The 46,370-nt window shown below is 47.3% G+C and carries 27 protein-coding genes; 17 read left to right on the top strand and 10 right to left on the bottom strand.

All coding sequences use genetic code 11. The features are described from left to right. The first annotated feature begins 192 nt into the window (after positions 1 to 192). Together QUA78_RS21280 and QUA78_RS21285 are read left to right on the top strand one after the other, a co-directional pair. Complete coding sequence (locus QUA78_RS21280; protein WP_333301437.1) at positions 193 to 6,324, top strand: AAA family ATPase; 6,132 nt, start codon at positions 193 to 195, stop codon at positions 6,322 to 6,324. Next, positions 6,305 to 6,568, top strand: a complete 264-nt coding sequence (locus tag QUA78_RS21285) for a hypothetical protein (RefSeq protein ID WP_333301438.1) — start codon at positions 6,305 to 6,307, stop codon at positions 6,566 to 6,568. The genes QUA78_RS21280 and QUA78_RS21285 overlap by 20 nt, the downstream gene beginning before the upstream one ends. On the opposite strand, the gene QUA78_RS21290 is transcribed toward QUA78_RS21285, so the two are convergent. Beyond that, complete coding sequence (locus tag QUA78_RS21290; protein WP_333301454.1) at positions 6,565 to 6,750, bottom strand: hypothetical protein; 186 nt, start codon at positions 6,748 to 6,750, stop codon at positions 6,565 to 6,567. The two genes, QUA78_RS21285 and QUA78_RS21290, sit on opposite strands and share 4 nt — an antisense overlap. A gap of 389 nt (positions 6,751 to 7,139) precedes the next feature. On the opposite strand from QUA78_RS21290, the gene QUA78_RS21295 reads away from it, so the two are divergent. After that, on the top strand, positions 7,140 to 8,036 hold the full coding sequence (locus QUA78_RS21295; RefSeq protein WP_333301439.1) for an isoaspartyl peptidase/L-asparaginase family protein: 897 nt from the start codon (positions 7,140 to 7,142) through the stop codon (positions 8,034 to 8,036). A 301-nt stretch (positions 8,037 to 8,337) separates the two neighbouring features. Next, on the top strand, positions 8,338 to 9,612 hold the full coding sequence (locus QUA78_RS21300; protein ID WP_333301440.1) for a carbamoylphosphate synthase large subunit: 1,275 nt from the start codon (positions 8,338 to 8,340) through the stop codon (positions 9,610 to 9,612). Positions 9,613 to 9,653: 41 nt separating this feature from the next. On the opposite strand, the gene QUA78_RS21305 is transcribed toward QUA78_RS21300, so the two are convergent. After that, on the bottom strand, positions 9,654 to 10,082 hold the full coding sequence (locus QUA78_RS21305; protein ID WP_333301441.1) for a universal stress protein: 429 nt from the start codon (positions 10,080 to 10,082) through the stop codon (positions 9,654 to 9,656). A gap of 342 nt (positions 10,083 to 10,424) precedes the next feature. Continuing rightward, positions 10,425 to 11,738: a histidinol dehydrogenase gene (hisD, locus tag QUA78_RS21310; RefSeq protein WP_333301442.1), complete on the bottom strand. Its 1,314-nt coding sequence runs from the start codon at positions 11,736 to 11,738 to the stop codon at positions 10,425 to 10,427. An 890-nt stretch (positions 11,739 to 12,628) separates the two neighbouring features. Here hisD and rpsT point away from each other — a divergent pair. Together rpsT and QUA78_RS21320 are read left to right on the top strand one after the other, a co-directional pair. Continuing rightward, on the top strand, positions 12,629 to 12,931 hold the full coding sequence (gene rpsT, locus QUA78_RS21315; RefSeq protein ID WP_172186467.1) for a 30S ribosomal protein S20: 303 nt from the start codon (positions 12,629 to 12,631) through the stop codon (positions 12,929 to 12,931). Between the two features lie 273 nt (positions 12,932 to 13,204). Then, complete coding sequence (locus tag QUA78_RS21320; protein ID WP_333189346.1) at positions 13,205 to 13,984, top strand: TatD family hydrolase; 780 nt, start codon at positions 13,205 to 13,207, stop codon at positions 13,982 to 13,984. A 356-nt stretch (positions 13,985 to 14,340) separates the two neighbouring features. Here the strand turns inward: QUA78_RS21320 and QUA78_RS21325 are convergent, their stop codons facing one another. After that, positions 14,341 to 14,484 carry a hypothetical protein gene (locus QUA78_RS21325; RefSeq protein WP_333301443.1) on the bottom strand — a complete coding sequence of 48 codons (144 nt, stop codon included), beginning with the start codon at positions 14,482 to 14,484 and terminating at the stop codon, positions 14,341 to 14,343. 102 nt (positions 14,485 to 14,586) lie between these two features. Here QUA78_RS21325 and rpoB point away from each other — a divergent pair, with 102 nt between their 5' ends. The 4 genes from rpoB (at position 14,587) to QUA78_RS21345 (ending at position 25,664) form a co-directional block, all read left to right on the top strand. Further along, positions 14,587 to 17,973, top strand: a complete 3,387-nt coding sequence (gene rpoB, locus QUA78_RS21330) for a DNA-directed RNA polymerase subunit beta (protein ID WP_333189347.1) — start codon at positions 14,587 to 14,589, stop codon at positions 17,971 to 17,973. Between the two features lie 140 nt (positions 17,974 to 18,113). Continuing rightward, entirely contained in the window at positions 18,114 to 19,202 is a 1,089-nt protein-coding gene (locus tag QUA78_RS21335) for an HNH endonuclease (protein ID WP_333301444.1), read from the top strand. Between the two features lie 84 nt (positions 19,203 to 19,286). Continuing rightward, a complete protein-coding gene (locus tag QUA78_RS21340; protein ID WP_172186462.1) occupies positions 19,287 to 21,161 on the top strand; it encodes a DNA-directed RNA polymerase subunit gamma in 1,875 nt (624 codons plus the stop codon). A gap of 369 nt (positions 21,162 to 21,530) precedes the next feature. Beyond that, positions 21,531 to 25,664 carry a DNA-directed RNA polymerase subunit beta'' gene (locus tag QUA78_RS21345; protein WP_333301445.1) on the top strand — a complete coding sequence of 1,378 codons (4,134 nt, stop codon included), beginning with the start codon at positions 21,531 to 21,533 and terminating at the stop codon, positions 25,662 to 25,664. Between the two features lie 307 nt (positions 25,665 to 25,971). On the opposite strand, the gene QUA78_RS21350 is transcribed toward QUA78_RS21345, so the two are convergent. Continuing rightward, a complete protein-coding gene (locus QUA78_RS21350) occupies positions 25,972 to 26,367 on the bottom strand; it encodes a response regulator (RefSeq protein WP_172186460.1) in 396 nt (131 codons plus the stop codon). A 1,454-nt stretch (positions 26,368 to 27,821) separates the two neighbouring features. Between QUA78_RS21350 and QUA78_RS21355 the strand changes: the two genes are divergently transcribed. From QUA78_RS21355 to QUA78_RS21365, 3 genes are all read left to right on the top strand, one after another. Then, positions 27,822 to 30,374 (top strand): DNA topoisomerase (ATP-hydrolyzing), encoded by a 2,553-nt coding sequence (locus QUA78_RS21355; RefSeq protein ID WP_333301446.1) that lies wholly within the window; start codon positions 27,822 to 27,824, stop codon positions 30,372 to 30,374. 199 nt (positions 30,375 to 30,573) lie between these two features. Beyond that, a complete protein-coding gene (locus QUA78_RS21360; RefSeq protein WP_333301447.1) occupies positions 30,574 to 31,989 on the top strand; it encodes an ATP-binding cassette domain-containing protein in 1,416 nt (471 codons plus the stop codon). A gap of 122 nt (positions 31,990 to 32,111) precedes the next feature. After that, positions 32,112 to 32,264 (top strand): chlorophyll A-B binding protein, encoded by a 153-nt coding sequence (locus tag QUA78_RS21365; protein ID WP_172186457.1) that lies wholly within the window; start codon positions 32,112 to 32,114, stop codon positions 32,262 to 32,264. 214 nt (positions 32,265 to 32,478) lie between these two features. On the opposite strand, the gene rpoD is transcribed toward QUA78_RS21365, so the two are convergent. The 3 genes from rpoD to trxB form a co-directional block, all read right to left on the bottom strand. Continuing rightward, entirely contained in the window at positions 32,479 to 33,645 is a 1,167-nt protein-coding gene (rpoD, locus tag QUA78_RS21370) for an RNA polymerase sigma factor RpoD (RefSeq protein WP_172186456.1), read from the bottom strand. 1,847 nt (positions 33,646 to 35,492) lie between these two features. Then, the gene (locus tag QUA78_RS21375; RefSeq protein ID WP_006632901.1) at positions 35,493 to 36,377 is read right to left on the bottom strand and encodes an ABC transporter permease; all 885 of its coding nucleotides are present in this window, start codon (positions 36,375 to 36,377) and stop codon (positions 35,493 to 35,495) included. 266 nt (positions 36,378 to 36,643) lie between these two features. Continuing rightward, entirely contained in the window at positions 36,644 to 38,014 is a 1,371-nt protein-coding gene (trxB, locus tag QUA78_RS21380; RefSeq protein ID WP_333301448.1) for a thioredoxin-disulfide reductase, read from the bottom strand. A gap of 582 nt (positions 38,015 to 38,596) precedes the next feature. Here trxB and QUA78_RS21385 point away from each other — a divergent pair. Together QUA78_RS21385 and QUA78_RS21390 are read left to right on the top strand one after the other, a co-directional pair. Continuing rightward, positions 38,597 to 39,613 (top strand): methyltransferase domain-containing protein, encoded by a 1,017-nt coding sequence (locus tag QUA78_RS21385; protein WP_333301449.1) that lies wholly within the window; start codon positions 38,597 to 38,599, stop codon positions 39,611 to 39,613. Positions 39,614 to 39,873: 260 nt separating this feature from the next. Further along, positions 39,874 to 40,113: a helix-turn-helix domain-containing protein gene (locus QUA78_RS21390; RefSeq protein WP_190735342.1), complete on the top strand. Its 240-nt coding sequence runs from the start codon at positions 39,874 to 39,876 to the stop codon at positions 40,111 to 40,113. A 72-nt stretch (positions 40,114 to 40,185) separates the two neighbouring features. Here QUA78_RS21390 and QUA78_RS21395 read toward each other — a convergent pair whose 3' ends face one another. Together QUA78_RS21395 and QUA78_RS21400 are read right to left on the bottom strand one after the other, a co-directional pair. Continuing rightward, positions 40,186 to 41,289, bottom strand: coding sequence for a diguanylate cyclase (locus QUA78_RS21395; protein ID WP_333301450.1), 1,104 nt, complete (start codon positions 41,287 to 41,289; stop codon positions 40,186 to 40,188). A 398-nt stretch (positions 41,290 to 41,687) separates the two neighbouring features. After that, complete coding sequence (locus tag QUA78_RS21400) at positions 41,688 to 42,182, bottom strand: DUF427 domain-containing protein (RefSeq protein WP_333301451.1); 495 nt, start codon at positions 42,180 to 42,182, stop codon at positions 41,688 to 41,690. Between the two features lie 113 nt (positions 42,183 to 42,295). On the opposite strand from QUA78_RS21400, the gene QUA78_RS21405 reads away from it, so the two are divergent. After that, entirely contained in the window at positions 42,296 to 43,576 is a 1,281-nt protein-coding gene (locus QUA78_RS21405) for a GH25 family lysozyme (RefSeq protein WP_333301452.1), read from the top strand. 436 nt (positions 43,577 to 44,012) lie between these two features. Next, entirely contained in the window at positions 44,013 to 45,971 is a 1,959-nt protein-coding gene (locus tag QUA78_RS21410) for a cation:proton antiporter domain-containing protein (protein WP_333301453.1), read from the top strand. Positions 45,972 to 46,370 lie beyond the last annotated feature (399 nt).

The raw sequence follows: 46,370 nt of genomic DNA on the forward strand, positions 1-46,370 counted from the left end.
AATTGGTTATCAAATGGGGACGGAAACTTAAAAACAAAGGAAATGCTATTATCACAATTTAAATGCGAAACAGCTTACCCGAAAAACTAAACATTTGTTACAAAAACAAAATTTTTGCCTTTCTAACGTGCTATCTTCTACAGAAAGCTGGTGCGTTTTGACTGCGCGTTAATTTTTACCATAAAAATCAATATGCTCTCGATTCCAGGCGTTGCGGTTGTGGCGGTTCTTTACGAAAGTGTCAACTCTCTGGTTTACCGGGCGATTCGGGAAGCAGATAACCAGCCGATTATCCTCAAACTCCTCAAAGAAAGCTACCCCACACCTCAAGAATTGGTGCGCTACCGCACCGAATACCGCATCACCCAAGAGCTGAAAGAGGCGGGAGTCGTGCGAGTCTATGACTTGCAAAAATACCAAAACAGTCTCGTGATTTTTGTAGAGGACTTTGGCGGCGAATCCTTGACAATTTGGATGCAGCAGCGAAAGTTTACTCTGGAGGAATTTTTGCAAATTGCGCTCGCCACCACAGAAGCATTAGGGCAAATTCACACCGCCAATATTATCCACAAACAGATTAATCCTTCTAATATTGTTTACAACCCGGAAACGGAACAATTAAAAATTATCGACTTTGGCATTTCCACTCAGCTAAGCCGAGAAACACCAACCCTGAAAAACCCCGGCATTCTGGAAGGAACCCTTGCTTACATCTCACCAGAACAAACCGGCAGAATGAATCGCTCTCTCGATTATCGAGCTGATTTTTACTCGCTCGGCGTCACCTTCTACGAATTGCTGACAGGAAAATTGCCTTTTGAGACAGAAGACGCTTTAGAGCTAGTTCACTGCCACATTGCCAGACAGCCAGTTCCACCGCACGAAATCGAGCCAGTAATTCCCCTAATTGTATCGCAAATTGTCAGTAAACTAATGGCAAAAAATGCCGAAAACCGCTATCAAACTGCCTTGGGAATCAAGCAGGATTTAGAAACTTGTCTTTTTCAATTGCAAGCAACAGGTAATATTGAGGAGTTTGCCTTGGGAACACGGGATATTACCGACCGTTTCCTGATTCCCGAAAAGTTATACGGCAGGGAAAATGAAGTTTTTAATCTATTATCAGCCTTTGAACGAGTCAGTACAGGTAGCGCCGAAATGATGCTGGTAGCTGGCTTTTCTGGGATTGGTAAAACCGCAGTGGTGAACGAAGTCCACAAGCCGATCGCCCGAGTTAGGGGCTATTTTATTAAAGGCAAATACGACCAATTTGGGCGAAATATTCCCTTCAGTGCTTTTGTGCAAGCATTTCGGGAATTGATGGGGCAGTTATTATCAGAATCAGATGCTCAGTTACAAACCTGGAAAACCAAGATTCTGATAGCAGTAGGCGAGAGTGGGCAAGTGCTGATTGAGGTGATTCCTGAGTTAGAACGCATCATTGGCGCTCAACCGGCTGCACTAGAACTGTCGGGGAGTGCAGCACAAAATCGCTTTAATCTGCTGATGCAGAAATTTGTGCAAGTATTTACTACTGCAGAACATCCCTTAGTGATGTTTTTGGACGATTTGCAGTGGGCGGATGGGACATCTTTGAAGTTATTACAACTGTTAATGCAGGATACGGGGCATCTGTTAGTATTGGGTGCTTATCGAGATAATGAGGTGTCCGCTGCTCATCCGTTTATGCTGACGGTGGATGAGATTGTGAAGTCTGGAGCAGTGGTGAATACGATTACCCTGCAACCGTTGAGTTTAGCAGATCTCAATCAGTTGGTAGCAGATACACTGATTTGCGATTTATCTTTAGCCGGGCCCCTGACAGAATTGGTTTATCAAAAAACCAAAGGTAATCCCTTTTTCTCGACTCAATTCCTCAAGGCGTTACATGAAGATGGTCAAATTATTTTTGACCCCCCTGTATCCCCCCTTAGTAAGGGGGGAAGTAAAGGGGGGTGGCAGTGCGATATTGCTCAAGCTAGACTTACCCACGCCTCGGATGTGGTGGAGTTTATGGCGGTGCAATTGCAGAAGTTGCCTGCCGAAACTCAGGATGTTCTAAAACTGGCTGCTTGCATTGGGGCGCAGTTTGATTTAGAGACATTGGCAGTAGTCAGCGAAGAATTACCAGAACAAACTGCATCATCACTCTGGATAGCATTGCAAGAAGGACTCCTTTTACCCATTACGGAAGGCTATAAATGCTTCCTTCAAACAGATGCTCAATTCCCTCCTGGGTCTGTTGCTAATCCAACTTATAAGTTTCTGCACGATCGCGTTCAGCAAGCGGCATATTCGCTAATTCCAGAAAACCAAAAGCAATCTACCCATTTAAAAATAGGTCAATTACTGTTACAGAATACTCCACCCGAAAAGCTAGAAGAAAAAATATTTGATCTTGTCAATCAGTTGAATGTCGGAATTGACAGGATTAGCCAACAGTCAGAAAAAACTCAGTTGGCACAATTAAATTTAACTGCTGGACGCAAGGCAAAAGCTGCTGCTGCTTATGAATCTGCTGTTAGGTATTTGCGGGTTGGTATGGAATTATTGCCAGCGGATTGTTGGCAAAGTCAGTATGAATTAACGTTAGCAATTTACGAGTCAACAGCCGAATCTGAATATTTAAACATTAACTATGAAGATTCAAACAAACAGGTCGATATCGTACAGCAAAAAGCTAAAACTCTACTGGAAAAAGTGAATGTTTATCAACTTCAAATCCAGTCTTACAATGCTCAAAATAGACTTGTAGAAGCACTAAATACAGGACTGGAAGTGCTGAAACTCTTAGGCATTTCTTTTCCTCAAAACCCCAAAGCGCTAAATATTGTGGTGGGACTGATTAATACAAAGCTGAGATTGGGATTGAAACGAATTGAGGATTTAGCTAACTTGTCAGAAATGACCGAACCCGACAAACAAGCAGCCATGCGGATTTTATCAGGGATTCTCAGCACTGCTATTCAGGCTAAACCCCAACTGGTACCACTGCTTACATTTATGATGGTCAAGCTGTGCATTAAATATGGCAATTCGCCTTATGCAAGTATTGCCTACGTTTATTATGGCGTAATTCTGTGCAGGCTAGGGGACATTAGTTTGGCATACCAATTCGGTCAACTGGCAATTAGGCTGTTAGACAAATTTCCATCCCGTTCAATCAAAAGTAGAGTTTATGCAGTCTTTGGTTCTTTTATTCAACAATGGAAAACAGATCTCAAGTCAGGATTAGGCGATATCAAGGAAGGTTTAAAAACCGGGATGGAAACTGGAGAGTTGGAATATGCGGCTTATTCTATTAATATATACTGTACTTATAAACTGTGGATGGGAGATCGTCTCGATCTGGTTGAACAGGAGACTGGTGAGTATGTGAAATTAATGCAGCAATCTCAACTAGAAATGGCTGTACAGTATATAAGTGTAGAGAGACAGACAGCCCTCAATTTGTCTGGTCAAACTGTCGAACCATGCAATTTAGTTGGGGAGAGTTTCAATGAATTCACAACCCTCCAAATTTTAATAGAAGCTAAAAGCTTTATGGTAGTTTGTTTGGTTTACAATGCCAAAAATATGCTTAATTTTATCTTCGGAAACTACGCGCAAGCCTGGGAAAATTCAAGGTTATTTGACAAATATGCAGAAGCCGCATCCGGACTTTATGTAGTTTCCGTGAATAATTTTTACTTGTCTCTCAGTATCCTCGCTTTGTATCCCCAAGCTGACAGAGGGGAGCAAAAGCAATATCTAAAAAAAATTCTACAAAACCAAAAAAAAATGAAAAAATGGGCCGTTCATGCTCCGATGAATTATCAACACAAATACGACTTGGTAGCAGCGGAAACAGCGCGAGTTTTGGGGCAAAATACCGAAGCAATGGAATTGTACGATCGCGCAATTGATGGAGCTAAAGAAAATAAATACATTAATGAAGAAGCCCTTGCTAACGAACTAGCAGCCAAATTTTATCTAGAATGGGGCAAAGAAAAATTTGCCAAAATGTACATGATTGAGGCGTATTATTGTTATATCCAATGGGGAGCCACTGCTAAGGTAACAGATTTAGAAACGCGATATGGCCAGTTATTGAAGGCAATTCAATCGGGAATAAAAAAAACTAAAACTACCGCATCTGTGACGGCTATTGGTTCGGTTAGTAATCTAGATATCACCACGGTGATGAAAGCTTCTCAGGCAATTTCTGGACAAATTATGCTAGATAAGCTACTGTCTAGCTTGATGAAAATTTTGATGGAAAATGCAGGGGCACAACGAGGATATCTGATTTTGTCCAGCCAGGGACAACTGTTAATTGAAGCTCAAGGGACAATAAATTCCGAACAAGTCACCGTGTTGCAGTCAATCTCCGTTGAAACCTGTCAAGAACTTTCCAAAGCGATTGTCAATTATGTAGCCCGCACTAAAGAAAGCGTGGTATTGGATGAGGCTTTCCGAAAAGGACAATTTACCAACGACCCCTACATCCAAAAGCATCAGCCCAAATCAATTTTATGTGTGCCGCTGATTAACCAATCTCAAATTGTCAGTATTGTTTACCTAGAAAACAATCTGACAGCCGGAGCTTTTACCCCAGAAAGAGTGGAATTATTAAAAGTTTTATCTGGACAAGTGGCTATTTCGATTCAAAATTCTAAACTTTATACAGAAGTCCGCGAAAATGAGAACAGGCTCGCTCAATTTTTAGAAGCTATTCCAGTAGGGGTGACAGTGCTGGATGCTTCGGGCCAACCTTACTATAGTAATCGCGCTGCTATTCAATTATTGGGTAAAGGAGTGATTCCTAACGTCACCAGCGAGCAAATACCAGAGGTTTATCAAGTCTATCAAGCGGGAACAGAGCAGGAATATCCCTCTGCTGAATTGCCTGGTGTGCGGGCGTTGAGGGGCGAAAATGCCACCGCTGATGATATGGAAATCCACCAAGGCAACAAGATTATTCCGATCGAGGCTTGGGGTACACCAATCTATGATGAAAAGGACGATATTTCTTATGCAATTGTAGCCTTTCAAGATATCACGGAGCGCAAAAAAGCCGAAACAGAGCGAATAAGGTTTACCAATGAACTGTTCCAACTCAACAAAGCTTACGAGCGCTTCGTCCCCAATCAATTCCTCCAGTTTTTAGAGAAGTCCAGCATTGTCGATGTCGAATTTGGCGACCAAGTGCAGTTAGAAATGTCGGTGCTATTTTCCGACATTCGCGACTTCACTACCCTTTCGGAAAGTATGACGCCGGAGGAAAATTTTCAGTTTATTAATGCTTATTTATCTCGGATGGAATCGGCGATTATTGAAAATAATGGCTTTATTGATAAATATATTGGTGATGCAATTATGGCGCTATTTAGCGGTAATGCTGATAATGCAGTAAACGCTAGTATTGCCATGCTGCATCAACTTCAAGTATACAATCAAGAGCGGGTTAATTCTGGTTATGCCCCGATTAAGATTGGCATTGGCATTAATACTGGGAATTTAATGTTAGGGACTGTGGGCGGGCAAAATCGCATGGATACGACGGTAATTAGTGATGCGGTGAATTTAGCTTCTCGTGTGGAAGGATTAACAAAAACTTATGGTGTTGCTTTACTGATTACAGAGCAGACTTTTAACAAATTAGCTAATCCTAGCAACTATGCTATGCGGATGATTGCTCAAGTTAGTGTTAAGGGAAAAGTAAACTTATCTACAATTTATGAAGTTTTTGAGGCCGATATTCCTGAAACAAAGCGAGGTAAATTAACAACAAAAAATTTATTTGATCGAGGTTTGAGCTTATACCGACAACAAAAATTTATCGAAGCTACAGAATTTTTTGTTCAATGTTTAAGCTTCTGCCCTTCCGATCAAGTTGCCCAAATTTATTTGGACTGGTGTGAACAAAAAACTATCACTTTAAATATCGAGCTATTAGAGAGAACTTTAGCCTTAGTTAAACCTCGATCTGATGAATTTGTAAGTAACTTTTATGAAATACTTTTTGATAGTTCTTCTCAGATTAAAAGTCTTTTTATGAATACAAACATGGGACAGCAAAAAGAAAAGCTTTGGCAAAGCTTAGAAATAATTATTGAAAATTTACGGAAACCTAAGTTAATTAATGTTTTTGCTAAAGGATTAGGTGCAACTCATGCCAAATATGGCGTTTCAGTAGAACATTATCCTGTTGTGGCCAATGCACTCATTCAAGCCCTGAAGGCGCAGATGGGTTTAGAGTGGACACCTAAAACTGAAAAAGCTTGGGTAGAGGCTTATACAATTATTCAGTCAGCTATGATTGATGGCATGGCAGCTATGTGACCTGGATGAGGTGTTTGATGTTGACCCGCCAGAAATTAAACAGGGCAAGTTAGCTACGCTGGAATTGTTTGCCGAAGCTTTGGAAATTTACTCGGAAGGGAAGTTAGCTAAAGCGGGGCGGCTGTTTGCCGAGTGTTGGCGTCAGAATCCGGGCGATGCCGTCGCTAAAATTTATTGGGAACGCTGTCAGTCTACTTTAAGAAATCGCACAAAAATCAAAGACCGGCCACACAATTTAGATTAATCATAAAAGTCCCAAACTCGATCGCTAGATTCTTTGAGGGGGAGATCATTTTCATTTTTCACGAGTGGTATTGGGGCGACGGTTGGGTGCAGTCTCGGTTGGAGGGAGTGTGGCTGCTGCCACTGAATTTGGGGCAAACGGCTAGTTTGTGGCGGCTGCGGGAGTTTTTGGTGGGTAAGCATAAAGGCTCAGAGTGATGTGAAGCCCGATCGCACTTATTTTCTCTCAAAGTCTCATTCTTCACGTTTACCGATTTTGCCTGTTAAGGTGTAGTGCATCGCCTTAAGTTTTACCCCCTCTTTACTGCCTAAATATTTCAAATTCATTAACTAACTCGAAGCCAAATTGTCTCACACTATTGACATAACTTTGGTCAGATGTCTATTAATAATTCGTGAATAGCTAGGTCTGAAGGAACACAAAGCTCGACAAAAATAATTATCTCGGAAGATAGAAGAAGCCCAAATTAAACACAGCTAATCTATAAAACTATGAGGCAGAAAAAACTACTTAAAAATCGATTAATGTAATAAATTTTTAAGTAGATTTTAAGATAAAAAAAAGGAAATTTATGGTATTGAGTATTATTGTTCACGGTGGAGCAAAAACCATATCAGAAGACAAGGTTGCAGCCAACAATGCAGGCTGTACCGCAGCAGCAGAAGCTGGTTGGGCAGTACTCACAAGCGGGGGCACAGCAGCAGAAGCTGTTGAGGCAGCTATCCGGGTTCTGGAAGCTGACCAGACATTTAACGCAGGCTTTGGATCGGTTCTCAACAGTAAGGGAGAAGTAGAGCTAGACGCAGCGATGATGGAAGGCGGTTCATTAGCTTGGGGAGCGATCGCAAATGTTCAAGGCGTGTGCCATCCCATCTCTGTGGCGCGAAAGATTATGGATAAAAAACCCATGTTCTTAGTAGCGGATCACGCAGAACATTTTGCAGCAGAAAATGGAGCCGAGATGTCTGCAAAAGAAGACTTAATCGCGGATGAGCAACAGCAAGAGTGGGAGGAGGAAAAAGAAGTTATTGACCGCCCCAATACCGTTGGTTATGTAGCTTTGGATAGTAATGGCATTTTAGTTGCCGGTACCTCAACAGGCGGCACTATGAATAAGCCCGCCGGTCGCGTCGGCGACAGCGCCATTATTGGCTCAGGCTTGTTTGCTGAAAATGAACAGGGCGCTTGCTCGACCACAGGCGATGGCGAGTCGATTATGCCACTTGTTCTGGCTAAGACGGCGATCGACATTCTAGCGTCCGGCAAACACCCAGACGAAGCAGCACAGATGGCAATTGAGACTCTGGCATCTAAGGTGGCAGGAGAAGCTGGGTGCGTCATCATAGACCCTCAAGGGCGGGTTGGCTGGGCGCATAATAATTCAACGGACATGGCTTGTGCTTACAGAACCTCAGAAATGAACAAGGTGGCTGTGTTTACTAAGAAAAAACAACTCGTCCATCGCTGAAATTATTGAGGTTGCATTCTCTCTAGTTGGAGATAGTTAAAATTCCGCAACTAATATAGCAGTTCTCAATCTTGGTGAGGTATGCCCTATGCCCTATGCCCTATGCCCTATGCCCGCTTATCGAGAGCACCTCATGTTACTGAGAAAGGCTATATCTTGTTTCCTAGGTATTAAGTAGCTGGACATAGATAAACACTTTTTCAATTTGTAGGGCGGGCATTGCCCACCCTACTTTTAATTATGTCGAGGTACTTAGTGGCCGGGAAAACATTTCAATTCAAACTCGACTTGGATGTTTATTATGAACTCAACATACGATTTTTCTTACTTTCAGGGTAATTCTCTTTCCGATTTGTTTGCTCCAGACATCACAGATGCACGTTATGCGTTCATCCTAAATTACCCTGCAACTGCGAGTTGGGCTGCTTACCCCAACAGGAAAAAATACTTTATTCAAGACGGCAGCAGTGAAGCCACCAAAACTTCTTTCGACAAGATTGGCCAGAAGGAACCTTGGAAAAATCTGGCTGTGTTAGGCGATGCTATCCCAGGGATTGTGATTAATTCGCCGCCGAACTCCCTGATTGACTATTGGCGGGAGCATTTTGGCTTCAGCTACAGCAGTATGGAGATGATAGACTGCTCAACTTATCTCGAAGAGCTCAGCGTAAGCGATCGCTTTGACAAACTCCTCACTCTATTTCCCTTCGACAATCTCAAACCCGAAAAACACGCCGTCCATCCCGACATCCACTACCACTTGCTCAGCAAAGCAACGCTAGCAGAATTAGGCGTGCAATGTCCGAAATACCAAAGCTACAATCTGCACGAAGTCAATCTCGAAAGCATTCAGTTACCAGAGCAATTCCCCTACTTGATTAAAACATCCCACGGACTTTCTGGAGAAGGCACTTATATTATCAAAAGCGCCAGCGATCTGAACTACTGCTTGCAGGAAGTGAGGAAATATCTCGATATTAAGTTGCTGGATACGATTATTGTCTCGGAATTCGTCAAGAATGAAGTGCAGAACTATTGCGTGCAGTTCTATGTAAGCAAAACAGGAAATATCAGGCTCATCGGCACTACGAGCCAACTTGTTACCCCAGAGGGCAGCTATTTAGGGGGACTGATTCACTACCGCGAAACCGACATGAGTAGGTTTTTTGAGATGATTGCCGCTATTGGTAAATATGCTCACCAACAGGGTTATTTCGGCGTTATTGGCTTCGACGTGCTGGAAGACTCTGAGGGACTGTTGTATGCGATCGATGCCAATTTCCGAGTTAATGGCTCGACTCCGCTTTGTGTGCAGCGCCATACCTTACTGGGGCTAGGAAAGGAGGTGGCTAAATATTCCAGTGACTGCCGAATGGACGGGACATTGGAATCGATTCTTGTCACCCTGAAACCCGAACTCGATCGCAAGGACTTGATAATCTTGTCAGCTTTAGAGAAGGTTAAATACGGGAAAATCTACACGGAAATTTACGGGATAGTTGCGGGTGAGGATATGAAGGAAATGCAGCACATCGAGCAGAATTTGCACAGTAAGGGATTGCAGCAATTGGGTTAATATCTACTCTACCCATTGCAGCGGTTATGGGGTTTTCCCGCTCATCTCGCCCGCACCACCAACACCGAACAATGAGCCTCAGCCACAACCTCAGCACTCACTGAACCCTCCAAAATTCGCTTTAAACCAGTCAAACCCCGACAGCCGATCGCAATTAAATCCGCTTTATAAATATTAGCCAAACGCAAAATTTCCTCTGCTGGCTCCCCGGACACAATTTCCAAATCGCTCTGGCAAGGCAACTTTTCCTGATAAGATTGCAGTAACTTCTCCACCTCTCGGTAAGCAATCTCATCTCCCTGACCGTGAGGTCTATCGACCACCGCGTCAAAATCCGACGTACCAGAACTCACAACATGAACTAGAATCACCTTTGCCGTCGGTTCTAGCCGAAATTGCCCCACAGCTTGCAAAACCTGTTCTGCAAACTCTGACTTGTCGATCGCTACCAAAATAGTATTCAATACCATGCACCTTTAAATCTCAGATAGTAGACTTTAAATTTCTCCTTGATTGTCGCCTACTTTCCACAATTTCGCGCTTCCCACCAACATCATCATTACCTACGCACAAACCCGGTTTCTTAACATAATTGCGTCATTCAAGCCAGATACTTGAAGAAACCGGGTTTCTTAAACCCGCAGTCCGTAAGTAGGTAGGTGCACATAAACTTTGCCGCTTGTCACAGAATGTAAAGCTACCGTAATCGCCAGCGAATTGCTTCGTTTGACTGCGTTTCACTCGTTTTTGACTACTTATGTATTTTCCGGCTCATCTACTTAAATCTCGCTCGCCAATCTCAAATCTACCATCTAAAAATCACTCTTTCCCTCATTGTCAGTCCGCAGCCGCACCGAATCAGCATGAGAAGGAAGCCCCTCAGCTTCGGCCAAAACATTAATCGCCCTACTCACCTTCTTAAGTGCAGCAGGCGAATATTGAATCAAACTCGAATGCTTCATAAAAGTTTCGACACCCAGCGGCGACGCATAGCGCGGAGCCCCAGAAGTCGGCAAAGTGTGATTCGGGCCCGCCAAATAATCACCTACAGCTTCCGGCGTCGAGCAGCCCAAGAAAATCGCCCCAGCGTGGCGAATTTGGTCGAGCAAAGCCCAAGGATCTGCAACTTGCAATTCCAAGTGTTCGGGGGCAAACTCGTTAGAGAGTTCCGCTGCCGCTTTGAGCGAGTCAACTACCACGACTAAACCATAGTTGACGATCGCCTTTTCTGTTAAAGTTCGGCGCGGGTGATTTGCCAACTGTCTGTCTACCTCAGCCACCACCTTCCTAGCCAGCACCGAATCCGCCGTCAGCAAAATTGCCGACGCCATCGAATCGTGCTCAGCTTGAGCCAACATATCCGCAGCCACGTGCACAGGATTCGCCGAACCATCAGCAATAATCAACACTTCCGACGGGCCTGCCAGAGAATCGATCCCCACAGTCCCGTAAACCAGTTTTTTAGCCAGGGTGACGTAAATATTCCCGGGCCCAGTAATTAAATCCACCTTCGGAATAGTTTCCGTACCGTAGGCCAAAGCCGCGATCGCCTGCGCCCCGCCTACCCGATAAATCTCATCAACTCCCGCTTCCTGAGCCGCTACCAGCACCGCAGGATTCATTTTCTTCTCCTGTCCGGGGGGAGTACACATCACCAGTCTCGGCACCTTGGCGACCTTCGCAGGAACCGCATTCATGATCACCGAGCTCGGATAGGACGCCTGACCGCCAGGAATGTAAATTCCCGCTCGATCGACCGGGGTGTAGCGTTTGCCCAAAACAATCTCGTCATCACCAAACTGCACCCAAGACTTTGGGACGCGCTGTCGGTGAAACGCCTCTACCTGTTTGCAAGCCAGCCGGATTGCATTTAATAATTCTTTCGACACCTGCTGGTAAGCAGCATCCAATTCGGCGCCGCTCACCCGTAAATCTTCCACATTTAGGGTCATGCGGTCAAATTCAGCAGTGTAGTGCAGCACAGCCTGATCGCCTCTGCGCCTTACAGCTTGCAGCACCTCCCGCACGGTGGCTTCTTTGTGAACAACAAGTTCGTCATGGGTGCGATCGCAGATTCGTCGCAGTTCAGCTTGTGCCTCAACCCACTGAGTAATGATTCGCAGCATGGAGATTAGGAATGCCGTCTATAAATTCACTAACATTTGCTTGACAATTGGGGATTTTTGTGGCGCTCGATTTCCTGCAGAAGTAGGTCACCACCAGTCCACAAGCTTAAACCGCGAGACTCGCGGCATTTGCAAAGGCTTCAGTGGAGCGTTTAAATCTCTGTCGAGGATTTTGCAACACTGAGGACAAGTCACAACCTTTCTGAGGAATTGTGCGCCATAAAACCGGGTGCGGAGGGAGAGGGTTCGATCCCAGAGGGGGAGAGTGTCCGAGCCCGAGAGTGAGTGAGGGGGAGAGTGTGCAAGCGGGAGAATTTTGATTCTGCCTTCTACCTTCTACCTTCTACCTTCTGCTCCGGCTACCTTGTACCTTCTACCTTCTGCCTTCTACCTTCGGTAAGTGCTTCTTGCCGAACCCCAAATAACCCGTACTCTTTGTTATAGCTTAACTTGGATTTTTCAGGGAATCACATTCTTTGCAGAATAGATGCTATATTAGTTTTTCCAACACCTGATAATTTTTTTATAAAAAAACGCCAAATTATTGTATACTTGAAAATTGCGCGCAAGAAACCATGACTTTAACTCGTGACGGTGGAAACACCGCAAAACGCCTTCGTAACACCAGTGTCATACCTTTGGGTATCGTCAGGGGTAAAAAGCAGGCAGTTAAATGAGTCAATAAAAAATTATTGCGCGGGCGATCGCCAAAAAATACCCACAGACTCAAATCTATCTGAGCGAATGGAGAGTGGCTGTCTGACTCAGCCTTTTAAAATCAAGCTTTTTGCGGATCGATCCCGAAAAGGTTGTCCTTCAAAATCCCCGTGTCTTGAGACTGTCTTGAGACTAGGGTGTATCAATGAATACCTACTTCCAGCAACTGAACTATGGCTAATATTAAGTCCGCCGTCAAACGAGTCAAAATCGCCGAACGCAACCGCTTGTACAACAAATCTTACAAGTCAGCGGTCAAAACTTTGATGAAAAAGTATTTTGCGACAGTTGACAAGTACGCCGCAGCTCCGAGCCCGGAATTAATGCAAGAAGTCCAGCAGCGAATGTCTGAGGCATACAGCAAAATCGACAAAGCTGTCAAAAAAGGTGTACTCCACCGCAACAACGGCGCTCGCAAAAAGTCCCGCTTGGCAAGAACCCTCAAGCCGCACGAAGCATCCTCGGTAGCATCTTAAGACAGAAGGAAGTTCGGCAACGGATTGTGTACGGGATTTAACGGATTTAATCGATTTTGAGGGAAGAAGTCAAGCGTGAAGTTCGGCAACGGATGGTGTATGCGATTTAACGGATGGATACTGAGGGAAAAAGGAAGAGGAAAGATTTTTCCCAGTCTCCCCCTCTCCCAGTCTCCCACTTGCTTCCAGTCTCCCACTCCCCCACTCTCGCCCTCTCGCCCTCATACCTCACCCACCAGGACTCTCCCGTATCACCTCTAATCTGCTTCCCCCATGCAGCTCATCGACACTCACGTTCATATCAACTTTGAAACCTACAAATCTGAGTTAGAAGCCATTCGAGAACGCTGGCGCGAAGCTGGTGTAGTTCGGCTGGTTCATTCTTGTGTAGAGCCAGAAGAGTTTGCCGGAATTCAAGCAATCGCCAATCAGTTTGCCGAAGTCTCCTTTGCGGTGGGACTCCACCCCCTAGATGCCGACAAGTGGAAAGACGAGACTGCGAGCCAGATTAGGGAATTAGCAAGTTCGGACTCTAGGGTAGTGGCGATCGGCGAAACCGGACTGGACTTTTATAAAGCTGACGATCGAGAACACCAGTTTAAAGTGTTTGAGGCACAGCTTGAAATCGCCCAGCAACTTGACAAACCAGTCATTATCCACTGTCGCGACGCCGCCGCCCCAATGGCCCAAATGCTGAGGAACTTTTGGCAGACTCGCGGGCCAGTGCGCGGGGTGATGCACTGCTGGGGAGGCACACCCGAAGAAACCCAGTGGTTTTTAGACCTGGGTTTCTACATCAGTTTTAGCGGCACAGTCACCTTTAAAAAAGCCTTGCAAATACAAGAATCAGCTTGTATGGTAAATAGCGATCGCATCCTAGTCGAGACAGATTGCCCTTTTCTCGCCCCCGTACCCCAGCGGGGAAAACGCAACGAACCAGCCTACGTCTACTACGTAGCCGAGCAAGTTGCTAAATTGAGAGGAGTTTCTCTCTTAACTTTGTCCCAGCAGACAACCGAAAATGCGTGTCAGCTATTCGGTTTTTCAGTTTAGCTATAGAAGAACAGAGAAACGAGGAAAACAGGTCGATTTAGGGGCCAGCGATAGAGAGAATCCCATTTATATCCTGCCAGAAAAACCGGATTCATCCTTTATTGGAGATTCTTTTGGCGTTGCCTGCTGCGATCGGATTTGCGTCCTATAATAAAAAGAACCGACCGATCGGGCGTTGGCTTACTATCCACGACTGCGATGTCGCCCCGGAAATGCCAACACAACGCGAGTACGCTAACCTTCGGGAGCGGCCAAAACTTCACGCAATACCTCAAACTTACACACTCAAACTTACACATCAGAAGAAACTTGGAACCTCAGCAATTTGGCAATAGCTGTCAAGTCAATTTTAGGAGTCAAAAGTGTAGGGAATTCACCCCGGGATACCACGAGATCGGAGCTAAAAGCATCTCGATCGAAACTAAAATCCGCACAAAAATACTGCGAGCCACCAGCAATAATAACCGTTGCAGCAGTTGGCAGGCGATCGAAAACATCATATAAATTCTCTCACACAATCCCTCAAAAAAACGCAACAAGGTAAAAAAGCCCAGCCTTGGCGCCATGTAAAAAGCTAGAGCCACTGCGGAAAAAGGACACCCATGACCACTAAAGATTACACAGAATTCGCCTTCACCTTGCCCGATCTGATCGAAATCCAGCGGGCAAGTTTCCGCTGGTTCCTAGAAGCCGGACTGATCGAAGAACTCGACAGCTTCTCCCCGATTACAGACTACACGGGCAAGCTGGAACTCCACTTCATGGGCAAAGACTTCAAACTCAAGCGCCCAAAATACGACGTGGACGAAGCCAAGCGCAGGGACAGCACCTACTCGGTGCAAATGTACGTACCCACCCGCCTGATTAACAAAGAAACAGGGGAAATCAAAGAACAAGAAGTCTTCATCGGCGATTTGCCCTTGATGACCGAGCGCGGCACTTTCATTATCAACGGCGCCGAACGGGTGATTGTCAACCAAATCGTGCGATCGCCCGGGGTGTACTACAAATCAGAAACCGACAAAAACGGTCGCCGTTCGTATAACGCCTCGCTTATCCCCAACCGAGGTGCGTGGCTGAAATTTGAAACAGATAAAAACGATTTAGTCTGGGTCAGAATCGACAAAACCCGCAAACTCTCAGCCCAGGTGCTGCTCAAAGCCCTCGGACTCACCGACGGCGAAATCTACGACTCCCTGCGGCACCCGGAATACTTCCAAAAAACGATCGAGAAAGAAGGACAATTTGGCGAAGAAGAAGCTTTGATGGAGCTCTACCGCAAACTCCGTCCAGGCGAACCCCCCACCGTAGCGGGCGGCGAACAGCTCCTCAACTCCCGCTTCTTCGACCCCAAACGCTACGATTTGGGGAGAGTCGGCCGCTACAAACTCAACAAAAAACTGCGCTTGACAGTCCCGGATACGATGCGGGTGCTGACATCGCAAGATATCTTGACGGCGATCGACTACTTAATCAACCTCGAATTCGACATCGGTTCGACAGACGACATCGACCACTTAGGCAACCGCCGCGTCCGCAGTGTCGGAGAACTGCTGCAAAACCAAGTGCGCGTCGGTCTCAACCGCTTAGAACGGATTATCCGCGAAAGAATGACCGTCTCGGATGCCGACTCCCTCAGCCCCGCTTCTCTGGTCAACCCGAAACCTCTGGTAGCAGCAATCAAGGAATTCTTCGGTTCCTCCCAGCTATCCCAGTTCATGGATCAAACCAACCCTCTGGCAGAACTGACGCACAAACGCCGGCTTTCCGCTTTGGGTCCTGGAGGTCTGACTCGGGAACGCGCCGGGTTTGCGGTGCGGGACATTCACCCGTCCCACTACGGTCGGATTTGCCCGATCGAAACACCAGAAGGCCCCAACGCCGGTCTGATCGGTTCCTTGGCAACCCACGCCCGCGTCAACTCCTACGGGTTCATCGAAACTCCTTTCTATCCAGTAGAAAAAGGACAGGTGCTGCGCGACAAAGCCCCCGTTTACATGACAGCCGATGAAGAAGACGATTTGCGCGTCGCCCCCGGAGACATCAGCCTCGACGAAAACAACAACCTCTTGGGCGAAACCGTAGCCGTCCGCTACCGCCAAGAATTTACTACCACCACTCCGATGCAGGTGGACTACATGGCGATTTCGCCCGTGCAAATCGTCTCCGTAGCGACATCGCTGATTCCGTTCCTGGAACACGACGACGCCAACCGAGCTCTGATGGGATCGAATATGCAGCGGCAAGCTGTGCCGCTACTGAAACCAGAACGGCCCCTAGTCGGTACGGGCTTGGAAGCTCAGGCAGCCCGAGATTCCGGGATGGTTGTGGTTTCCCGGATTAACGGTGAGGTAATTTACATCGACGCCACCCGGATTATTGTCAAACCCCTAGCTGTGGATGCCGAATCGAATTCCAGCGAAGAACATTTCCTGATTCGGGAATACGACGATCTCAAAGTCAAACAGCCCTCGGTTTGGAAGCAAAAATATGCTGGCTGCATCGAACACGAACTGCAAAAATATCAGCGCTCTAACCAAGATACTTGTTTAAACCAGCGTCCGCTGATTTATGAGGGCGATCGAGTAGTTGCCGGTCAAGTTCTCGCCGACGGTTCCTCCACTGAAGGGGCAGAACTCGCTCTTGGCCACAACATCCTCGTAGCTTATATGCCTTGGGAAGGCTACAACTACGAAGACGCCATGCTAATTAGCGAGCGTTTGGTGTATGAAGATGTCTACACATCGATCCACATTGAAAAATACGAAATCGAAGCCCGCCAAACCAAACTCGGCCCCGAAGAAATCACCCGCGAAATTCCTAATGTCGGCGAAGACGCGCTGCGCCAGCTAGACGAACAGGGCATTATCCGCAAAGGTGCCTGGGTAGAAGCCAGCGACATCCTAGTCGGCAAAGTCACCCCCAAGGGCGAATCCGACCAACCGCCGGAAGAAAAACTGCTGAGGGCAATCTTCGGCGAAAAAGCCCGCGACGTGCGCGACAATTCCCTCCGCGTCCCTAACGGCGAAAAAGGTCGCGTGGTGGACGTGCGGGTGTTTACCCGCGAACAGGGCGACGAACTGCCTCCCGGCGCCAACATGGTCGTCCGCGTCTACGTAGCTCAAAAGCGGAAGATTCAAGTCGGCGACAAAATGGCCGGCCGCCACGGAAATAAGGGTATTGTGTCCCGGATTCTGCCGATGGAGGATATGCCATACTTACCAGACGGGACTCCCGTTGATATAGTGCTCAATCCCTTGGGCGTACCGTCGCGGATGAACGTAGGTCAGATTTTTGAGTGCTTGCTAGGATGGGCCGGCGAAAATCTGTCGATGCGGTTCAAGATGGTGCCTTTTGATGAAATGCACGGCGCTGAAAAGTCGCGGGAAACCGTACACGGCAAGCTGCAGGAGGCGCGCGAAAAAACCGGCAAGCCTTGGGTGTTTAACGAAAAGCACCCCGGCAAGACTATTGTCTACGATGGCAGAACAGGGGAACCGTTCGATCGCCCCATCACAGTCGGCATCGCCTATATGCTGAAGCTGGTCCACTTGGTAGACGATAAGATCCACGCCCGCAGCACAGGCCCTTACTCCCTGGTAACGCAGCAGCCTTTGGGCGGCAAAGCGCAGCAGGGGGGTCAGCGGTTCGGAGAAATGGAAGTCTGGGCTCTGGAAGCGTTCGGCGCAGCTTATACTTTGCAAGAGTTGCTGACTGTCAAGTCGGACGATATGCAGGGGCGGAATGAAGCGCTGAATGCCATTGTTAAAGGCAAAGCTATTCCGCGCCCCGGTACGCCGGAATCTTTCAAGGTGCTGATGCGGGAGTTGCAGTCTTTGTGTTTGGATATTGCCGTGCACAAGGTGAATACGTCCGACGAGGGCAGCGAGCACGTTGAGGTGGATTTGATGGCGGATGCTGGGGGCAAGCGATCGCCCTCCCGGCCTACTTACGAATCCCTTTCTCGCGACGAACTGGACGAGGATTAGGCATTAAAGATTTTAGATTCAAGCTTTTTTGACAGCATTCAATCTAAAATCTTTAATCGACAATCTCAAATTAAAATGCCTCAGCAGTGGTACGAACACTGCTGAGGCGAATCAACGCTCTTAAGAGGAGAGACGCTGACGTGACTATTGTAACAGTTGTACCGGGAATTGAAGGAGAATTTGACCTTAAGACTGGCTGTATTAACTGGCAAGGGGGCAAGTTTGGCAACGGTTACGGGCGCAAGTGGCTCAATGGCAAAACGGTATTAGTCCACCGATTAGTCCTCGAATCAAAAATAGCAGGATTCCTCGATTCCGGTTATTTTGCTTGCCATACCTGCGACAATCGAAGCTGCATCAACCCGGCACATCTGGTAGTAGGTACTGCTGCTGAGAATACCGGGCAGATGATTGGGCGCGATCGCAAAACTCCCAGACGCAAAAGTATTCCCGGTATTGGCATATTGTCGATCGCACAACTACGGGAAATTCAGACTAAATATTTATCTGGAACCATCAAGAACCACCTAGCAAAAGAGTATGGAGTACAACATGAAACTATTACTAAGATACTTCAGACAAATATTCCCGATAACTACACTACAGTTTCGCCCTGTTTTTTAGGAGAAATTCAAGACAGCGGCTGCATCATTTTCCAAGGCTCAAAGGACGGTCAAGGCTATGGCCGATACTGGAAAAATGGGAAATCGAAATCAGTTACTCGTGCTGTTTTAGCTGAGAAATTAGGATGTGAAATTCCTACTTCGATAGATGCTTGTCATACCTGCGACAATCCCAGTTGTATTAATCCAGAACACCTTTGGGGTGGTACTCGCACTCAAAATTCATTAGATGCTTCTAAGAAAGGACGCACTCAAGGCAAAAGTCATCCCCTTTCCCAGGCAAAATTAGACTGGGAAAAGGTGCGAGAAATTCGGCAAAAACTAGCCGCAGGAGAGAGAGTGAAGGATGTAGCTCAGGAATATGGTGTGGGTCGCAAAACCATACATGATATTAAGTATCACGTCACTTGGAAGGAAGAAGACCAAGAGGTTCCAGTTCCTCGCATGGGTGGATATCTCGACCGGAAATTGACTTTCGAGCAAGCTCTTGAGGTACGAAAAAGGATTAGAGATAGAGAATCTATCTCTAAAATAGCTGATGACTTAAGAGTCTCCTCAAGTGTCATCTATGATATTAAAAACAATATCACATATAAAGGAGTATAAGATTGATTTAAGCCGTAAAAAAAACACAGAAAAAAGATAAACCACCACAAATAATCTCCTGTAAATTATCAATTGGAGTCAAGAATGGCTAAAATAGAACAACGCTTTGATTACGTCAAGATCGGGTTAGCTTCACCAGAAAGAATTCGACAGTGGGGAGAGAGAACTTTACCCAACGGTCAGATAACTGGAGAAGTGACGAAGCCCGAAACAATAAATTATAGGACTTTGAAACCTGAAATGGATGGCTTGTTTTGCGAGCGCATTTTTGGGCCTGCAAAAGATTGGGAATGTCATTGTGGGAAGTACAAACGAGTTCGCCATAGAGGCATTGTTTGCGAAAGATGCGGTGTTGAAGTCACTGAATCTCGGGTCCGCCGTCACCGGATGGGATTTATCAAATTAGCAGCTCCAGTAGCTCACGTTTGGTATCTCAAAGGCATCCCGAGTTACATGGCAATTCTGTTAGATATGCCCCTGCGAGATGTCGAACAAATCGTCTATTTCAATGCCTACGTTGTCCTCAATGCAGGTAATGCAGAGAAGCTGCAATACAAGCAATTGCTCACGGAAGATGCTTGGCTGGAAATAGAAGACGAACTTTACAGCGAAGATTCCACACTCACAGGTGTAGAAGTAGGGATTGGTGCTGAAGCTTTGCAAGTTTTGCTGCAAAACATTCCGCTAGAAACTGAAGCGGAAAAGCTGCGGGAAGATATTGCTAATGCTAAAGGTCAAAAACGGGCGAAGTTGATTAAACGCTTGCGAGTGATTGACAACTTCATTGCTACGGGTTCTCATCCCGATTGGATGGTGCTCAATGTGATTCCGGTGATTCCCCCGGACTTGCGGCCGATGGTGCAGCTAGACGGCGGGCGTTTTGCAACCAGTGACCTCAACGACCTATATCGGAGAGTCATCAACCGCAATAACCGCTTGGCGAGACTGCAAGAAATTCTCGCGCCGGAGATTATCATCCGCAACGAAAAGCGGATGCTTCAAGAAGCTGTGGATGCGCTGATTGACAACGGTCGCCGGGGGCGGACGGTGGTGGGCGCAAACAACCGCCCGCTGAAGTCGCTGTCGGACATCATTGAAGGGAAACAAGGCCGCTTCCGGCAAAACTTGCTGGGGAAACGGGTTGATTACTCCGGGCGTTCGGTGATTGTGGTGGGGCCGAAACTGAAAATTCATCAGTGCGGTTTGCCGAGGGAAATGGCGATCGAACTTTTCCAGCCTTTCGTCATCCACCGCCTGATCCGCCAAGGATTGGTCAACAACATCAAAGCTGCCAAAAAACTGATCCAGCGCAACGATCCCAGTGTTTGGGACGTGCTTCAGGAGGTAATTGAAGGACACCCGGTGATGCTGAACCGGGCGCCGACGCTGCACCGTTTGGGGATTCAAGCCTTTGAGCCGATTTTGGTGGACGGGAGGGCAATTCAGCTTCACCCGCTAGTCTGTCCGGCTTTTAACGCTGACTTTGACGGCGACCAAATGGCCGTGCACGTGCCTTTGTCTCTGGAATCTCAGGCGGAAGCGCGCTTGCTGATGCTGGCTTCTAACAACATTATGTCGCCGGCAACCGGAAGACCGATCGTTACTCCTTCTCAAGATATGGTGCTCGGTTGCTATTACTTGACAGCCGAAAATCCTGATGCTCAAAAAGGAGCAGGTCACTATTTCTCCAACCTCACCGACGCGGTTGTAGCTTACGAACAAGGAGTCGTTGACTTGCACTCATACGTCTGGGTGAGGTTTCAAGGCGCCATAGAAAACACAGAACCCGAGGGAGAACCGCTAAAGGTGGAACGCTCGACCGACGGTATAGTGACGAAAGAATACAAGTTCCGCCGGGTTCGGGAAGACGGAGAGGGCAAGGTGATCAATCAGTTCATTCGCACTACTCCGGGCAGGATTATCTATCACCAAACCATCGAATCGGTAATTAACAATTAGAAATTGGGAGGGGAATTGGTAAGAGGTAATGGGTAATGGGTAATGGGTAATGGGTAATCGGTAATAACTGACAAATAATCGCTAACAAATAATAGCGGCTGAAGCAGGAAAATTTACCAATTACTAATTACCAATTACCAATTACCAATTAAGTAGGTAGGTGCAAATAAACATTACTATGGGTAGGGCGGGTGAGTGCATTCATCTCCTCGCTTACATCTCCTCCTTATACGCTAAACCAGCCCCTACAAGATGCTTCTGGTTTTTTCGTGCCACTCTACTTATCAATTACCAATTACCAATTACCAATTACCAATTACCAATTACCAATTACCAATTACCAATTACCAATTACCACTACTCAGAAAAATGACAGAAAAGAAGGAAATTGTTTTTCGCAATCGAGTTGTTGACAAAGGTCAGCTCAAAAAATTAATCTCTTGGTCTTTCATGCACTACGGAACGGCCCGTACAGCGCAAATGGCCGATAAACTCAAAGACTTGGGTTTCCGCTTTGCGACACGAGCGGGAGTTTCGATTAGCGTAGACGATTTGCAAGTGCCCCCGTCGAAACGATCGCTCCTCGATGCAGCCGAAGAAGAAATCCGTATCACAGAACAAAAATACACCAGAGGCGAAATCACTGAAGTCGAACGCTTCCAAAAAGTAATCGATACCTGGAACAGCACCTCAGAAGACCTCAAAGACGAAGTAGTCAAAAACTTCCGAGCCACAGACCCCCTAAACTCGGTCTACATGATGGCCTTCTCCGGTGCGCGGGGGAACATTTCTCAAGTGCGGCAGCTAGTCGGAATGCGCGGATTGATGGCTGACCCGCAAGGAGAAATCATTGACTTGCCAATTAAAACCAACTTCCGCGAAGGACTCACTGTTACCGAATACATTATTTCCTCCTACGGCGCGCGCAAAGGCTTGGTAGATACAGCGTTGCGGACGGCAGACTCTGGCTATTTGACCCGCCGGTTGGTGGATGTATCCCAAGACGTAATTGTGCGGGAAGTGGACTGCGGCACTCAGCGGGGAATTCGAGTACGGCCGATGACGGACGGAGCAACAGTGCTGATTCCCCTGAAGGACAGGCTGCTGGGGCGCGTTTTCGCCCGAGATGTGGTGCACCCCAAAACCGGGGAAATCGTGGCTTACGGCAGCGAAAAAGCCGTCCGAAATCAGCCAATTACCGAGGAGTTGGCGGGGGAAATTGGTAAAGCTGGGGTGGCAGAGGTGTATTTACGATCGCCCCTGACTTGCGAATCTACCCGATCGGTTTGCCAGCACTGCTATGGCTGGAGTCTCGCCCACTTGAAAATGGTGGACATGGGAGAAGCGATCGGGATTATTGCAGCTCAATCGATCGGGGAACCGGGAACCCAACTCACCATGCGTACCTTCCACACCGGCGGCGTATTCACCGGAGAAGTGGCGAAACAAGAACGCGCACCCTTCCCCGGCGTGGTGAAATTCAAGAACTTGCGCACCCGCTCGTTCCGCACCAGACACGGCGAAGAAGCACTGGTGGCAGAAAACAACGGCAAACTTGTATTTGAGGGCGACGGCTTTGAAGAAGGGAAATCTGGCGCCAAAAATCAAAAACTGAAAATCGAATTGGCGATCGTCCAGGGTTCTACTCTGATGGTCAAAGACGGACAGCGCGCCATTCCCGGTCAAGTTTTGGCAGAAGTGCCGATCGTCGGTCGCGCAGCCCGCAAAACTACGGAAAAAGTGACTACGGACGTGGCTTCCGACTTAGCCGGAGAAGCAAAATTTGCTGATTTGGTGCCAGAAGAAAAAACCGACCGCCAAGGGAACACAACCCGCACAGCCAGCAAAGGCGGGCTGATTTGGATTCTCTCAGGAGAAGTCTACAACTTGCCCCCCGGCGCCGAACCAGCGGTCAAAAATGGCGATCGCATTCCGGCCGAAAGCGTGATTGCCGAAACGAAACTTGTCTCCGAACACGGCGGCGTAGTCCGTATCGCTGACCCGAGAGAAATCGAAATTATCACCGCGCAAGTCCTGCTCGACCAAGCCATCGTGCGGGCCGAAAGCGCAGGTGGCCGCGACCACTACACGATCGAAACAGCTTCTAAGCAGCGGTTTTCCCTGAAGACGGCTCCCGGGAGCAAGGTGATTAACGGGGAAGTGGTGGCGGAACTGCTCGACGACAGCTACCGCACAGCGACAGGGGGCATTGTCAAGTACGGCGGAGTAGAAGTCCACAAGCGCGGCAAAGCTAAACTTGGCTACGAAGTCGTCAAAGGCGGGACTCTACTCTGGATACCGGAAGAGTGCCACGAGGTGAATAAGGATATTTCTCTGCTGCTGGTGGAAGATGGCCAGTACGTGGAGGCGGGTACTGAGGTGGTTAAGGATATTTTCTGCCAAACCAGCGGGGCAGTGGAAATCACTCAGAAAAATGACATCCTCCGGGAAATTGTGATTAAGCCGGGGACACTCCATGTGGTTGACCGCCCGCCGCTAACTTTCGGGGAAGGTCAAATTGTCAATGCGGGTCAAGAGATTTTCCCGGGCTTGATTGCCGAAGAGTTGGGCTATGCCGAGTATATCGAAACTCCCGAGGGCCCGGCTTTGCTGCTGCGGCCTGTGGTGGAATTTCCAGTACCTGACAAGCCGCCGGTGCCTTCTCAGACGGCGCTGAATGAGTCAATCTCTTTGAAAGCGGTGCAGCGACTGCCCTATAAGGATGGGGAGCGCGTCAAATCGGTCGAGGGATTGGAATTGCTGCGGACTCAGCTTATTTTGGAAATTGGTTCCGGAGCTCCGCAATTGGCGGCGGATATCGAGCTGCTGCCGGATGAGGAAGATGCTATGGCTTTTGGGGCGGACGGTTCGGGGCCGGCTTGGGGTTCGCCTGAAGACGTTAGTGCGTCCCAAGAGTTGGCGATGACTGTGGCCGATGGGGGCGATCGAGCTTCAAAAACTTTCCGCTTGCAGTTGGTGATTTTGGAATCGCTGGTAATTCGGCGGGACGTGTCTGCTGACCCCACTCAGGGCAGCACTCACACGCGGCTGTTGGTGGAGGATGGGCAGTCGATCGCGCCCGGGGCAGTAGTTGCCCGCACGGAGATTCTGTGCAAAGAAGCGGGTATCGTTCGGGGCATCCGCGAGGGACTCAACGAACCAGTGCGCCGACTGTTGGTGATGCGGGATGCGGATTCTATTTCGATCTCTGTGGCGGGTAGGCCGGATGTGAGTCCAGGTCAACTGCTGGTGGCTGGTACTGAAATAGCTCCGGGGGTTGTTCTCGAAGAGTCCGGCCAAGTTGTGAAGGTTGTACCTGCGTCGGAGACAGAACCTGCGAAACTCTTGCTCAGGGTGGCTCGCCCTTACCGGGTTTCGGCCGGTGCGGTGCTGCACGTAGACGACGGCGATTTGGTGCAGCGGGGTGATAATTTGGTGATTCTGGTGTTTGAGCGGGCAAAGACTGGGGATATCATTCAGGGTTTGCCACGGATTGAGGAACTTCTCGAAGGGCGCAAGCCGAAGGAAGCCTGTATTTTAGCCAAGCGGCCGGGAACGGCTCGGGTGGTTACGGATGATGATGTTGTGGAACTTGCGGTGATTGAGGATGATGGCCGGATTGAGGAATATCCTTTGTTACCCGGTCAAAACCCGATCGTTTCCGACGGACAGCGCGTGGGCGTCGCCGAAGCTTTGACCGACGGGCCTGCTAATCCTCACGAAATTCTGGAGGTGTTCTTCCACGTGCTCAAGGAGCGACAGTCTACTTTTGAGGCTGCCTTGGAGAGTTTCCAACAGGTGCAGACGTTTTTGGTGAATGAGGTGCAGTCGGTTTATCAGTCTCAGGGCGTGGATATTTCTGATAAGCACATCGAGGTGATTGTCCGCCAGATGACAAATAAAGTCAGGATGGAAGATGGCGGCGATACTACTATGCTCCCGGGCGAGTTGGTAGAATTGCGGCAGGTTGAGCAGGTGAATGAGGCGATGTCAATTACTGGTGGAGCGCCGGCGGATTATACTCCCGTGTTGCTGGGGATTACTAAGGCTTCGCTGAATACTGATAGCTTTATTTCTGCGGCTTCGTTCCAGGAGACTACGCGGGTATTGACTGAAGCTGCGATCGAAGGTAAGTCTGACTGGCTGCGCGGTCTGAAAGAAAATGTCATCATCGGCCGCCTAATTCCTGCGGGTACTGGGTTCAATGCCTATGAGGATGCTGGGGTTCAGGATGCGGCTTTTGATGGTGCTGTGTTTGATGACGACATCCACGATTTGCAAGAGGATGTCGTTTTGGACGATCGCACTGCACGTCGCGCTTATACGATCGAGAGCGGTTTTGAGATCGGGCGCGCGTCTGACCTTGAGGCTGATGAGGATTTTGAGGAAGTTGAGGTTGATGAGGACGATTTTGTCGCTGAGACTGAGGATGATTCCTTGGGGCCTGATGCTGACGATGATGATGATGATATCGGTTTTGACTTCGATGAGGACGAAGACTAATAATAGTTTTGAGATTGCATGAATGAGTAAATAGCGTTGCGAGCGCTGAGGAGAGGTTCCTCGCCGCAACGCACTCTTCGATCTCATGAGTTGAAAAATCTCAAATTTTTCCTCACTCATTAAAAGTCAGAACTCATCGTATTGTGCGATCGGGATCTCCAAAGAAAAAAGGAAGAAGGAAGAGTCAGAATTCAAGAAAACTTTGTAATTCAAGAGTTTTAATGGTTTGTTGCTTCCAACAAAAAATTCTTTCTTCCTTCTTCCTTTTTCCTTATTCCTTCTTATTCCTACTTAATGTATGGTTTACTCAATCAGGCAGCAAAGCCTTGATCTGATCGACAAACTCTTGATGGTCTACCACAGGTTTAGAGATGTAACCATCAGCACCGCTTTGATCGAGAAATGTTTCTTTATCACCGGCCATCGCGTGAGCAGTCACCAAAATAATCGGCAGCGAGGCCGTTTGCGGGTCAGCTTTGAGCAGTTGAGTAATCTTAATGCCGTCAACAGATTTGCCCTGGTACACGCTGCGGGAAAGTGACACATCCATTAAAATCAAATCAGCTTCGCCGTTTGCAGCAATCTGCATCACCTCTTCAACATTTTCCGTGTGCTTCACGGCTAAGCCCCCCCGCTTAGTCAGAATTTTGGAAAAAACCCGAGCATTAACCAAATCGTCCTCTACAATCAGAACGGTTTTCATAAATAAATATGGGAACTATAGAAACTTTGTGACTTGAGTCCAAAGAGGAACACGGCACGGGGACTACATTCCCCGTCAAAAATGCAGAGTTTTTAGCGCCATCAGCCGGGAACCCTGCAAAACCCGTATGTATATCTTTGATCTACTAGCTGTCAGAAGGTGTAAAGATGCCTAGAAGCATCCAGTACCATCATCATTTAGACTACTACACACAGACAGTTTAGTTGTTTTTTATAACTAGACCTGACACTGGTGAAAGTCTCAAGATTCTCAGGTAGCAGGTTTCTAGTACAATCCTGGGCGCATCGACGACGCCTAGAAACCGGGTTCTCGATCGTTTCGGCGGGCTATAACGAAGTATTGCTATGAAAAACCCGGTTTCTGACTACCCGTGCGTCCTGGACTATAGTATCCTTTCTTTCCCTCAAGCCTCCGGCTTCTACCATTTTAGATTTTAGATGGGGAATGAGTGACTGGATATGGGTTTGGATCACGGGCCTAGAGTTGCATTCTTTTTTGAAACTGATATGAGAGTGCCGGAGGTGTGACAATTATTTTCTTTCCTGCTCTTAGAATCAAGCCATGTTTATTCACATACTCCCGCCGCATTCGGAGTAGCGAATCTAGCGGGGATTGTTGGAAATTCCTAATTCTCAGTTTTGACCGATCGAGACGGCTTAAAATATCGACGCTTCCGTTCATCAAGCGGAGGTCAGACTAGGAGATGTCGCGATGAGAGCTTTTGACTGCTGAATTCTTCAAGATCGCCATTTTTGACACTCTCAGCGAGTCACCGCGACGCTCCATTCTGGAATAAGCCAAAACTTGGACTTCACTCGTAGTCCAGGTACCTCTACACGCTCAAAACAAGAACCCCTACCAGAGGTATTGCAATTGGGCTTACTTTTTTTTTAATGCTTTCCGAGTCCATCACGCTTGCCAAAATGCGCTAGGCTCTATCTTCTACCAGTGCTGATTGATAAACGCTACGGCTGTACCGAGATGAGATGAATCGGGCTTTTCTCCTGAAGAGAATATTTCTTCGCGTAGATGGTTATTTCTAATTGCAATTAAATTCTATCATAGATTGACGGGGACTAAAGTCCCTCGTGACGCTTTGCTAGGAAGGGCTAAAGCCTCATTACGTTCTGAGCTTCTGGCATTCGGTGTTCTCCTGTGAATCAACCTTCTGACGGCGGGCGGTAAATAGACAGGTAGGCGCAAATGAAGGCAACATAGAGGTTAGGGTAAGAGTGGAGAGTAAGAGGCAAGCGTTGCCCGTCTTCGGCACTCTGATTCTGCTTTCACAAGTTAAGTTTATTTTTATTCTCCAACTGAGCGGTAGGGCCGAACTTTCGGTTCGCCTGCGGCAAACGCTTTTCACTCGATACAGGCAACCTCGGCATTATTGACAGAGGCTCTCTTCACTCAGGAATTAACGGACACAAGGACTCATGGCTAAACAACTCAACCTACTTTCCGGGCAAGTAATTTCTACGCCTCTGCACGCCGAGATGCAGCAATCGTACCTCGAATATGCCATGAGTGTGATCGTCGGGCGAGCTTTGCCTGATGTCCGCGACGGTTTAAAACCGGTTCACCGTCGAATTTTGTACGCGATGCACGAACTCGGTCTGACGCCAGACCGACCTTACCGCAAGTGCGCACGGGTCGTTGGAGATGTTTTGGGAAAATATCACCCTCACGGCGACCAATCGGTTTACGACGCTCTGGTGCGCATGGTTCAGGAGTTTTCGAGCCGCTATCCTTTGCTGGCGGGTCACGGCAATTTCGGTTCGGTGGACAATGACCCGGCTGCTGCTATGCGCTACACGGAAACTCGGCTGGCACCGATCGCCCACGAAGCGATGCTCACCCAAGTCGGCGATGCAACTGTTGATTTTACTGGAAACTTTGATAGTTCGCAGCAGGAACCGACGGCGCTGCCTGCTCAGTTGCCGTTTCTATTACTCAACGGCTGTACGGGCATTGCTGTGGGGATGGCAACTAATATCCCGCCGCACAATTTGGGGGAGGTGGTAGATGCTTTAATTGCTTTGATTGAAAACCCGGAACTATCGGACGAGAAGTTGATAGAACTGATTCCGGGCCCTGATTTTCCGACCGGAGGGGAAATCGTCGCTACAGAGGGCATTGTTGACGCCTACACTAAGGGTCGAGGCAGCATTGCGGTCAGGGGTGTGGCCGGGGTGGAAGAGGTGCCCGGTAATCGCAAGGTGCGCACTAAAACGGCGATCGTGGTGACGGAGTTTCCGTTTCAGGTAAATAAGGCGGCTTGGATTGAAAAGGTGGCGGAGTTGGTCAATTCCGGCCGCCTCGACGGTATTTCTGATTTGCGTGACGAGAGCGATCGCGAAGGCATTCGAGTCGTGATTGAACTCAAGCGGGAATTTACCCCTGAAGCGGTTCTGGCTCGTCTTTATCAACAAACTGACCTGCAAACAAATTTTGGCGCGATTTTGCTGGCAATTGTTAACGGTCAACCGCGACAGTTGACGCTGAGACAATTGTTGCAGGAATTTCTGGATTTCCGGGAAGTGACTCTTACCCGCCGCTACAATTACGAGTTGCAGGCTGCGGAACGCCGCTGTCACATTGTCCAAGGCTTAATGTTGGCTTTGACAAATCTCGATACAGCGATCGACATTCTCAGAAATTCTCCTGACGGCACTACTGCTAAGCAAACTTTGCAAGTTCGCCTCAATTTGAGCGAAAGTCAAGCTGATGCTATTTTGGCGATGCCGATGCGCAGGCTGACTGGTTTGGAAAGGCAAAATTTGCAGTCTGAGTTTGATGAGTTGATGGCTAATATTCAAGAATTGCAGCGGTTGTTGAGCGACAGGCGGGAACTTTTGAAGGCTTTAAAGAAGGAATTTCGATCGCTCAAACGCAAGTACGCTGACCCCCGCCGCACTAAATTCGCCAATGGAACCGGACGCGCAGCAAACGCCGAACCACAATTTTCTGGTAAGAAAAATTCTGCGGTGAAGCAGTTGTCGCCGGCAACGATTCAGCCTAACTTATTGCCCGTTCTAGAGGCAGAGGAAACAATTGTTGAATTTTCGCACAAGCAGTACGTGCGGCGCTTGCCCGCTGGGGAACGGCCTCGCTCGAAAAGTCGCGAAAAATCGGTTTCAGCTTTAGAAAAAAATGAAGATTTTATTGTGACGGCTAAGCTGACGAAAACCGATCGCACTTTGGTCGTCTTAACTCCTAACGGCAAAGCTTACCCGCTGAAAGTGGCCGATATTCCTAGTAGTAGCGCCAAAGACCGGGGAACGCCGATCGTTAGTTTGTTGTCGCCGAGTGCTACTAAAGAAAGTGCCGGTCGCGCTTTGTCGGAAATCACAGTTGCACACTTTATTTTGCCGGAAAATTCGGAAGCTGCAGATTTAGTAACTCTGACTCAGCAAGGGAAAATTAAGCGCTTGCCGATGCAGGAATTTGCTGATTTGACTAATCGTGGCGTTACAGTTGTTAAACTCAAGGAGGACGATCGGCTGCGCTGTGCGAGTCTGGGTAAAGTCGGCGACCAAGTGGCGATCGCAACTTCAGGAGGCCGAGTCCTCCGGTTTGAGATTGACGATGAACAACTGCCGCCAATGGGCCGCACGGCCCAGGGATCTCAAGTAACCAGGTTGCGGAAGCAGGAAGAGTTGGTGGGTTGCATCACTCTCGACCCGAACGACAGTCTGGTGCTATTTTCTGAGTTGGGTTGGGCAAAACGAATGCCTGCAGGTTCTGTCAGACTTACTAACCGGGGCGAAATTGGCACTCAAGCTTTTCGTTTCTCAGAGCCTAAAGATGCTTTAGTTGCCTTGCTGCAGGCTGTTCCGGGTACGGAGGTGAAACTTTTTACTAATTCTGGCCGCCTGCTGCGATCGGCTATTGATGCTATAGCTTTTTGGGGGAAAGATGCTGCGGGCGATCGAGTTTTTGACCTCAATCCAGGTGAAAGAATCATCAAAGTTATCAGCAGTCAATAGTCATTAGTCATGGGTCATTCATTGTGTCATTATTCGCTGTGAGTCAATTAAAGCTTGCCTTTGTTGCCTTCCAGAGTATACGTCCAATTCCATTCCCCATTAAGCCTTGTTCCCAGGCTCTGCCTGGGAATACATACCCGGAGGCTCTACCTCCAATTCCCCAATCTAAAATCTAAAATCTAAAATCTAAAATTGTTTAATGGCGCAAGTTGTATTAGAAAATATCTACAAAAGTTTTCCGCTCCGCCAAGGAGAACAGGAAAAAGAAGCAAACACCGTTGCAGAAAATGTCTCGCCTATAGCCGATCGCCCTTCGTCTAACAGCGTTTTGCGGCGCATCAACCTAACGGTCGAAGACGGGGAATTCATGGTGCTGGTGGGACCTTCTGGCTGCGGAAAAAGCACTTTGCTGCGTTCGATCGCCGGTTTGGAAGTTTTGACAGCCGGCAATATTTGGGTTGGCGATCGGCTGGTTAACGATTTGCCTCCTAAAGACCGAGATATCGCTATGGTATTTCAAAATTATGCTCTCTATCCTCACTTAACAGTTTACGATAATCTCGCCTTTGGATTGCGTCGCTCGGAAAGGGAGAAAGAAGAAGGAAGAAGGAAGAAGGAAGAAGGAAGAAGGAAGAGGGAAGAAGGAAGAAGGGGGAAGATACAAGGAGAAGAAGGAAGCATCCAGAAGATAGAAAAAATTAGGAATAAGGTAGAAGAGGTTATTAAGGATTTAGCTTCTAATTATTTAAAAAATCCTCTAAGTTATCCTTTGTTTGAGGACTTTTTAGGAGGAGCGACTCGCAAGTTACCTCCGGGTTTGCGCTATTTGTCGGAACGGGAAAAGGCAGTAGGAAAACGAGTGCGGGAGGTAGCTGAATTATTGCAAATAGAATCTCTTTTAACTCGCTTGCCAAAACAACTTTCCGGAGGGCAAAAGCAGCGGGTAGCTTTGGGTAGGGCGATGGCTAGAAATCCTGAAGTTTTTTTGATGGACGAACCGTTATCTAATCTGGATGCGAAATTGAGGGCGGAAACTCGATCGCAAATTGTGCAGTTGCAGCGACAGTTGGGAACTACGACTATTTATGTAACTCACGACCAAACTGAGGCGATGACTATGGGTGATCGGATTGCTATTATGAAGGTCGGCCAGATTCAGCAAGTAGCTAAACCTCTAGAGCTTTACAACAAGCCGGCTAATCTGTTTGTTGCTGAGTTTATCGGTTCTCCGCCGATGAATTTCTTGTTGGTGGAATTTAGTGCGCCCTTGTTGATTTCTCACCCGCAATTTCGCTTTACTTTACCCGATATTTGGGCAAAAAGTCTACAACAATATGACGGGCGAGGGCTAATTTTGGGCATTCGGCCGGAACATCTGAGCATTCACCCTCCTGCTACCAAAAATCTTTCGGTACAAGTAGAAATTGTAGAGGCTTTGGGACACGAAACTTATTTGGGGGTTTGTTTGACGGATGCTCCGGCCGTGCGGATGCAAGTGCGGGTTCCGCCTGAGCGATCGATCCGAGTTGGCGAGGAGCTTTGGTTGGCCATCGCCCATGACAAAATTCACTTGTTCGACCCCGATACTGAGTTGGCTATTTTTCCTGTTAGGTAAAATCCTCAAGGTCGATCGACTGTTGTCACCTATCTCAAGACCCACAAAATTGCACTTTTTTCAAGTCACTGTTATATTAATTTACATAAGCCTTACAAAAGTTAACGAAAGGAGTTCGCACTATGCAAGAACAAAAACGCAACGCTTGGAACTGGGGCTTCAGCGAAGGAGCCGAAAATTGGAACGGTCGTTTGGCGATGATTGGTTTCTCGGCCGCTGTCATAATCGAATTGGTTTCCGGTCAAGGCCTGCTTCACTTTTGGGGCCTGATGTAATTTTCTAGTTAAGACTTTTGTGACACTGCAAAGCTTGGGAGTTCCGTAACGGACTCCCTAAATTTTGGCAGCGCGATTTTGCCAGCAAATAGCCACTTGCTCCGGGCAGTTAGCAGCACAAAATTTAACAGCTATAGCCCAAACCGGGGCGGGGGGTCTCCCCCCCAAAAAAAAGAGTGCGAATCACTCTTTTGGGTGATGCTAGCAAATTACTCTAGCGGATATATTCTTTTAAGATGCTGTTGCGGTTGGGATGGCGCAACTTCCGCAGGGCTTTAGCCTCGATTTGGCGAATCCGCTCGCGAGTGACGTTAAAGATTTGACCAATTTCCTCCAAGGTCTTCATCCGTCCGTCATCTAAGCCGTAACGCAGCCGCAGTACATCCCGTTCTCGGGGGCTGAGAGTATCCAAAACGCTTTCCAAGTCTTCTCTGAGCAAGTTTTTGGAGACTTGATCTTCTGGTGTTTCCCCGTCTGATTCAATAAAATCTCCCAGACGTGAGTCTTCCTCTTTGCCGATCGGAGTTTCTAAAGAGATCGGCAACTGTGCGGACTTAGCAATGAACCGCAACTTCTCGATCGTCATTTCCATGCGGGTAGCAATTTCTTCTTCCGTAGGCTTGCGACCCATTTCCTGAGACAGGAGTTTGGTAGTTTTCTTGATCCGCGAAATCGTTTCGTAAAGGTGAACCGGGAGGCGGATAGTGCGCGATTGGTCGGCGATTGCTCTGGTGATGGCTTGACGTATCCACCAAGTTGCATAGGTAGAAAACTTGTAGCCTTTTTCGTGATCGAATTTTTCAGCGGCTCTGATGAGACCCAAAGAGCCTTCCTGAATTAAATCTTGGAAAGACAAACCGCGATTCATGTATTTTTTGGCGATCGACACCACCAAACGCAGGTTTGATTGCACCATTTTTTCCTTTGCCCGACGGCCGACGTGGAGTCGGTGACGAAATGCAGGGAGTGCCATATCTACAGCATTAGCCCATTCGCTGTCTTTGGGTTCGCGGTCTAACTCTTCAAGCAGTTGTTCTCGAACTCGCTCTAATTCCAGCAAATCTGCAATCTTGCGCGCTAGTTCAATCTCTTCGTCAGCTCGCAGCAGTCGAATCCGACCGATTTCTTGCAGGTAAAGACGAATAGAGTCTTCAGTATAATGCTTTTTCTTTGCCTGTGCCCGACGACGGGCTTTGGCACCTTTGCCAGATTTAGTGTCCTCCTCAGATTGAGAATCTAAGAATTCTTCTCGATCGTCTTCTTCGTCGATAAAGAGTTCCAACTCGCTCTCAGGTAGAACGCTTTCGGCGCTCCGAAGCAACTCGATAGTTTCCATTTGGGGTGTGATTGTGGTTTCGAGTACGGTGTTAGCCTGGATCATGCCGTCTTCCTCATGCTCCTGAATTAAAGAATAAATAACAGTGGAATAGTGTCTGTTTGTAGTTTAGACAAGTTAGCCAGTATTGACATTCCCGCAGGAAGAAATAGTGGGATTTTCGGTCGGCTAGCTGAATCTGTTACCGAAACGGCACCAGTTTTATGAGTCAAAGTTCCAGTTATGGTTTGAAGCAGGGAGCGCATTCAATCGATCGCAGAGTTTAACATCGCGACATGGGATTGAGCGTGCGGCTTTTTCTTTCGGAGCGAGTTACGACATTATCTGCGATACCTTGCCCAGAGAAGCAAACCATGAAATGCGATCGCTCGCACCTCAAAAAATACTAACTTTTTTACTCGATACTTCGATCTTTTACCAGTACAAGTTTTCCGGCACGGAACCCTCTAACTTTTGTGTTCGATGTGTCGAACTTTTGATGCGCCTGGTGCTTTCATGATGTTGTCAGACATGACAGTTGCATGGCAAATTTTCGCCACCTTGGATGCGGGTCTGCTGGCTCAAATGCAACAGCAGAGGGTCAAAGCACCAAACGGGGAGAATCGGATCTTGCAAAGACCTTTCCGATTGTAGCCTTTCTCACAAAAAATGGAAGTTGTTTTCCATTGTTTGTCAAGAACTAGGAAAACTCTATCAGCTTAGCTTGACAATAGGGACTCGTGTCTAAATCTGCTAAATCCTGAGAATGGCCAGTAAAAACTTTGGCACAATCGAACGGCGCTGTTTTCTGCGCATATCTGGGTGAACGGCTGCGGCGTAGTTGGCCAGACAGTTAGCAGACAGTTTTTGACTTGCCGGAATTGGGACCAATACAATCCGTGTAGATACACCCATCATTACCCTGTTTCCCTGAATTGAATCATACGCAATGTGCGATTGAATAAACCTCGTAGCTTTAGTTTTAAGCCGACAACTCTGGACTAGAGACCGACTCTGACCCCAAATGAAGCGTTGCGGGTTGAGTAATGCAACAGGGGCTTTCATTGTTAAGTTAGCTCAAATCTCAGAAATTGGGTTTAATTTTGACGTTAAATCACATTAAGTTCTTAACGTCACTTTCTCATTTAAGCAGTTCGACACGAGTTTGTCGCGTCAGCGGCAAAAACCACCCGGATAAATTCTACTGAGAGTTCACGCAATGCGCAATGCTCGGCTGCAAACTGCTCTAAAATGTGTTGGCTTCCGGCTGGCACTTGCGCGATCGCACTTTCTCACAAAAATCACAATTCGCCATCTTCCGGAAGTATAACTTCACGATTCCTTTAAATATATCGTAACAGTGTAAAGATTTAATAAAGCCCTTTAATCAATTTTAGGTAGCATTCTCGAATTGTCTTGATAATTTCAAGCAGACGGAAAAAAATCCACAGAGGGCGTTGCTGCAACTGCCTGCAGATGATAACTCCGCAAGGGAAGGAAAATTTACCCAATTAGCGATGTGCTTGCTCTTGTTGGACAAGGCATAAGCTGCTGGATGCACTTAAAGATGTGGAGCGGTAGGACGCTGGTGCGATGCTCAAAGTTTTGTTATTATTTACAGAGCGTCCTCAGAAAGAACGTATCCGGGCTTTATCCTGTACTCGCGTTTAAATTATGTGGCTTGACTGTTAGAGGATGAAGCTATCAATAAACATTTCCGCTCCGTCTCTATATTGACAACCCAAGGAAGGTTTACTAGAAAAAATTCACCTTGCAAGAGAAAAATTTAGTAATTAATCCGGGCGATATTATCATCTCTTTATAGCGCGTGTTTTTAGTCAGGACTTCAATTTGTTTTTTTGTGAATAAGGACTAAAGTCCTGACTGCGAACTTAATTTAACCGCGACACAACTTACTGCTGATTCCGCAGGCGAGGGTTCACAAATTCGTTTAATCCTTCCCCCACCAAAGACAGTCCCACTACCATTAAAGTCATTGCCAAACCGGGAAACAAAGCCGTCCACCAAATGCCAGTAGGTAGTGCATCTAAAGCTAAACGCAAGTCGTGTCCCCATTCGGGAGTTGCTTCGGGAAGTCCTAATCCGAGAAATCCCAAACCTCCTAATGTTAAAATTGCATCGGCAGCGTTGAGCGCAAACAGCACCGGTACGCTCTGAATCACATTCAGAAACAGGTAGCGCGAAAGCACTGTCCAAGTGTCAGCACCCATTGCTCGGGCGGCTTCGACAAACAATTCGGTTTTGACGCTGACGGTGTGATTCCTGACGACGCGGTAGTATTGAGGGATGTAGGAAATGCTCAGGGCGATCGCAGCATTTAAAACTCCTTTTCCCACTACAAACGCTAGCGTCAATGAAAGTAGCAGCCCCGGCAAAGTATAAATTGTATCCATTAAAAATAACAACACTCGATCGAGCTTACCGCCCAAATAACCGCTAACTAGGCCCAGCGGCACACCGATAAACAAACTCAAAGATGTGGCTAAAATCACCACTTGCCAAGCCGCCCGAGAAGCAAACAGCGTGCGGGAAAAAACATCGTAGCCGCTGCGGCTAGTACCAAACCAATAATTCGCCGACGGCGGTTCGTGGATGGGGTTAATCAAAGCCTCGGTAGGATTTTGCAGCCATCCCCAAGCTTGCATAGCTGGAGACAAGGTGGCTACTAATATAAACACGGCAGTTATTGTCAAACCTGCCCACATCATTTTCATGGACAGGCTTGACGGTGAGGCACTGTTGAGAAATCGCGGCAGTCGGAGACGGCTTTGAGCCATAATGACGATCGACCAATATAAGACTTTTAGATTTTAGTAGGACTCAGGCGAAAAAACCCGGAACACTCAAAAATCCTCTTTCTTATTCGCCAAACACTCGCGAGAAACCGGGTTTTTTCGCGGGATGCAGCTAAAAAAAAATCGGTTTCTCCCCTGCACGGGACTGGCGCGCAGGGGAGAAACCGGGTTTTTGGCAGGCGGGACGCAAGTCGAGTTTAGGTTAAATTTCCCTTGGCGAATCTCAAATCTAAAATCGATCGAATGTCCTACAAATTACTGGCAATTAACTCACGGTACTGGCTTTTCGGCTTAACTCCTTTGAGCTCAGCTACCAAATCTTTGTCTTTGAAATACTGAATCGTCGGCGTACCAATCACGCCAGCATTTTCAGCAATTTCTGGATCTTCTTCAATGTCGATTTCCACGTAGTGGATTTTGCCCTCGAACTCATCTACTACTTTGCTCAAAATCGGCTTGAGGCTGTGACAAGGGCCGCAAGTCGGAGCGGAATATTTGACTACAATCAGCCGATCGCTATCGTGGAACAACTTCCGCAGAGCATAACCTCCTTCGTGGCGCGTGTCTGTGATATCAAAGTTCTCGCTGGTTTTGCGAACTTTTTGAGCTTCCGGCGCTGCCGCGGGTTGCTCGGATTCCTCGGTTTGATGGAATTCCTGAGCTAAACCTTTGGACGACAGCCACCTTTCTGCCAGCATCGCACCCATACAGCCGCTACCGGCCGCGGTGATTGCTTGGCGAAACTCGTGGTCTTGCACGTCGCCGACGGCGTAAACTCCCTCAACGCTGGTTTCTACCGAACCGTGTTTGGTAACGATATAGCCTACTTCGTCGAGTTCTAACTGACCTTGGAAAAGTTGAGTGTTGGGAGTGTGACCGATCGCGTAAAATAATCCCTTCACCAGCAAATCGCTCTCGGCGCCGGTCTCGATATTTCTAATTCTCACCCCGTCCATTTTGCCGCCCGGTTCGCCCAAGATATCCACTGCTTCGGTGTTCCAGTGCACGGTTATTTTGGGATTGCTCAGCACTCGGTCTTGCATGGCTTTGCTGGCGCGCATCCGATCGCGCCGCACCAGCATATGTACGTGAGAGCCGTATTTTGTCAAATAAATAGATTCTTCCGCTGCGGTGTCGCCCGCGCCGATTACAGCTAAATCTACTCCTTTAAAAATTGGGGTAGCGCCGTCGCAAATGGCACAGGCAGAAATGCCGTGACTCCAAAATACGTGTTCGCTAGGCAGCCCCAGCCTTTTCGCCGTCGCGCCTGTAGCGATTACTATCGTGTGGGTTTTGATTTCTCGGTCTTCCGATCGCACTGTAAACGGCCGCTGGCTCAAATCCACCGAAATTACATCTTCTGTGTATAATTCTGCACCCCAGCGCACTGATTGAGCTTTCATTCGATCCATGAGCTCCGGCCCGGTGATGCCTTCGGGGAAACCGGGGAAGTTTTCGACTTCTGTGGTGGTCATCAGTTGACCGCCGGGGACGCCTCCCGCTTGGTAGCCTTCAAACACTACGGGTTTCAGGTTTGCCCTCCCGGCGTAGATGGCTGCGGTGTAGCCTGCAGGGCCTGAGCCGATAATCACTAAGTTTTCTACGGTTTGTTCGGTCATAGCTTTTAGTCAAACTCATAACGACTTCGTTTTACTAATTCTAGCAGAGTTTGATCGAGTTTGGTTTGATGCCATTGTGCGATCGAGCATCTGTATCTATTGTTGAGGGTCGATCGGTCTTCGGCGCAATTCCAGCTTGTTTTATAAGCAAAAACAATCTAAAAGTCGATTTCGTTTTAAATGTTCGATCTATTTTGACCGCTGAAATCTTAAGCAAATCTAAAGATGACCAAAATTATTGACTTCATTCTCAATTATTTTACCTATTTACTTGCTTTGAGGCTTGTGGTACGATTTTCACAATCCAGGGGCATTATGACTAATTTAAGTTTTTGACGCTGAAAGCTTTTAAAATCGTAAAATTAACGAACTCTGCAAATGTAATAAATACAATTGTTTATGCAAAATCCGCATTTTATGGTTTAAGAATTGTAACGGAGATTTGGGTCAATTTGACAAAATACATGATTTGTGGTAGGCAAGGTGCGATGGGGGGAAATTCGATCGAGCTTTTTAACCGCTTCGGAAGCACAGGCGGGACGCCCGTGCCACGATAAAATAGAATTTTGTATTTGTGTCTGAATGGATAAAATCAAGATATTGTTTGTGTGCAGTCAGAATAAGTGGAGAAGTTTGACTGCCGAGAAAATATGCCAGAAAGTTAGCGGCTACAGCGTGCGATCGGCGGGAACGGAAAAAGGTGCAAGAATTAGAGTAACTGAGGGTCTTGTCGGTTGGGCGGATTTGATATTTGTGATGGAGAAGAGGCATGGCGATCGACTTCGGAGCAAATTTCCCGAAAGTCTCGAAGGCAAGAAAGTTATTTGCTTGCAAATCCCGGACAATTACGAATATATGGAACCGGAGTTAGTCGAGCTTTTGCAGGCGAAACTGAACCCCTATATGGAAATGCCAGAGCACGAGATAAATTTTATGCAGCGAGTTTTGGAACCGGAAGTGATGGATTCCTTGGAAGAGGCGATCGAATACGATTCGATGGACTTTACTGAGGTTAATACTGCTTTTGCTCAGAGTGCTGCGGCGTTGGGGCCGGTTTTTGGAAACGTTTTGGATGCGGGGACGGGTACGGCGAGAATTCCGATCGCAATTTCTCAACTCCGGCCAGCATGGAAATTGACTTGCATCGATTTGTCAGCAAATATGCTGAAAGTCGGGGCGGAAAATGTGGAAAAGGCGGGCGCGCGATCGCAAATTAGTCTCGAATTAATCGATGCTAAGGCAATGCCTTACCCTGACAATTATTTTGACATGGTGATTTCCAACAGCATTATCCACCATTTGCCCGATCCGCTGCCGTTTTTGCAGGAAGTCAAGCGGGTGTTGAAGCCGCAGGGAGCAATTTTTTTGCGGGATTTACTGCGGCCGGAAAAAGCGGAAATCAGGGATAATTTAGTCAAGCTGTATGCGGGAGATTGCAACGCGCATCAGAAACAGTTATTCAGCGATTCGTTGCAAGCAGCATTTACGCTGGATGAAGTTGAGGAGATGATCCAAAATGCCGGGTTGGATGGGTTGAGGATTTATGAATCTTCAGACAGACACTGGACGGCAGAACGTGCTTGGTGCGAGTCTTTGTAGCCACGGGACGATCGCCCGATAAAATTTTATACGCAGTATTGCACACCTTCAAGCTAAATACTTGCTCAAATCCGACCAACTGCGGAACCGACCCACGACGCTTTTATTGCCAATTGGGAAGCTAGCGAACAATAACCTAGGAATTCAGACGCTGTTTGTCAGGCATAATCGATTCATGCTCCTTTCCAAAATTGTCTAATCAATTTATTGTTTAGTCAAGATGCTTAAGCATCTTATATAAAAAATGTGCGATCGAGGATATGCCGAAAAAGCCCGTTCCGCGACCAGAAAATGAAGAGTCGCATTTGAAGAAGCTCAGAGAAGAACTGGAGATGAGTCAGGAAGATTTGGCGCGAGAGCTTGGCGTTTCGTCGCAAACAATCAGCCGTTGGGAGTTGGGGAAGAACGTACCGACGTTCACCGTCAAGCAGATGAAAGCTTTGGAGAAATTGCTGGCTAGCATCGGCAGGTCGATCGGCGACTTGCCAGACAATCTGTGATCGAAACCATTAAACAAGCCCACGGATAAATCCGTGGAGCAATTTTTCCAATCAAAAATCAAAAATCAAAAATCAAAAATCAAAAATCACTCGATCGCGCCCTCGGTCTTTAGCTTGATAAAGCGCGCGGTCTGCCGCTGCAATCAAGTTTTTTTGTGCTGCCGACGATTGGGGAAACGTACTCGCTACCCCCAAACTCAGCGTCACGAGAGAACACACCTCCGAATTAATGTGTTCGATTTCTAGTTCTTTGATCCACACTCGAATTTTCTCTGCAATCCAGACAGCTATTTCAGGCGAAGTCCGAGGCAAAATCACTGCAAATTCTTCGCCTCCGTAACGGGCTACCAGAGTCTCGCCCGAAACTTCGCCTGTTGAGTAATTTACGGCTTCCAAAATAGCTTGGGCTACCTGCTGCAAGCAAGCATCTCCCGCCTGATGTCCGTAAGTATCGTTGTATTTCTTAAAAAAGTCAACATCGCATAAAATTAAAGATATTTCTGCTGCTGCTTCTCCCAATTCTTGCCATTTTTTCTCTAAGTATTCGTTAAAACAGTGGCGGTTGGCAACCTGAGTTAAGCCATCTAAGTTGGCAAGGCGATACAATTCCGAATTAGCTGCTTTTAATTGAGAATTAGCTGCTTCTAGCTCGCATTTCGTGAGCGCTAAGTTGTAATAAAGTTCGCTCATAAACCAAGTAGCTTGTTGGTGAATTTGGGATAAAGCTACCCACAGTTGATGCACGTCTAACAATCGGTAAACTTGAGGTTCTAACTGCACAACAATTGGCTCGTAAAGCAGTTCCGGCGGTCGCTGCACGGCTCGCTGAGCTGCCAGGACAATTAAGGCTACTCCTGGTAAGATCAAAATATCGGTTTGAGCTATTTGATACAAAGCTATAATCGGTCTGCAAGCAAATATATCTACTCCATAAGGGCGGCTCATGCGTTCCATAAATCGCCGACGCGATATCATCCCTAAAAATTCGCCATTTACGGTCAAGATAACTCCCGGAAGCAGCGGGTGAGCTTGAAAAAACCGGGCTACTTCTTTGGCTAGGGATGAAGCTTCAACTTGAAAATTGAATACAGCTAGATCCTTAAGAGTAGACTCTAAAGATAAATTTTTTGGTAGCTTTTCTGGCGAGTTAGATGGCGGGATAAATTCAACAGACACAGCGCAGATCCGAATAAATAAATAATAAAGAAGCAATAAAGCTAGTGTCAGGGATTAACTTATACTAACATTTATTTATTGGCAGTGGCTGTATTTTTGACGACACTGTTTATTTCAAGGGATAACCTGCTGCGTTAGCTTCTGCCGTGCCTCCTGCACGGCATTGATTCATCTTCACTCAATTATAGATTTATTGAATTATTACTCATTTTTTGATAGTTGGCTTTTTGCGTAGTAAAAAAAACAGGTTTCTGGGCAAGTCCTCAACTCATTCACGGCGCCCACAAACTCAAGAAACCAGGTTTTTAAACCGGGCTGAAGCTGTAACGAGGCTTTGCGTAAAAAAAACGTGGTTTCTGCCACTGTTCTCAACTCAAAACTCAAAACTCCACATTCCCTTACCACCCCCAAGTTCCTGGCCCTCCCTTAAACGGGCCGACAATATCTTTGGTAATCCAGCCACCGTAAAAATCCCCTGGTTGAGATTGCACTAATTCGCCGTCCACATAACAGGCATCCATCTTGCTCGGATAAAAAGCTACATAATCTTTAATAGCCTCAAAGACTTGGGTGGGATTGGGATAAAACCAAGCAGCATTTACTACTTCCTTTTCTCCCACCGTCACAGTGTAATAACCGGCTTGTCCCTTCCACTCGCACCAAGATCCCCGTAAAGTTTTGTGCAAATATTCCATTTTGATGTCCTCAGGGCAGATATAGTAGGCAGGAGGGTGACTTGTCTCCAATACCCGCTGAGGACGGCGCGTGTCGGCGATCGTCACTCCATTAAAAACTATCTGTACGTGTTTGGTCAATTCCTCAAGGCGAGGGGGACGCGGGTAATCCCAAACAGACTCTTGACCGGGGCCGGGCTCTATTTGATCGAAGTTCATTTGCACAATCTCCCCTGCAAAAAAAACACTTAGCGACTTAGCATTACAATTTAATGTACCCTTAATCGAGTCGCTGCTTCAGACCAAACCAGCTTTTCTCAACTCTTCGTAATATGAGTATTCGCGGTATAGACGTTTCCGACTACCAGCCCAATGTCAATTGGCAAGCAGTTGCCCGGGAAGGTATTACCTTCAGTTTTGTCAAATCGACGGAGGGTGCAACGTTAGTTTCCCAAACTTTTGCCCGCAATTGGGCTGCTATGAAAGCGGCCGGGATTCAACGCGGTGCTTACCACTTTTTTCGACCTGCAAGCAGCGTTCAAGGACAAATAGATTTGTTCTTGAAAACTGTAAAACTCGAAGCGGGGGATTTGCCGGCAGTCTTGGATTTGGAAACTACAGGCGGTTTGACTGTGACTCAATTGTGCGATCGAGCCGCAATTTGGTTAGAAGCAGTCGAAAAAGCCACGTTGATGCGGCCGATTATCTACACTTACCCCGGTTTCTGGGACAGCCTGGGGACAAAACGGTTTGCCGATTACCCACTGTGGATTGCTCACTATACCAGTGCTGAGGAACCTTGGGTTCCCGGCGGCTGGAAAACTTGGACTTTTTGGCAGTACAGTGACGCCGGCAGCGTGTCGGGCGTATCGGGCAATGTAGACACCAATATTTATGAAAGCGTCCGAGAAGGCGCCCTAAGTTATAAAGTTGCAGACATCCAGAAGGAATTAAGAATTAAAGGTTTTTATCAAGGCGCGATGGACGGTAAATTTGGAGCTACCACCACAGCGGCGCTCATCTCGTTTCAGAAATCTCAAGGTCTCAATCCAGACGGCATTGCAAGCCTCAACACCTGGGCCGCTTTGATGCGAAAACCTCTCAAAGTAGTTGTCCCCCCTCCAGCGCCGACACCCGCCCCGCTGCCGACTCCCGCTCCAACTCCCCCTCCCATATCAGGCGTGCGGCTGACTCAGGTATTCTCGTCTTATCAAGCTAGCGCTAGCCAAGATACTGCCTTAATTTGGCTGCAAAGTCAGGTTCCTACCTCTGTTTTAGGGGACTTTGCTCAAAAATGGCGGGCAACTGCCTTACCTCCAGACACTAATTTGCGATTGATAGATGTCGGCAAATTTTATCGCGGTTTAGCACAACAAGACCAAGCTTTAGATTGGCTGCAAAAACAAATTTCTCCGGCTATTCTTACCGAGTTTGCGCAAAAGTGGCGCTCTCAATCTACAGTCACTAATTCTCCGATTCGGCTGATAGATGCGTGCAAATTTTATCGGGCAGCACCCAACCAAAACCAGGCTTTAGATTGGCTGGAAGGGCGAATTTCGCCGGCTATTCTATCCGACTTTTTTCGCAGGTGGCAGAATCCCAATCGATTATAGATTAGAGATTTTAGATTGAATCTACAGATGAATCTTGCGATTTTAGATTCTTTTAGATTGTAGATTGACTCCACAAATGAATCTGGGGGTTTGACGGCTCTGTAATTGAAAAGCCGCCAAATCTTGCTATTTGAGATTTGAGATTTGAGATTGACTCCACATCAAAACAAGTCAAATCCTCTCCCTCTGTTTCCGCATCCCCGTCGAACTCTCAAACATAACAGACAATCTCTCGCTTAGCTACAGCTTGCTGCCATCTTTGACGCCAAGAGAATTATCTGATAAAGTTATAGCGACTATCAAGGTTTTTTAATCTTATTGGGAAAAATCCAGGGCCGTGCCGAGTTTGTAAGCTGCGCCGAAAATAGGGCCTGCACTCCAATTACCCGCGATCGAACATTTAAAACTGAGCGGGCAGCCTGTAACAATTATATCTATGGAAATCCCCTTTAACATCACCCAGTTGATGGTCATGACCGTCATCTGTGGCATCAGCGCTCAAGTTCTCGCGGCTTATCTGAAAGTTCCGGCGATCGTCTTTTTGCTGTTGTTTGGCATTTTAGCCGGCCCAGACTGCTTGGGATTGCTGCACCCCAATCTGCTGGGCAGCGGTTTGGAAGTTATGGTATCCCTTTGCGTAGCGTTAATTCTGTTTGAAGGCGGCTTGAATTTGGAATTGCGAGATTTGGGCAAAGTTTCCGGCAGCATCCGCAATTTAGTTACGGTAGGCACTTTAATTACGCTAATTGGCGGCGGAATGGCCGCACACTGGTTGGGGGAATTTCCCTGGCCGATCGCATTTCTGTATGCTTCTCTAGTAGTCGTCACCGGCCCGACAGTAATCGGCCCTTTGCTCAAACAAGTATCGGTTGACAAACAAGTCGCCGCCTTGCTAGAAGCAGAAGGCGTTTTAATCGATCCTGTCGGGGCAATTCTGGCAGTATTGGTGCTGAATATTATTTTGAACGGCAATGCTGATTTGCTGGTTTTGTTCCGAGATTTAATCGTCCGACTATTAGTTGGCGCAGTCATCGGGATTGCGGGAGGTTGGCTGCTGGGATTCATTCTCAAGCGATCGCAATTTCTCTCCGAAGACCTCAAAAACTTAGTAGTTTTAGCCGGTTTGTGGGGATTTTTCGGCTTAGCAGAAGAAATCCGCAGTGAATCGGGACTTATGGCAACTGTGGTATCCGGCATCGTCCTCAGAGCCGCTGCTGTGCCGGAAGAAAGGCTGCTGAGGAGGTTTAAAGGTCAACTGACAGTCCTGGCTATTTCCATGCTGTTCGTGCTGTTGGCGGCTGATTTATCCCTCGCTAGTGTGGTCGCCCTCGGTTGGGGAAGTTTGTTTACAGTTTTAGCTTTAATGTGGATAGTCCGGCCGATCAATGTTTGGTTGTGTACTTGGAACAGCGGACTGAATTGGCGGCAGAAATTATTTATTTGTTGGGTAGCGCCGAGGGGAATTGTCTCAGCGTCGATCGCATCTTTATTTGCAATTTTGCTCACCCAGCGGGGAATCAACGGCGGCGACTCGATTAAAGCCTTAGTTTTCCTAACAATTATTATGACAGTTTTCGTCCAGGGACTAACGGCCGGACGGATGGCTCAACTGTTGGGCATCACCTCAAAATCTGTAACCGGTGCAGCAATTGTGGGGTCAAATCCTTTGAGCAGATTAATTGCTCGCTTGTTTCAAGAACGCGGAGAATCTGTGGCAATTATCGACACAAACCCGGAAGCTTGCGCACAAGCAGAACGAGAAGGTTTGCGGGTGTTTTTGAGCAGTGCTCTCGACCACAGCGTTTTAGAAGAAGCTGGACTGGATTCGATGGGAACTTTTTTGGCAATGACTAACAATGGCGAGGTAAACTTAGTGTTAGCTCAGCGAGCGGCTGAGGAGTTTGCACCGCCGAGGGTTTTGGCAATATTCCCCAAAGATCCGCAAGCAAATACGCCTGCAAATCAGGCTAAAATCAATCAAGCCTTTGTCTCCGATTTGTCGCTGAAGGATTGGAACGAATATTTGAGCGACGGTGAAGTAAAATTAGGGGAAACCGAGTTAAAAAGTGAGGGATTGCAGTTTCAGGTTGCTCACTTGCAAGCTTTGGTTCAAGCCGGGGAGTTGGCGCCGCTGCTGCTGGAAAGGCAAGGCTACTTGCAAGTAGTGTCGGCGACCCAGATTTGGCAAGCAGGCGATCGAATTATTTATTTGCTGTACGATCCGACACCGAAATTGTTGAAAAGATTGTCTGGTTCGTCGCAGTCTCGTTTGACTTTGGAAAAGCATCAGGTAGTTGAGAAAGTGCCGATTCCTTCTCCGGTTTTAGAGAAGATTTTCGAGGAAGCGGGAATAGCAAAAGATGCTGAAATTTTGCAGCCGCCAGTTGCGCGGTAAGAGGAATGATTTTATGGCCGCAGAAGATTCGTATAGGTGTTACTTATTGGTACGAGCGATATTGAGAGCAATCTCATCTCTCCGTTTTTCTATGCGTCGTCTTTTAATCAAATGGATTAAAGTTATTTCCTCCTCCTAAGACATTTCTTCGACTAGCTCTAGAATCGTATCAAAGCTATAAATTTTCATATTTCTGAGCTTAGTAACTTTACACCTACAAGTCTAACCAATCGTTGGAGCCGATCGCGCAAAGGTTGTTTGTGAGAGCCAATGGTTGTCTGTAATATTTTAGCTTAACCAATCAAGTCGTTAGCGAAGCCCTCCTAGAGCGTCGGTTCAGTATTAGGATTTGACAAAAGTGGATGAGTATGATCTGGCTGGAAAAGCCTTTTCAATTCT

It is taken from the genome of Microcoleus sp. K4-B3 (assembly GCF_036704615.1).
Taxonomy (GTDB): domain Bacteria; phylum Cyanobacteriota; class Cyanobacteriia; order Cyanobacteriales; family Microcoleaceae; genus Microcoleus.

What these genes read in the sequence shown, in the direction of transcription:
- QUA78_RS21295 (WP_333301439.1), top strand. Translation starts at nt 7,140, where the DNA reads ATGGTATTGAGTATTATTGTTCACGGTGGAGCAAAAACCATATCAGAA.
- QUA78_RS21365 (WP_172186457.1), top strand. Translation starts at nt 32,112, where the DNA reads ATGCAAGAACAAAAACGCAACGCTTGGAACTGGGGCTTCAGCGAAGGA.
- rpsT (WP_172186467.1), top strand. Translation starts at nt 12,629, where the DNA reads ATGGCTAATATTAAGTCCGCCGTCAAACGAGTCAAAATCGCCGAACGC.
- QUA78_RS21410 (WP_333301453.1), top strand. Translation starts at nt 44,013, where the DNA reads ATGGAAATCCCCTTTAACATCACCCAGTTGATGGTCATGACCGTCATC.
- QUA78_RS21355 (WP_333301446.1), top strand. Translation starts at nt 27,822, where the DNA reads ATGGCTAAACAACTCAACCTACTTTCCGGGCAAGTAATTTCTACGCCT.
- QUA78_RS21320 (WP_333189346.1), top strand. Translation starts at nt 13,205, where the DNA reads ATGCAGCTCATCGACACTCACGTTCATATCAACTTTGAAACCTACAAA.
- hisD (WP_333301442.1), bottom strand. Translation starts at nt 11,738, where the DNA reads ATGCTGCGAATCATTACTCAGTGGGTTGAGGCACAAGCTGAACTGCGA.
- QUA78_RS21360 (WP_333301447.1), top strand. Translation starts at nt 30,574, where the DNA reads ATGGCGCAAGTTGTATTAGAAAATATCTACAAAAGTTTTCCGCTCCGC.
- QUA78_RS21350 (WP_172186460.1), bottom strand. Translation starts at nt 26,367, where the DNA reads ATGAAAACCGTTCTGATTGTAGAGGACGATTTGGTTAATGCTCGGGTT.
- QUA78_RS21290 (WP_333301454.1), bottom strand. Translation starts at nt 6,750, where the DNA reads ATGCTTACCCACCAAAAACTCCCGCAGCCGCCACAAACTAGCCGTTTG.
- QUA78_RS21305 (WP_333301441.1), bottom strand. Translation starts at nt 10,082, where the DNA reads ATGGTATTGAATACTATTTTGGTAGCGATCGACAAGTCAGAGTTTGCA.
- QUA78_RS21385 (WP_333301449.1), top strand. Translation starts at nt 38,597, where the DNA reads ATGGATAAAATCAAGATATTGTTTGTGTGCAGTCAGAATAAGTGGAGA.
- QUA78_RS21400 (WP_333301451.1), bottom strand. Translation starts at nt 42,182, where the DNA reads ATGAACTTCGATCAAATAGAGCCCGGCCCCGGTCAAGAGTCTGTTTGG.
- QUA78_RS21325 (WP_333301443.1), bottom strand. Translation starts at nt 14,484, where the DNA reads ATGATGTTTTCGATCGCCTGCCAACTGCTGCAACGGTTATTATTGCTG.
- rpoD (WP_172186456.1), bottom strand. Translation starts at nt 33,645, where the DNA reads ATGATCCAGGCTAACACCGTACTCGAAACCACAATCACACCCCAAATG.
- rpoB (WP_333189347.1), top strand. Translation starts at nt 14,587, where the DNA reads ATGACCACTAAAGATTACACAGAATTCGCCTTCACCTTGCCCGATCTG.
- QUA78_RS21345 (WP_333301445.1), top strand. Translation starts at nt 21,531, where the DNA reads ATGACAGAAAAGAAGGAAATTGTTTTTCGCAATCGAGTTGTTGACAAA.
- QUA78_RS21405 (WP_333301452.1), top strand. Translation starts at nt 42,296, where the DNA reads ATGAGTATTCGCGGTATAGACGTTTCCGACTACCAGCCCAATGTCAAT.
- QUA78_RS21300 (WP_333301440.1), top strand. Translation starts at nt 8,338, where the DNA reads ATGAACTCAACATACGATTTTTCTTACTTTCAGGGTAATTCTCTTTCC.
- QUA78_RS21375 (WP_006632901.1), bottom strand. Translation starts at nt 36,377, where the DNA reads ATGGCTCAAAGCCGTCTCCGACTGCCGCGATTTCTCAACAGTGCCTCA.
- QUA78_RS21390 (WP_190735342.1), top strand. Translation starts at nt 39,874, where the DNA reads ATGCCGAAAAAGCCCGTTCCGCGACCAGAAAATGAAGAGTCGCATTTG.
- QUA78_RS21280 (WP_333301437.1), top strand. Translation starts at nt 193, where the DNA reads ATGCTCTCGATTCCAGGCGTTGCGGTTGTGGCGGTTCTTTACGAAAGT.
- trxB (WP_333301448.1), bottom strand. Translation starts at nt 38,014, where the DNA reads ATGACCGAACAAACCGTAGAAAACTTAGTGATTATCGGCTCAGGCCCT.
- QUA78_RS21340 (WP_172186462.1), top strand. Translation starts at nt 19,287, where the DNA reads ATGGCTAAAATAGAACAACGCTTTGATTACGTCAAGATCGGGTTAGCT.
- QUA78_RS21285 (WP_333301438.1), top strand. Translation starts at nt 6,305, where the DNA reads ATGGCATGGCAGCTATGTGACCTGGATGAGGTGTTTGATGTTGACCCG.